Source organism: Vagococcus zengguangii, from assembly GCF_005145005.1.
Taxonomy (GTDB): Bacteria; Bacillota; Bacilli; order Lactobacillales; family Vagococcaceae; genus Vagococcus_A; species Vagococcus_A zengguangii.
On the sequence record NZ_CP039712.1, the window covers coordinates 1,481,446 to 1,527,500 of the forward strand.

At 35.5% G+C, this 46,055-nt stretch carries 46 protein-coding genes, 1 pseudogene, 1 riboswitch and 2 other annotated features (2 of these 50 only partly in view); of the genes and pseudogenes, 12 read left to right on the forward strand and 35 right to left on the reverse strand.

Annotation, left to right across the window (positions count from 1 at the left end):
- The 3 genes in view from FA707_RS06980 to FA707_RS10585 are tightly spaced (at most 32 nt apart) and all read left to right on the forward strand, a layout consistent with a single transcriptional unit that may run on beyond the window.
- Positions 1-215, forward strand: partial view of an ABC transporter ATP-binding protein gene (locus FA707_RS06980; protein WP_136953547.1) — the 3' end only. It extends 463 nt beyond the left edge of the window; 215 of the gene's 678 nt are visible here — the last part of the coding sequence; its start codon lies off the left edge, out of view; its stop codon occupies positions 213-215.
- Positions 216-217: 2 nt separating this feature from the next.
- Positions 218-1,489 carry an ABC transporter permease gene (locus FA707_RS06985; protein WP_136953548.1) on the forward strand — a complete coding sequence of 424 codons (1,272 nt, stop codon included), beginning with the start codon at positions 218-220 and terminating at the stop codon, positions 1,487-1,489.
- A 32-nt stretch (positions 1,490-1,521) separates the two neighbouring features.
- Positions 1,522-1,647 carry a hypothetical protein gene (locus FA707_RS10585; RefSeq protein WP_281277680.1) on the forward strand — a complete coding sequence of 42 codons (126 nt, stop codon included), beginning with the start codon at positions 1,522-1,524 and terminating at the stop codon, positions 1,645-1,647.
- A 281-nt stretch (positions 1,648-1,928) separates the two neighbouring features.
- On the opposite strand, the gene lepB (FA707_RS06990) is transcribed toward FA707_RS10585, so the two are convergent.
- From lepB (FA707_RS06990) to lepB (FA707_RS07015), 6 genes are all read right to left on the reverse strand, one after another.
- Complete coding sequence (lepB, locus tag FA707_RS06990; protein ID WP_136953549.1) at positions 1,929-2,453, reverse strand: signal peptidase I; 525 nt, start codon at positions 2,451-2,453, stop codon at positions 1,929-1,931.
- A 224-nt stretch (positions 2,454-2,677) separates the two neighbouring features.
- Entirely contained in the window at positions 2,678-4,738 is a 2,061-nt protein-coding gene (locus FA707_RS06995) for a glucosaminidase domain-containing protein (protein WP_246032311.1), read from the reverse strand.
- 106 nt (positions 4,739-4,844) lie between these two features.
- Complete coding sequence (locus tag FA707_RS07000) at positions 4,845-5,804, reverse strand: coiled-coil domain-containing protein (protein WP_136953550.1); 960 nt, start codon at positions 5,802-5,804, stop codon at positions 4,845-4,847.
- Positions 5,794-6,300, reverse strand: a complete 507-nt coding sequence (locus FA707_RS07005; protein ID WP_136953551.1) for a hypothetical protein — start codon at positions 6,298-6,300, stop codon at positions 5,794-5,796. Before FA707_RS07005 ends, FA707_RS07000 begins: the two co-directional genes overlap by 11 nt.
- 1 nt (position 6,301) lies before the next feature.
- Entirely contained in the window at positions 6,302-7,024 is a 723-nt protein-coding gene (locus FA707_RS07010) for a hypothetical protein (protein ID WP_136953552.1), read from the reverse strand.
- 21 nt (positions 7,025-7,045) lie between these two features.
- A complete protein-coding gene (gene lepB, locus FA707_RS07015; RefSeq protein WP_136953553.1) occupies positions 7,046-7,549 on the reverse strand; it encodes a signal peptidase I in 504 nt (167 codons plus the stop codon).
- Between the two features lie 422 nt (positions 7,550-7,971).
- On the opposite strand from lepB (FA707_RS07015), the pseudogene FA707_RS10620 reads away from it, so the two are divergent.
- Positions 7,972-8,412, forward strand: a pseudogene (locus FA707_RS10620) (glucosaminidase domain-containing protein); the annotation flags it as partial.
- Positions 8,413-9,046: 634 nt separating this feature from the next.
- On the opposite strand, the gene FA707_RS07025 reads toward FA707_RS10620, so the two are convergent.
- From FA707_RS07025 to FA707_RS07040, 4 genes are all read right to left on the reverse strand, one after another.
- Entirely contained in the window at positions 9,047-9,511 is a 465-nt protein-coding gene (locus FA707_RS07025) for a low molecular weight protein-tyrosine-phosphatase (RefSeq protein WP_136953555.1), read from the reverse strand.
- 1 nt (position 9,512) lies between these two features.
- Positions 9,513-9,959: a YaiI/YqxD family protein gene (locus FA707_RS07030; protein ID WP_136953556.1), complete on the reverse strand. Its 447-nt coding sequence runs from the start codon at positions 9,957-9,959 to the stop codon at positions 9,513-9,515.
- Between the two features lie 355 nt (positions 9,960-10,314).
- A complete protein-coding gene (gene leuS / locus FA707_RS07035) occupies positions 10,315-12,729 on the reverse strand; it encodes a leucine--tRNA ligase (RefSeq protein WP_136953557.1) in 2,415 nt (804 codons plus the stop codon).
- A 56-nt stretch (positions 12,730-12,785) separates the two neighbouring features.
- Positions 12,786-12,992 (reverse strand) — a binding site (T-box leader).
- A gap of 36 nt (positions 12,993-13,028) precedes the next feature.
- Entirely contained in the window at positions 13,029-15,065 is a 2,037-nt protein-coding gene (locus FA707_RS07040; RefSeq protein WP_168177369.1) for a LysM peptidoglycan-binding domain-containing protein, read from the reverse strand.
- Between the two features lie 237 nt (positions 15,066-15,302).
- Here FA707_RS07040 and FA707_RS07045 point away from each other — a divergent pair, with 237 nt between their 5' ends.
- From FA707_RS07045 to mnmM, 5 genes are all read left to right on the forward strand, one after another.
- Positions 15,303-15,974: a DUF1700 domain-containing protein gene (locus tag FA707_RS07045; protein ID WP_136953559.1), complete on the forward strand. Its 672-nt coding sequence runs from the start codon at positions 15,303-15,305 to the stop codon at positions 15,972-15,974.
- A complete protein-coding gene (locus FA707_RS07050) occupies positions 15,974-17,170 on the forward strand; it encodes a DUF4097 family beta strand repeat-containing protein (protein WP_136953560.1) in 1,197 nt (398 codons plus the stop codon). The genes FA707_RS07045 and FA707_RS07050 overlap by 1 nt, the downstream gene beginning before the upstream one ends.
- Before the next feature lie 125 nt (positions 17,171-17,295).
- Positions 17,296-17,949 carry a phosphatase PAP2 family protein gene (locus FA707_RS07055; protein ID WP_136953561.1) on the forward strand — a complete coding sequence of 218 codons (654 nt, stop codon included), beginning with the start codon at positions 17,296-17,298 and terminating at the stop codon, positions 17,947-17,949.
- Between the two features lie 19 nt (positions 17,950-17,968).
- Positions 17,969-18,937: a tRNA modification radical SAM protein MnmL/YtqA gene (gene mnmL / locus FA707_RS07060; RefSeq protein ID WP_168177370.1), complete on the forward strand. Its 969-nt coding sequence runs from the start codon at positions 17,969-17,971 to the stop codon at positions 18,935-18,937.
- Positions 18,931-19,512 (forward strand): tRNA 5-(aminomethyl)-2-thiouridylate-methyltransferase MnmM, encoded by a 582-nt coding sequence (gene mnmM / locus FA707_RS07065; RefSeq protein WP_136953563.1) that lies wholly within the window; start codon positions 18,931-18,933, stop codon positions 19,510-19,512. Before mnmL ends, mnmM begins: the two co-directional genes overlap by 7 nt.
- Before the next feature lie 48 nt (positions 19,513-19,560).
- Here mnmM and FA707_RS07070 read toward each other — a convergent pair whose 3' ends face one another.
- The 3 genes from FA707_RS07070 to metK all read right to left on the reverse strand — a co-directional run bounded on the left by FA707_RS07070 (position 19,561) and on the right by metK (position 22,890).
- Positions 19,561-21,012: an MDR family MFS transporter gene (locus FA707_RS07070; RefSeq protein ID WP_136954206.1), complete on the reverse strand. Its 1,452-nt coding sequence runs from the start codon at positions 21,010-21,012 to the stop codon at positions 19,561-19,563.
- A 122-nt stretch (positions 21,013-21,134) separates the two neighbouring features.
- A complete protein-coding gene (locus FA707_RS07075; protein ID WP_136953564.1) occupies positions 21,135-21,629 on the reverse strand; it encodes a helicase in 495 nt (164 codons plus the stop codon).
- Between the two features lie 79 nt (positions 21,630-21,708).
- A complete protein-coding gene (gene metK, locus FA707_RS07080; RefSeq protein WP_136953565.1) occupies positions 21,709-22,890 on the reverse strand; it encodes a methionine adenosyltransferase in 1,182 nt (393 codons plus the stop codon).
- Positions 22,888-22,974, reverse strand: a riboswitch (SMK box riboswitch). It overlaps the preceding gene by 3 nt.
- A 118-nt stretch (positions 22,975-23,092) precedes the next feature.
- On the opposite strand from metK, the gene FA707_RS07085 reads away from it, so the two are divergent.
- The gene (locus tag FA707_RS07085) at positions 23,093-23,857 is read left to right on the forward strand and encodes a hypothetical protein (RefSeq protein ID WP_136953566.1); all 765 of its coding nucleotides are present in this window, start codon (positions 23,093-23,095) and stop codon (positions 23,855-23,857) included.
- Positions 23,858-23,957: 100 nt separating this feature from the next.
- Here the strand turns inward: FA707_RS07085 and rplL are convergent, their stop codons facing one another.
- The 4 genes from rplL to rplK all read right to left on the reverse strand — a co-directional run bounded on the left by rplL (position 23,958) and on the right by rplK (position 26,337).
- Positions 23,958-24,326 carry a 50S ribosomal protein L7/L12 gene (gene rplL / locus FA707_RS07090; protein WP_135253442.1) on the reverse strand — a complete coding sequence of 123 codons (369 nt, stop codon included), beginning with the start codon at positions 24,324-24,326 and terminating at the stop codon, positions 23,958-23,960.
- A 58-nt stretch (positions 24,327-24,384) separates the two neighbouring features.
- Positions 24,385-24,888, reverse strand: coding sequence for a 50S ribosomal protein L10 (gene rplJ, locus FA707_RS07095; protein ID WP_136953567.1), 504 nt, complete (start codon positions 24,886-24,888; stop codon positions 24,385-24,387).
- 37 nt (positions 24,889-24,925) lie between these two features.
- Positions 24,926-25,050 (reverse strand) — a sequence feature (ribosomal protein L10 leader region).
- Between the two features lie 60 nt (positions 25,051-25,110).
- Positions 25,111-25,800, reverse strand: coding sequence for a 50S ribosomal protein L1 (gene rplA, locus FA707_RS07100; protein ID WP_136953568.1), 690 nt, complete (start codon positions 25,798-25,800; stop codon positions 25,111-25,113).
- A 111-nt stretch (positions 25,801-25,911) separates the two neighbouring features.
- Positions 25,912-26,337: a 50S ribosomal protein L11 gene (gene rplK, locus FA707_RS07105; RefSeq protein WP_136953569.1), complete on the reverse strand. Its 426-nt coding sequence runs from the start codon at positions 26,335-26,337 to the stop codon at positions 25,912-25,914.
- A 210-nt stretch (positions 26,338-26,547) separates the two neighbouring features.
- Between rplK and FA707_RS07110 the strand changes: the two genes are divergently transcribed.
- Positions 26,548-26,985, forward strand: a complete 438-nt coding sequence (locus tag FA707_RS07110) for a hypothetical protein (protein WP_136953570.1) — start codon at positions 26,548-26,550, stop codon at positions 26,983-26,985.
- 36 nt (positions 26,986-27,021) lie between these two features.
- On the opposite strand, the gene nusG is transcribed toward FA707_RS07110, so the two are convergent.
- The 3 genes from nusG to rpmG all read right to left on the reverse strand — a co-directional run bounded on the left by nusG (position 27,022) and on the right by rpmG (position 28,018).
- On the reverse strand, positions 27,022-27,564 hold the full coding sequence (nusG, locus tag FA707_RS07115) for a transcription termination/antitermination protein NusG (RefSeq protein ID WP_136954207.1): 543 nt from the start codon (positions 27,562-27,564) through the stop codon (positions 27,022-27,024).
- Positions 27,565-27,678: 114 nt separating this feature from the next.
- On the reverse strand, positions 27,679-27,849 hold the full coding sequence (gene secE / locus FA707_RS07120) for a preprotein translocase subunit SecE (protein ID WP_136953571.1): 171 nt from the start codon (positions 27,847-27,849) through the stop codon (positions 27,679-27,681).
- A 16-nt stretch (positions 27,850-27,865) separates the two neighbouring features.
- Positions 27,866-28,018: a 50S ribosomal protein L33 gene (rpmG, locus tag FA707_RS07125; RefSeq protein ID WP_136953572.1), complete on the reverse strand. Its 153-nt coding sequence runs from the start codon at positions 28,016-28,018 to the stop codon at positions 27,866-27,868.
- Positions 28,019-28,175: 157 nt separating this feature from the next.
- Here rpmG and cbpA point away from each other — a divergent pair, with 157 nt between their 5' ends.
- The gene (cbpA, locus tag FA707_RS07130; RefSeq protein ID WP_136953573.1) at positions 28,176-28,823 is read left to right on the forward strand and encodes a cyclic di-AMP binding protein CbpA; all 648 of its coding nucleotides are present in this window, start codon (positions 28,176-28,178) and stop codon (positions 28,821-28,823) included.
- A gap of 91 nt (positions 28,824-28,914) precedes the next feature.
- On the opposite strand, the gene ileS is transcribed toward cbpA, so the two are convergent.
- The 15 genes from ileS to rsmH all read right to left on the reverse strand — a co-directional run.
- Positions 28,915-31,707 carry an isoleucine--tRNA ligase gene (gene ileS, locus FA707_RS07135; protein ID WP_136953574.1) on the reverse strand — a complete coding sequence of 931 codons (2,793 nt, stop codon included), beginning with the start codon at positions 31,705-31,707 and terminating at the stop codon, positions 28,915-28,917.
- A 301-nt stretch (positions 31,708-32,008) separates the two neighbouring features.
- The gene (locus tag FA707_RS07140) at positions 32,009-32,731 is read right to left on the reverse strand and encodes a DivIVA domain-containing protein (RefSeq protein WP_136953575.1); all 723 of its coding nucleotides are present in this window, start codon (positions 32,729-32,731) and stop codon (positions 32,009-32,011) included.
- Positions 32,732-32,735: 4 nt separating this feature from the next.
- Positions 32,736-33,524 carry a YlmH family RNA-binding protein gene (locus tag FA707_RS07145; RefSeq protein WP_136953576.1) on the reverse strand — a complete coding sequence of 263 codons (789 nt, stop codon included), beginning with the start codon at positions 33,522-33,524 and terminating at the stop codon, positions 32,736-32,738.
- A 27-nt stretch (positions 33,525-33,551) separates the two neighbouring features.
- Positions 33,552-33,815, reverse strand: coding sequence for a YggT family protein (locus tag FA707_RS07150; RefSeq protein ID WP_283215740.1), 264 nt, complete (start codon positions 33,813-33,815; stop codon positions 33,552-33,554).
- Between the two features lie 21 nt (positions 33,816-33,836).
- Positions 33,837-34,487, reverse strand: a complete 651-nt coding sequence (locus tag FA707_RS07155; RefSeq protein ID WP_136953577.1) for a cell division protein SepF — start codon at positions 34,485-34,487, stop codon at positions 33,837-33,839.
- 25 nt (positions 34,488-34,512) lie between these two features.
- Positions 34,513-35,187, reverse strand: coding sequence for a YggS family pyridoxal phosphate-dependent enzyme (locus FA707_RS07160; protein WP_136954209.1), 675 nt, complete (start codon positions 35,185-35,187; stop codon positions 34,513-34,515).
- A gap of 13 nt (positions 35,188-35,200) precedes the next feature.
- Positions 35,201-36,472, reverse strand: coding sequence for a cell division protein FtsZ (gene ftsZ, locus FA707_RS07165; RefSeq protein WP_136953578.1), 1,272 nt, complete (start codon positions 36,470-36,472; stop codon positions 35,201-35,203).
- A gap of 23 nt (positions 36,473-36,495) precedes the next feature.
- The gene (ftsA, locus tag FA707_RS07170) at positions 36,496-37,836 is read right to left on the reverse strand and encodes a cell division protein FtsA (RefSeq protein ID WP_136953579.1); all 1,341 of its coding nucleotides are present in this window, start codon (positions 37,834-37,836) and stop codon (positions 36,496-36,498) included.
- A gap of 140 nt (positions 37,837-37,976) precedes the next feature.
- Positions 37,977-39,386 carry a cell division protein FtsQ/DivIB gene (locus tag FA707_RS07175; RefSeq protein WP_136953580.1) on the reverse strand — a complete coding sequence of 470 codons (1,410 nt, stop codon included), beginning with the start codon at positions 39,384-39,386 and terminating at the stop codon, positions 37,977-37,979.
- Between the two features lie 12 nt (positions 39,387-39,398).
- The gene (gene murG / locus FA707_RS07180) at positions 39,399-40,490 is read right to left on the reverse strand and encodes an undecaprenyldiphospho-muramoylpentapeptide beta-N-acetylglucosaminyltransferase (protein WP_136953581.1); all 1,092 of its coding nucleotides are present in this window, start codon (positions 40,488-40,490) and stop codon (positions 39,399-39,401) included.
- Entirely contained in the window at positions 40,487-41,872 is a 1,386-nt protein-coding gene (gene murD / locus FA707_RS07185) for a UDP-N-acetylmuramoyl-L-alanine--D-glutamate ligase (protein ID WP_136953582.1), read from the reverse strand. The genes murG and murD overlap by 4 nt, the downstream gene beginning before the upstream one ends.
- A 12-nt stretch (positions 41,873-41,884) precedes the next feature.
- Entirely contained in the window at positions 41,885-42,856 is a 972-nt protein-coding gene (gene mraY / locus FA707_RS07190; RefSeq protein WP_136953583.1) for a phospho-N-acetylmuramoyl-pentapeptide-transferase, read from the reverse strand.
- A 38-nt stretch (positions 42,857-42,894) separates the two neighbouring features.
- Positions 42,895-44,724 carry a penicillin-binding transpeptidase domain-containing protein gene (locus FA707_RS07195; RefSeq protein ID WP_136953584.1) on the reverse strand — a complete coding sequence of 610 codons (1,830 nt, stop codon included), beginning with the start codon at positions 44,722-44,724 and terminating at the stop codon, positions 42,895-42,897.
- A complete protein-coding gene (gene ftsL, locus FA707_RS07200; protein ID WP_136953585.1) occupies positions 44,724-45,113 on the reverse strand; it encodes a cell division protein FtsL in 390 nt (129 codons plus the stop codon). Before ftsL ends, FA707_RS07195 begins: the two co-directional genes overlap by 1 nt.
- Positions 45,114-45,128: 15 nt before the next feature.
- A protein-coding gene (rsmH, locus tag FA707_RS07205; protein ID WP_136953586.1) for a 16S rRNA (cytosine(1402)-N(4))-methyltransferase RsmH crosses the window boundary here: on the reverse strand, positions 45,129-46,055 show its 3' portion. The gene runs 30 nt beyond the window's last position; 927 of the gene's 957 nt are visible here — the last part of the coding sequence; the start codon falls outside the window, past its right edge; it ends in the stop codon at positions 45,129-45,131.

Sequence of the window (46,055 nt, forward strand, 5' to 3'; positions counted from 1 at the left end):
CCAGAGCTATAGTAAATGAACCAGATATTATTTTTGCTGATGAGCCCACCGGAAACCTTGACTCTAAAACAGGAGAAAAAATTGAGGAACTACTTTTCAACTTAAATAGAGAAAAAGGAATCACTCTAATCGTCGTGACTCATGACCCTGAACTAGCGAATAAATGTGATAGACAAATACATATTAAAGATGGTTATATTGTGGAGGAAAACTAATCATGAAAATACGCGATATTATTAAAACAGCCAATCAAAATTTAAAAAGGAATAAAGGCAGAACATTCCTTACAATTATTGCTATCTTTATCGGAGCTTTTACGATATCTCTGACTGCAGGGATTAACACTGGGGTTAATAATTTTATCAATACACAAGTAAAGTCTGTAGATAGAAATAACTTACTGCAGATACAGAAAAAAGTGGATACTGATGCGATGTTGGACTCTTCTCCAAAGGAATACAATGAAGATAACACTAACGCTACTGATGATTATGTATTAACAAAAAAAGATGTTGAAAAAGTAAAAAAATTAAAATGGTTTTCAGATGTTTCACCTAGTGAATCAATTGCTATCAACTATATAGAAGGAATTAATAATAAGAAATTCGAACTCCCTGCCAGCATTGATGATGGGACATCTTATACACTCGAATCTGGGAAACAACTAAATAATAATAAAAACGAAAATGAAGTGCTTTTAACAACCGACTATGTTAAATCATTAGGCTACCAATCTAATAAAGAAATATTGAATAAAACGGTAAAACTAAATGTTTCGCCTCAAGCTTCTGATGAAAGAATAACTATCGAAGCGACTGTTGTAGGGGTTTTAGCACCTAATAGCATATTGGGGGTACAGCCTACTGTCAATAAACACCTATCTCAGCAAATTCTTAATATAAATCACAAAGGTTTACCAGAGAGTCTAAAAAACCAATACTACTCAATGGTCGCTACTATTAAGGATCCTACCTCTGAAAATATAGAATCAATTAAAACAGACTTAGATAAATTAGGATATAAAGGACAGACTTTTGAAGACATGATTGGCACTGTTTCAACAGCTGTCAACGCTATTACATCAGTTTTAATTATTTTCGGGGCCATTTCTCTTCTAGCAGCAAGTTTTGGTATTATCAACACACTGTATATGTCTGTTCAAGATAGAACACGTGAAATTGGTCTAATGAAAGCAATGGGAATGAGTAATGGTAAATTATTTTTAAGTTTTACCATTGAATCAGTACTTATTGGATTAATTGGAGCGCTTTTGGGAATATTGGGAGCATTTGGAAGTTCTGTAATTATTAACAAGGTAGCGGCTAAATCATTTATTCAAGGATTTGAAAATTTAAGTTTAATTCAGTTTAACTCTACATCTATCAGTCTTATCGTTTTAGTTATCGTATTAATTTCATTTTTAGCCGGAACACTTCCAGCCAAACGTGCGGCTAAATTAGATCCAATTACAGCATTAAGGTATGAATAATTTATAAATTTTTGAATAAAGGAGGAATCGATGTGAAGAAAAAAGGATTCTTAAGCTTGCTTATGATAGTATGTCTTCTGAGTTTATCAGCTTGTAAAAATGGGATTTCTATTGAAAAACAAGGCGACAAAAAACCAGGGATTAGCGTATCTAAATAATGATAAAATATAAAATGAGTGATAGTAAAAAACTATCACTCATTTTATATATAGAACAAGCAAAAAAATAGTAAGACTTGAGAAAGAAGGTAGACATAAAATGAAAACAATTCAATCTCTTTATTTTATCTCCTATTATATTAATGATTGTCACAGCATTCCATTTAGTAGAAACTTCTTGGATTAATAGTGTTGCTAGCTTAATACTAGTAACAATTGGTGGTCTGTTCTTACCATGTTCTTTAATAATAACTAAGAAAATAAAAAACATTATTATTAATTTAATCCACTCTTTGAAAATCCGCGATTGGCCAAATTTTCCATTTCACTTGTTCTAGTATTTGCGACTCTTCAATCAAACCAAATATCCTGCTATCACGTGAATATTTCAGATTATCTCCGATAACAAAAAAGTTATTCTGGGGTATTTTGTTATTTAATTCTAGTTGAGATATTACATCATGTGTAACTTGAAAATTGTATGTAAAACTTGAGTCTCCACTTTTCTGATTTCCAATAGATACATTATTTCCTGAGACACTTACTGTATCTCCAGGTATACCAATGACACGTTTAACAAGCAATTCTTCCGATTTTTTTTCTTTTATTACAATGATACTGTATCTATTTATTTCTTCAACTTTAGTAGTTAACACATAGTCACCGTTATTTAATATAGGATTCATAGATTTACCTGAAATCATATGAAAAGCCGGACTAATAAAAAACCTCACTAATAACCACGCTACTAATAGCAGACAAAAAATAATTTTCAATCCAGTCTTAAGCAATTTCAACTGTTGCATAAGTCCCTCCAATATTATGCTTAAATTAAATAAACTTAATTAATTTAAAAAGCCAATGAAATTTCACTGGCTTTAATTAATCATACAAACTAATATAAATTAGATGGATTTTATTTAACAATATTATAATATAAACTAAGATTTATTGTAAAGTTTTATGAAAGTAATAAAATAGCGCCTTGATTGAACTCAAGTTGAGTTATCAATCAAGGCGCTGTAAGCTTTTATTTTTGTTTTGCTACAATGTAGTTTACTTGACTAGAACGTGCAATATCATTAGAAATGATACGATAAGAGACGCGTGTTCCGCCAACAACATTGCCTTCTGAAATTAAGATACCATCTTTTGTTACAGCTTCAACGAATGCCACATGGCCGTATTGGCTACTTGAACCTGCCACACCTGGTAAGAATGACACTAGATAGCCTGCTTTTGGTGTGCTTGTTACTTTATAACCTAAGCGTGCGCCTTTAGCACCCCATTCACCACCGTTACCCATATAATCATCAACGACCATACCTAATTGAGCGACACGGTTATACGCATACCACGTACATTGACCAACCGGATAAGAACCTGATGTGTTGTAATTCTTTTGGTTATAATCTGGGAATTTCATTAACTCACGATATTCTTTAGGGATTGCAGCTCTTGAGGTTAAAATACCTGATGTCTTGCCTGCAACGGTTGTATCTAATTTCGGCTCATCATATTGCGTTAAATCATAAGCTGCAATCAAACTCACAATCTTCTTATCATATTGTGTATCTGTCGCGTACTTCCCAGTTAAGCTTTGAGCAGCTGTAATATAGTTGTTAGCTTCTGAACGCCAAGTTTCTTTATAAAAATCATCTTTCCACGCAGTACCATTTTTTATTAGTGAAACATAGTCTTTCAATGACTCTTGATAACTCGGGTATTTTCTAAAGGCCGATTGAATGGTGTAAAGATTCCCTTTGCCGTCATCTTCACTAGTCGACATCGACACACTTTGATTTTTATATTGGCCTTTAATACCAAATAAATTATGATTTGGTGCTTGAGCTAAACCACTTGTACCTGAAGCACTTTCTAATAATGCTTGGGCAATCATCACTGAGGCAAACACATCGTATTTAAGACCTAGTTCACGAGCGCCTTCACCGATTAATTCAATAAATTTCTTCGTCAATGGATTCGTTTGGAAGTTCATTGACGCAGGATATTGTTTCAACAAGCTTTGACCTTCTTTATTTAAGGCTAAGCTTCCATTACGATAAATCGTTTGATCATCATTTTCGATATAATATTGAGTCACAACTTCATATTGATCGTCGCCAACATTTTCAACAGTAATCAAGATATCATCGCCAATATAGAGACCGTATTGTGTTTGATCTAAGTAGTTTGTCCAAACAACGACATCCCCTATTTTAATCGTCTCTTTATCTGTGATTTTTTTAGCGTTATCGCTTAATAAATCTTGATTAAAATACTTCTTACCTAACCATGTCATTAAACCTTTTGACGTAATGGGGTCAACTTTTTGTTCTTTATTTTTTTTGTCTTTGGTTGTTTCTTCTTCAAAACGATCTTTACCAACTAAGAGTAAACCACCATAAATTAACACTGCTTCTTCATCTGATTTTAATTCTGATAATAAAGGCAAACGATAATTTAACAGATTAGAAGTAGTAAAATCTTTCGTTGCTTCACCTAAATCAATAATAGCATTTGACGTTGGACGTTCTACTACCACACGATTGTCACTTGGTTTTACTTCCTCTTTAGGTTTTGATGTGTCAACTGGTTTTTTAGCAGGTTTTGATTCTTTATCTGGTTTTGACGTTGCAGGTTTACTTTCCGACGTTTCAGGGTCTTTGGAAGGTGTCGTACTTGACTCTGTTGTTGACTCACTGTTTTCTTGACTTGAGTCTGTCGTTACTTCACTTGAATCTGTTGTTTCAGTTTCTACTTCTATACTTGTTTCAGTTGTTGATTCAGCAGATTCTTCTGATGTCGATGACTCTTCTGGTACTTCACTTGAATCTGTTGTTTCAGTTTCTACTTCTATACTTGTTTCAGTTGTTGATTGTTCTATAGTAGGAAATGTTTCTTCTACCACCGGATCTGTAGAGTCTACAGTATTTCCAGGTAACACTTGTGAATTACTATCTGAAGTTTGACTTTCACCTATTTCATCTGCTTTTAATGGCTTACTCTGAGATATTTCTGATACTATACTTGTTACTTCTGAGAAAGCAAAGATTGTTAAAGCAATCAACGCTGTGTTTTTTAATTTCAAGCTATATCCCCCTCCAATATAAAATTATCTTATTGTATAGATTATACAAGTTATTTTTTAGTTATACTATAATTTAGCATATTAATTAATATGTTAATAATTTCAGTTAATCTTCTTTAAACTCCAATTCCTCAAAAAAATCAATAGTAGGTATTTTGGAATTATCTGACATATTTTCTAGATTCAAATCTTCAATTTTTCTTCTATACATTGTGGCTAGTTGCTCTCTAAATAAACGATCCTCTTGTTTTACATCCTCAATCTGTTGTTTTAATATATCATATTCTTCATTCAGGCTGGAGATTGATTTATTAATTTTATTTACTAGCTCATCTCTTTTGATTCTTAAATCATCTAGTTGTTCTTTAGCTGCCGTTTTTTCTTTTGCTAACTGTTGGTATATTTTTTCACGCTGTTTTTTGGCTTCTAAAACAAAAGTTTCCTTTTCAATTTCAAAATCAGCAAAAAATTGTTCTCTTTCATCATATGCTTTTTGCATAATGTTATTTGAAATAATACTAGCTTCTTGTCTGGCGTTCTGTTTAATTTTTTCAGATTCTTCTGTTATTTTTTTTGCATTTAATTGAGCTTCTTCAATTATTTTATTTTTTTTATTTTCTGTTTCAGCTAGCTCCTCCTGTATTTTTTTTGCATATTTTTCTAATTTTTCTTTCCCTTGAATAATCAAAGTTTGCGCTTTATCTAGGGCTTCATTTTTTATACCATCAGAATTACTAAGTGTTTTTTTCATTTCATGATTCATATTGACTAATTTCGCATTTTTCTGTAATAATTCGTCATTTTCATCTTTAATTCGTTGCATTTCTTGAATGTATTTATTTGTATCATTATCTAAAGATTTCCTTAACTCTTGCTCTTGCCTATATAATGTTTCTAAATGTTTTTTTTCTTCTACTAATTCACACTTTTGTATACTAACTTCTTCTAAGCTTTTTTCAAGTTTGGTTATTTTTTCAAGAATCCCCTCAATATATACCTCTACTTCTTTCTTAGCGTATCCTTTTACTGATGTTTGGAATTTAATTTTTTCTATATTATATCCCACTTTTCTCATCTCCTTTCTCACTATATTCAAATAAATTTTCTATTTCAGAAAATAAAATTTTCTGAAATTCTTGAATATCTCGATCTAAATCGTATAATTCATTATTAGTTGATTTTTTTTGATTAACATTTGATACCTCATAAGACTGTATTTTTGATTCTTCAAACTGATCATTTAAAACATTAATATTTTGATGATTTATTAATTCCTCCAATGCTTGAATATCTTCAAACATCTCCTGTATTTGTAAACTTTGATTTTTTGAATTCTTTAGCATTTCATTATCTTTAGAAAATTGTTCCATCCTATTTCTTTCAACTACTTTCTTCAATTCCTTTATTTCTTTTTTTAATATGTCTGTCTCTACCGAACTTTTTTTCTCGTTTCCCTTAATCGCGACATTAACTAATGAATTATAATTCTTATCAAGTTGTCTCTCATTCATTAAACTAATTTTATCTATTATTGCTTTGGTAGAAAAAAATTTATCTAGCATTTTATAACTCCTTATTATTAGTCAATTCAAATCGATTGTAATCATCATTTCTTTTATAACGATTTTGATTAATCAACTGATTCTCATAATTAAAATTAATAATTACTTCATCAAGCATGGAATGGACAAATAATTCATCAAGCAATTTTTCTTCGTTTATCCTAACGTCCTGCTTTCGTATCTCATCCATTTGAGAGTCAATAAAATTAATGATAAGTGATTTATTCTCTTTATCATATGTGACCAAAGGTTTAACAAATCCAAAATAAGAATATATTCTATCAGAAAAATCTAATTCAAACTTTTGTACTTCTTCTGTATTACTGATTTTTTTTTCAAATAATATTTCAAGCCCTATCCCATCAACAGGATATTCTCTTATAGGTAATTGTTCTAATAATTGCTGATAATTCAGTCTAGATATATCCAATTCTTCATTAATTCCTACCACTTCCCCACGTAAAGATGAATTAGACATCTCCAGTTTTAAAACTTTACTTGTCAGTAAAATAACTGCGATACACAAGAAAAAAACGACTACAAGTAATATTTTTATATGATTAAGTAATTGGATAAATTGATACTTATGAAATTTTCTTTTAAATTCTTCAGGATAATGCCTTAATTTATTTATTTTATTAAGATTGAATTGAAGAAAAACTCTTGGAACTATTCCAACAAATGTAATTATTAAAAAAATTATAATAAGAATAGCTGTAATCATGCTTATCCCCCTCCCCAACAGTTACTTTACTCTTCCGATGCGATTTAATGGAAAAATTCTATATATAACTTCTCCTTCAATGTCCTCTTTATTTACGAAACCTAATTTCCTACTATCATTAGATATACCTCTATTGTCTCCTACGACAAAATACTGATTTTCGGGAATCATATTATAATGAGATAATTCTTTTGCAACATTCTCATCTAATTGAAATTTACTTACAGAAGAAAAATTATTTTCTTCTTTTTCAGTTAGTATTAACTGATTACTAGCAATAATATAACTATCACCAGGCATTCCAATTACTCTCTTTAATAATAAATTACCCGCCAACTCATCTTCGAATCCGATTAACACATATCTACTTATTTTATTTGTTTTCCTTAACAAAACCGCCTCATTATTATGTACTGTTGGTTCCATGCTTTTACCTTCAATTAAATGAATTTTAAACAGATTGGTATATATTAGCAAACAAGTAACCGTTATACTTAGAGCTATTAAAATAAAATTTTTTTTCATGAAAAACCCCACTTTTTATTTCTTACTATTCTTTTCCTTTTATAGAGTATAATGGCATCCTATCATTTAGAATACTATTTTAATCAAAGTAACAACAGTTCAAAAACGTATATAAATTAAACGATCCTGAACTGTTGTTACTTTGTTTATGGTTTATTATTATTTAGAAACTATACTTAGGAGGTAAAAAAATGAAACATACATTAAAAAAATCGATTCTCATTACCCCACTTTTTTTTGGTAGCAATTTAACATTAGCTGACACCATAAACAAGTCACCTGATGGGAATATTCTTGATATTAATGAGAATTTTATTATACATTCTGATGAAAAAGAATTATCTAAAAAAATAGATTATACAAATCAAATCTATACTAAATCGCAGACTGCACAATCATTCATTAATAGCATTGCAATTCAAGCTTCCATGGTTGCGGAAAATAATGACTTGTATGCTTCTGTAATGATTGCACAAGCTTGTTTAGAAACTGGATATGGTGCGAGTAAATTAGGGCAATCACCTAATCATAATCTTTTTGGTATTAAGGGTGAGTATAATGGAAAATTTGTTAGCATGTTAACTTGGGAAGACGATGGTAAAGGAAATACTTATTGGATAGAAGCAAAATTCAGAAAATACCCTTCCTTTAAAGAATCATTCCAAGACAATGCACATGTAATCAAAACTACTAGTTTTTCGTCAGGCAATTATTACTACTCTGGAGCATGGAAAAGTAATACTCACTCATATAAAGATGCTACTGCTTGGTTAACAGGTCGTTATGCCACAGATACCTCTTATGGTACAAAGCTTAACGCTATAATTGAACAATACAATCTAACTAAATATGATTCGAGTAGTGTTGAAAATAATGATTTAGCTTCTAATAATGACGAACATATTGTTGCCTCGGGTGATACCTTATATAGTATAGCGATAAAATATCACACAACAGTCTCTAATATTAAAATATGGAATAAATTATCTTCTGATACTATTTATATAGGTCAAAAACTACTTGTTTCACAAGAGAACTCCCCCTCTCAAGAAAACATCGACTCTAACAAACCCAATAGTAATGATAATCAACTGGATACATCGGTTTATTCGGTAAAAAAAGGAGATACCTTGTATAGTATCTCAAAAAAAGCTAATACAACAGTAGCTAATTTAAAAAAATGGAATAAATTATCTTCTGATATTATTTTTGTCGGACAATCATTAAAAATTTGTTCTAATTCACTTGGCCAAGATCCTTCAACAACTAGTAAAGTATACTATAAAGTGAAAGCTGGAGATACACTCTATTCAATCTCCAAAAAATACAATACAACTGTCTTAAAGTTGAAAAATTGGAATAAATTATCTTCTGATATTATTTTTGTTTCACAAAATTTGATTATTCATAACTAAGTTCATTAATAAATTATTCATTCTTATATAACAAAAGCTTGGTGTTAAAATAAAATTCAACACCAAGCTTTTGTTATTTTTGTTATTCATAAATACCCAGATATTCTAACCACTTATCAGTCGCTTGATCAATCAATTCATATGTATATTCAAATTCACCGGTATAATAAGGATCCGGCACATCTGGTCGACCTGCTTCTGGTAACACCGATAAGCAGGTCATAATTTTATCATGATATTCTACCGGGGACATAGCTTTTAAATTGGCAATATTTTGCTCATCCATCCCGATAATATAGTCAAATGTCTCAAAATCTTGCGGTTTAATTTGTTCAGAAGTAATACCTGAATAATCAATTCCCTTTTCATCAAGTAGTTCTCTTGTTTTGTGGTAAGGAGGCTTCCCTACGTTATAATTACTAGTTGCTCGTGAAGCAACTTCAATTTGATCAGCTAGTCCTGCTTGGGCAACTTTATGGCGCATCACTGCTTCTCCTACAGGTGAACGACAAATATTTCCTAAACAAACAAATAATATTTTAGTCATGTTAACTGACTCCTTTTGCAATAATTTTTGTTAATAATGCTTTGAATATTTCTTTTTGCTCTATCGTCAATTTACTTGGTCCTTTTGTGCGTTGTCCACTTCGTCTAAGTTTAGCGGAATGATGACGTTGTTCGAGTAGTTGATCTATATTGGCATAGGTATATTCTTTACCCGTATGATGAAGGACACGGACTTTTTTTGGTAAAGCAAGAGAGGCTAAGCCATAATCTTGCGTCACTAGAATATCATGGGCTTGAATTATACCAATAATTTTGTAATCGGCTGAGTCAGCACCGCGGTCGACATATACTACTTCAACTTGTTCGGGATGCTTATCGCTAACATGATCGTAGCTACTAACTAGGATAACTGGCGTCTTCGTCTCCAGAGCAACTTGATAGATTTCTTGTTTAACAGGACAAGCATCGCCGTCGATTATGATTCGCATAAAACGACTCCTTTCGAAAAAAGGATTGTGACAATATAGCCACAATCCTTAAAAATTTTGTTTTGATGAGTTAATGTACACTCAATACTTAAAAATAAACGAATTCTCAAGTAATTTAGTTAATCCGGCTTTCCGGGACAACTTTTTTGGTAATATGTTGTGACTCTCAAAAATTGTTACACATTTTTCGTCGTCCCACGCATATTGCTCAAAAGTCACCCGTCCCCTTAAGCACTTTATCTAATACGGCTTTTGGTCGCAGCTCCTCAGAAAAATTTCAAGAGCTCTCAAAATTTTTTCAATATTTTGTCACTCTTGAGCATTTTTATCGGAGCTAAACACGACCACAAGCACTTTAATTTGCAACAATATTGACTAATTTGCCTGGTACAGCTATGACTTTACGAATCGTTTTGCCTTCTAGTTGTGGGGCAATTTGTTCATGTGCAATCGCGAATTTCTCTAAGTCTTCTTTGTTAATATCAATCGCTACTTCAATACGCGCGCGCACTTTTCCGTTGATTTGGATCACGATTTCAGCTGTATCTTCAGTTAATTCTGCTTCATCGTAAGTTGGCCATGCAACGTAAGAAATATCACTTTCGTTTCCTAGGATTTGCCATAATTCTTCACCTAAATGAGGCGCGATTGGCGCTAGTAATTGGACGAAACCTTTAATGTATTCATAAGGAAGTGCGTCTTGTTTATTCGCTTCGTTTACAAAGATCATTAATTGTGAAATCGCTGTGTTAAAGTGTAAGATTTCGTAATCTTCAGTGACTTTTTTCACTGTTTGATGGTAAACTTTTGTCAATTTACCGTCATTTTTAGTGGTAATGCGGTCGCGCATTTTGCCATTTTCATCAACGATTAGACGCCATACGCGGTCTAAGAATTTACGAGAACCTTCTAAACCATTTTCACTCCAGGCGATTGACGCGTCTAATGGTCCCATAAACATTTCGTAAAGACGTAATGTATCAGCACCGTATTTTTCAACGACATCATCAGGGTTCACGACATTACCTTTAGATTTAGACATTTTCTCGTTATTGCTTCCTAAAATCATGCCTTGGTTGAATAGGCGTTGGAATGGCTCTTTCGTGCCGACTACACCGATATCATATAGGAATTTATGCCAGAAGCGAGCATATAATAAGTGAAGTACAGCATGTTCTGCTCCACCAATGTACATATCAACTGGTAACCATTTCGCTAATTTAGCTGGATCTGCTAATTGTTCATGATTGTGTGGATCAATGTAACGTAAGTAGTACCATGAGCTACCAGCCCATTGTGGCATTGTATTGGTTTCACGGCGACCTTTTTTACCAGTCACTGGGTCTACAACGTTTACCCACTCTTCGATATTAGCAAGTGGTGATTCACCTGTTCCACTTGGTTGAATGTCGGTAGTTTTTGGTAAAGCTAACGGTAACTCTTCTTCTGGAACAGTTGTCATCGTACCATCTTCCCAATGAATCACCGGAATTGGTTCACCCCAATAACGTTGGCGAGAGAATAACCAGTCACGTAGACGGTAGTTCACTTCTTTTTTACCGATACCTTTTTCTGTTAACCAATCAATCATGTTAGCAATAGCTGTTTCGTTATCTAATCCGTTTAAGAAATCAGAATTGATATGCACGCCTTCTCCTGTGTGAGCAGCTTCTTCGATGTTGCCACCTTCGATAACTGGAATAATTGATAGGCCAAATGTTTTAGCAAACTCGTAGTCACGTTCGTCGTGAGCTGGCACCGCCATAATAGCACCCGTACCGTAAGTTGCTAACACGTAGTCAGCAATCCAGATTGGCATTTTTTCGCCGTTGGCTGGGTTAATCGCGTAAGCTCCCGTGAAAACACCTGTTTTTTCTTTTGCTAATTCGGTACGGTCTAAGTCAGATTTTTTCTCTGCTTCTTTGATGTATGCTTCGACTGCGTCAGCTTGTTCAGCGGTCATAATTTCTTTAACTAATGGTAGTTCTGGTGCCATTACTGCATACGTTGCCCCAAACAATGTATCAGGACGCGTTGTGAAAGCAGTGAATGTTTTATCCGTGCCATCAATTTCAAAGGTAATATGTGCACCTTCTGAACGACCAATCCAGTTACGTTGCATCTCTTTGATGCTTTCTGGCCAGTCTACTTCCTCTAAGTCATCAATTAAACGATCAGCATAAGCAGTAATTTTTAACATCCATTGTTTCATTGGTTTACGAATAACCGGATGACCACCACGTTCTGATAAACCGTCGATGACTTCTTCATTGGCTAACACCGTTCCAAGTGCTGGACACCAGTTAACAGCGACTTCAGATTCGTAAGCTAATCCTTTTTCATATAATTTTGTAAAAATCCATTGTGTCCACTTATAGTAGTTTGGATCAGTCGTGTTAATTTCACGATCCCAATCATAGCTGAAGCCTAATGAATTGATTTGGCGTTTAAAGGTTTGAATATTTTTCTCAGTAAATTCAGCTGGGTCGTTACCAGTATCTAAGGCATATTGCTCAGCTGGCAAACCAAACGCATCCCACCCCATTGGATGTAAGACGTTGTAGCCCTGTGCACGTTTTAGACGTGATAAGATATCAGTTGCTGTGTAACCTTCTGGATGCCCAACGTGTAACCCTTGACCTGATGGATATGGGAACATGTCTAACGCATAAAAGTTAGGCTTGTTGTCATCTTCTGTTGTTTTAAACGTGTGTTCTTTGGCCCAATGTTGTTGCCATTTTTGCTCGATTTCGCGGTGATTAAAAACCATTAACTATCCCTCCTAAATATAATAAAAAAGCCCTATAAAAGCGCAATAAAACACTTTTATAGGACGTCATTTCAAATACGTGGTACCACCTAATTTCGTTTGACGTATAGTCAAACCTCTCGTGCTTGTAACGAAAGCAAAACGTTCTATTTTAATAGAAATAACTCCAAGGCAAGTTCGAAGTATTCCTTTATGCATTCACAGCGACCATGCACTCTCTTGAAAGGAACAAACCTTCTAATACTCCTCTTCTCAGTTGATGTCATCATACCAAATATAAAGCTTAATTGCAAATATTATTATTTTACTTTAAGGCTTTGACCAATATAAATTGCATCGTTTGTTAGTTTATTCAATTCTTTCAATTCTTTAACGGTTAACTTATATTTTTTAGCAATAGAATACAACGTGTCACCTTTAATCACTTCATGTTTCTTAGTTTCACTGCCTTCTGCTGGTCTGTTTGCCTGCACAGTTGGTGTTTGACTAATTGCTTGCATTCCACTCGCTTTTAAGTTCAATTTCTGACCAACATAGATAATATGATTGCGAAGATTGTTCAGTTTTTGCAAGTTTTCGACTGAAAGGCCATGTCTGCTTGCAATGCTAAACAACGTATCACCTGCTGCCACTGTATATGTGCTGCTTGAAGTATTAGTCGTAGTCGTATTGGCTGTTGGTTGTGTGCTACCAGCGTTATTATTTGTCGCTCGTTGGGCAGTCGTCGTTGGCGCAACAATTTTCAATTTCTGACCGACGTAAATCACATCACTCTTCAACGCGTTCCATTCTTTAAGTTGTGACATTGTGACACCATAAGTAGTCGCGATACGATAAAGCGTATCGTTTGCTTTAACTGTGTAGCTTTTAGCCGTCGTTGTTTGTTTGTTATTGTTGTTACTTTGGTTAGTCGTTGTACTCTGTGCATTATTAGTAGTTGTTGATTGGGACTGTTTCACTGTTAAATTTTGACCGACAAAAATTAAATCGCCACTAATTTTATTCCATGACTTAAGTTGAGCAACGCTGATACCGTAGTTACGTGCAATACTAAATAATGTATCTCCGGCTGTTACTTGGTGTGTTTTTTTATTAGAGCTTGTACCTTGATTATTAGTTGTTTCTTTATTTGATTGCGTATTAGTTTGAGCTGTTGTTGAGCCTAATTTTAATGTTTGACCCACATAAATTGTATCACCCGTTAATTTATTCCATGACTTAAGTTGAGCAACACTTATACCATGCTTAGTTGCGACACCGTATAATGTATCATTAGCTTTTACTTTATACGTTTTAGCAGATGATAGTGTCGTATTTGATTCTTTATTTGCCTGATTGTTAGTTTGAACATTATTAGACTGGGCTTGCCCTGAGACTTGTGTTTTACTAGTTTTTAAAGTTTGACCAACGTAAATTAAGTCTCCTGACAATTTATTCCACGTCCGAATATCAGTAACACTGACGTTATTTTTACGAGCGATACTAAATAGCGTATCACCAGCTTTTACTTTATAAGTTGTAGTACCTGTTGTCTCTGCTGCCTGTGGTTTAGTCGATTGGTTACTCGTTGTGCCTAAGCTTGTTCCGTTTGACCCACCATTGGTAACCGTCCCATTAAATGAAACATTAGGATGACTTCCTGGTGTGTCAAATGCGGTTAAATTATAACGTTCAATAATACTGTTTAATTTTGAACCGTAATTTGGATCCGTTGCATACCGTCCTGTTAGCCACGCCGTAGCATCACGATATGAGCGACTATTGCTTTTCCACGCACCTGCGTAGTAATAAGTCCCTGAAACAAAACTAGTATTTCTTAAAACATATGCATTATCATACAATGATTCTTTGTATGATGGATATTTTCTAAATGCGGCATTTACATAAACATCTTTGCCGTTATAATGTTCCCATGTTCTCATTATGACACTTTGATTATTATAAGCGCCTTTAATTCCAAATAAATTATGGTTTGGATAACTTGCTAGCGCACTATTTCCCCATGAACTTTCCAAAATAGCTTGCGCTACCATAATTGATGCATATAAATCATGCTCATCTGCCACAACTTGTGCCAGACTACCAATTTTGTAGACGAAATCAGCTTGTGAAGAAAACGATGTGATTGTATCGTTATCGATTTTTGCTAATTTGTCATTTTCCTGTTTCCCCTCAACTTTGTCTAGACTATCTGCTAGTGCTACTTGGGAACCATCTATTAATCCTACAAAGGATCCCATTGCAAGCGTTGTTCCCAATAAAGACGTTGATTTTTTCATTATTGAAAAACGGTAATTGAAGTCAATTCCGTTATTATCACTGTGTTTTTGTGCCATACAACTACTCCTCCTGATTTTATCATTCAAAAAAAGATACCATTTAAATTGTAGCATTTTTTCATATAAAAATCATTTATTTATCAAAAAATTATGCTAGCAATTTTTTGAATGACTAAATTTTATTTAATTTCAATTTTAATTATCATACTTTAGACCGATTTTAAGCTTAAACCATTGTAATTAGTAGGAAATCTATACTATGATACAATCAAACAACTGACAGGAGAGACTATTATGACTGCTCAACTTTATTTAGATAAACTAGCGCTAGCTCTGAGTGAGCTTTCAAGTGAAAATCGCGAACTAGTTATTGCGTATTATCGTGACTTAATTAGCCAACAAGAACTTGATGAGGCATCAGAGGATAGATTAATTCAACAATTTGGCGAACCAAGTATCATCGCTACTTCATTACTCAAAAAAGTTAAAACATCATCAACTAAAAGTAACTATGAACAACAAGGCTGGCAGCCTTTTGAGCATGATGAGACTGTTGATGAAAGTAAAGCTAAAAAAAATAAAAATCAAAGCAGCACTTGGCAAGCAGGTGCGAGTGCCGACGAGCATTATCCAAAGCGTTATTCAGGTTTCCAACGTTTCATGCAAATTTTTGGATTACTGTTTATTAATTTGACGATGATGATTTGGCTATTCTTTGCAGTCGCCATGGCCATTTTTGCTGGCTGGATTTGTACAGCCGCTTTCTTAGCAAGTCCGATTATTATTATTGGCGCATATTTTACACCGTACTTGACCTACCCGTTACTAAGTCTTTCAATCGGACTAGTTATGTTTGGATTAGGAATCTTCGGCCTATATATTTGTAAAACGCTGACAAAATACTTTTTTAAAGTATTAAGCTACTATTTCAAAGCCAATCTGCAAGTCTTGCGAGGTGCCTATTAATGAAAAAACAAACCAAATTCATGTTAAGCCTAGCCACTGTTTCAATGATTGTCGGAGCGATTGGCATTGGCATCAATATTGCTAAAATCCAAGAAAATCGTTTAGACGAGGAGCTTGCAATTCCTACTAACAATAAGCAGTTAACCATTGAGGTGGCAAAAGGTAGTCAATTAGACTTGCAAGTTCATCATTCAAGTAATCCGACACTCCATCTGAGCGAAGCGGGCTTTGTGCCAAGTAACATAGACTTTAAGTTGACTGAAAAAGACGATGGCTGGCATCTCTTACTGAAGAAAGCCCCCGTTCAAGAGCCCAAAGTAAAAATCGGCTTCTATGCTTCTCCTTTTAATTCAGTTAGCATCCAGTTACCTAAGCAAATCAGTGAACTTACCCTAGTAGCTCCTGATAATCAGCAAGGACGCATTAATTTAGGAAATCTGAACTTAGAAAATTTAACTGCAACAAATCTTGAAAGCAACTTAGATTTATATAACGTAAAAATAGACCAACTAGAAACGTCACTGACAGCAGGTAGTTTCTCAGCCAATGACTTAACCGTTTATAAAGAATCTGACATCAAATCTAAAACGAATAATATCGATTTAAGCCACAGCCAATTAATGGGTAAAAGTACGCTAACATCGACTTCTGGTAACATAAAAGTATTTGCTAGCGAGTTGGAAAATAGCCAAATTAGTGATCAAAAAGGTTTAATCAGTTATGAAAATAACGATGGAAAAGCTGATATTCGCAATCAGTACGGAGATATTTATTTAATCAATCCACAAAACACTAGCGAACAAGCCGTGATGAATCAAGCAGGTAGTATCTTCGCAACAGTGCTAGAAAAACAACAAGACGCCATACGCTTTGCGATTGAGAATCCTAAAACAAACGTACAAGCTTTCGATAAAGCTCAAATCGTTACAACAACTGAGAATAAAAACGAACAACAAGATGATGACTTGGATAATCAAGCGGCTAATGTTAGCTTGCACACAGATTCAGGCGCTATTCAAATCATGCGTTTCATGGTCGATCACGAATCATCCGACAGCGAGATGGATGATTCTTTTGATGAAAACCAAGAACTATATTACTACTTGGATAAACAAGGGATTAAAGATAATCGGGCTGACTACTTGTCATTCAACACGGTCTACTACTCATCTGAGCGCTTCGTCAATCTTCCATAAAAACTAAAAATCAATCAACAGTTGTGATATAATGAACAGAGAGTGTGTGATAGACACACTCTCTTTATTTATCTCCTAGATAATAATTTTAGTGAAGTAGATTTCAATAAGGAAAGAGGGATTTTTTGAAAAATTCAACTATGCGCCTTTACTGGCATTTTGCGAGTGTCATCTGTTTAACACTCTTTATGATTTTAGGTTATATTGTGAAATTCTATGAAAGTACCGTTCTAAGAATTGATCAACCGATTATGGACTGGATTGTCACTATCCGTTCAAGCTATATGACGAGTTTTTTCACATGGATTACCAAGTTTGGTAACACGTTATCGGTGGTTTTCATCGTCTTAGCGATCGTCGTCTTGTTATGGAAAAGTCAGCGCAAAGTCGAATGCTACTGGCTAGTGCTGAACACCGCCATTATTTCAGGTGTTGGTAATTACTTAATTAAGTTTTTATACAGCCGTGAGCGACCTGGAATTGAACACTTAGTTAGTGCGAGTCACTATAGTTTTCCAAGTGGTCATGCGATGATTAGTATCTTATTGTGGGGCACAGTTTTCTTAATGTTATTGCCCTATGCTAAAGGTTCATGGAAAATCAAAGCCTTACAAATTTTTTGTGTAATTTTTGCCTTGCTAATAGGTATGAGTAGAAATTACTTAGGCGTCCACTATCCAAGTGATATTTTAGGTGGTTATTTATTAGGCGCAAGTTGGTTATGCTTCTCCTACCCACACTTTGTGAAATATCGCTTGTTACAAGTATTTAATCAATAGAAAAGAGTGAAAAATAATCATGAGTTTTCAATATTCAAATGACCCAAACAAACGATTTCATACCTTAAATTACGCCTTTCGTGAGGAATTCGGTGAGAAAATTTTTAAAGTCACGATGGACGGTGGCTTTGACTGTCCTAACCGCGACGGCACCGTTGCCCGTGGTGGTTGTACATTTTGTAGTGTTTCTGGTTCAGGTGATATGATTATCGCCCCGAAAGACCCACTACCCGTTCAATATCAAAAAGAAGTCACACGCATGCACAAGAAATGGCCAGATGTTAACAACTACATCGTCTATTTCCAAAACTTCACCAATACTCATGCACCACTTGAAGTCATTAAGCATCGCTTTGAACAAGTAGTAAATGAAGAAGGGGTTGTCGGTATCTCAATCGGTACCCGTCCTGACTGTTTACCAGATGACGTGGTCGAATATTTAGCCGAACTAAACGAGCGGATGTATTTATGGGTTGAACTTGGTTTACAAACAACATATGAAGAAACAAGTCGAAAAATAAATCGCGCCCATGATTATCAAACCTACTTAGATGGTGTCGCAAAATTACGTAAACATAATATTCGCGTCTGTACTCACCTGATTAACGGTTTACCAGGTGAAACACACGAAATGATGTTAGAAAACGTCCGTCGCACAATTTTAGACTCAGATATTCAAGGCATTAAGATCCATCTCTTACACTTAATGAAGAATACCCGTATGATGCGTGATTATGCCAAAGGTGAGTTAAAACTAATGGAACAAGATGAATACGTCAAATTAGTTTGTGACCAACTAGAGATGATTCCACCAGAAATCATCGTCCACCGCTTAACCGGTGATGCTCCACGTGATACGTTAGTTGGGCCAATGTGGAGCTTAAAAAAATGGGAAGTGTTAAACGCGATTGATAAGGAAATGCGTGAACGTGATACTTATCAAGGTGCCAAAAATGTCCGATTAAGCGGAGTGGATAGCTCATGTTAAAATCCGCACTACATTATAGCCACGAATTATTAGCACAAGTCGTCCAACCAGGTAATTGGGTCGTTGATGCAACCGTTGGTAACGGCCATGATACGTTATTCCTAGCTGAATTAGTCGGTAAAAGCGGACAAGTAATCGGCTTTGATGTCCAAGATGTGGCAATTGAACGGGCGCATGAACGACTGATGGAAGCAGGATTAGATAATCGCTGTCAATTATTCACGCAAGGACACGAAACGCTTGATGAAATCATAGCAAGTGATCAAGAAATAACAGCTGCTGTCTTCAATCTCGGTTATCTTCCTAATAGCGATAAGGCAATCATTACTCAGGCTGAAACGACGATAATCGCTATTCAAGCGATTATGTCACGACTATCAAAAGGTGGACGTATTGTTCTAGTCGTCTATTACGGTCATGAAGGTGGTTTGGCTGAAAAAAATCAAGTGCAACAATTTGTAGAAGCAATTCCTCAAACTGACTACAACGTCCTTCAATATGGCTTTATAAATCAAAAAAATAATCCACCATATGTATTGTGTATCGAGAAAAAACGCCGTAAAAATGCGCGTTAAAATAGCCCGGTATTATTTCAACTGATGAAATAACACCGAGCTATTTTTTTAATCTTTAATTAATGAGTTGAGCACTAAGCTGACCACTAATAATACAACCGATGCTAGGAATACAATATGTAAGCCATCAAATAATATCGTTCTTAAATCCGCTAATACTTGTGGATTCATAACCTCTGCTAGCTTATGATTTGAAATGTTATCAATTTGGTCACGTGTATATTGTCCACCTTCATGAAGTGATTGACTTAATCGACGATTTAAAATAACGCCGTAGATTGAAATCATCACTGTTTGGCCCAACGTTCTTAGCAAGGTATTGAACGACGTTGCTACACCGACTAAATTAGCCGATACAGTCGTTTGAGATTTAACCGTACATGCCGTAATAGTAATCCCCATTCCTAGTCCAATCCAAGCGGAAATAAGACAGAATAACCAGTAACTTGTCTCTTGAGTAGCTAGTGACATCATGATAGCGCCCAATAAAATAATTATCAAGCCGCTTCCTAAACTAATTTTTGTACTACGCTTAGCTAATAATTTTCCAGCAGCAAATGATCCCAACACCCAAGTAATCGAAAGTGGTGTCAGGGAAATACCACCAATTGCTGCCTTAACTCCGATAATCCCTTGCATCCACATTGGAATATAAACATCAATTCCCATCAAGAAACCACTGACTAGCGCAGCGATAACATTTATTAACACGAATGTTTTATTTTTAAGTAAAAATATTGGAATAACAGGGTCTTTCGCGCTATTTTCTACTTTAACAAAGACAATTCCCATAATTAGCGTCACAGCAAAACACACCATCGTTAAAAGGCTGATTCCACCATAATCGCTAATAGTTTGGAAACCATACATGAACGATAGCAACAACGTCATTAATACCAAACTACCTTTGACATCAATGGGTGGTGCTGTTTGCTCATGACTAGGTTCTATTAAAAAGAAATGTAATAACAACATTAATAGGATACCAATTGGCAAGTTAACAAAGAAAATCCAATGCCAACCAATCGTATCAACAATAAAACCTCCTGCTAGTGGACCAACGACACTGGCAATTCCCCAAGCCGCACTGTTTAAACCTAACACTTTCGCACGATCTTCTGCTTCGTAAATATCAGCAATAATCGTTAGTGCAACAGGCATAATAGCTCCGGCACCGATTCCTTGAATCGCTCTAAAAATTATTAATTGCAACATACTATCTGAAAAACCACATAATAACGAACCTAGCATAAAAAAGAATAAACCAATTTGAAAGACTGGCTTACGACCAATCCGATCAGTTAATTTCCCATAAATAGGGGTCATCATTGCGTTGGTTAATAAATAAATCGAGAACACCCAACTCATGATTTCACCGCCTTTTAGTAAGCTCGAAATCGTCGGCATGGCCGTAGATAAAATCGTGGCTTCAATGGCCGTCATAAAGGTTGCGATAAACACAGTTAACGTGACAATTTTTACATTTGTTTTCTTTTGTATCATGTATATCTTTCACTCCTTTTCATTTTTAGACATGCGAAACTATAAGGTTATTACCCTTGTCTTTCTAGTAAAGCATTAATTATGACTTGTAATGAAGACACAATGTTAGTATCTCCTATTTAATTAATTAAAAACATGAAGCGATCCTCTGGCGCAAATACATGTAGATGATCACACGTGTAGCCTCGTAACCAACAGACATTATCAATTTTTCGCATATAAAAGCCCTTTGGAAAATCATCCGTATCTATTAGTATTTTCGAAGCAATCGTCACGGAATTAGTTGGTGCTTTACCTGTTGAAATAAGTCCTGTACTATCTTCTAAATAATTGTATTCAAGACTTAATAGAGCAGCTATTTCAACTTCGCATAAAGCAAATCCTTTTTTTATCCCTGAAGTAAAGACTTCTAATAGTGTTCCTCCCTGGGATAATCCTAACTCGGCAACTGTTACTTCTACCAACCTGATTGTTTGCTCATGCCAGAATTTGAAGTCATCTAATTGTTCAAGTAATTGATGACCTAGTGGATTTAGAGATACTTGCTTCTCCTCTAGTGTAGCGGTTAATTGCTTTTTATCCATTCCACCAATGGTCAATTGAATTATTTTCATTCTAATCTCCTTTTTTAGATAAAAAAACTCCCAATGAAAAAGAGATTTTTTCATCAGGAGTTTGCTCTTAATCCTTATATTAAGCTAAGCTCTTTAATAAGCCTTCAACTTTATCGGTATGTTCCCAAGTTAAGTCGATATCAGTACGACCAAAATGTCCATAAGCCGCTGTTTGGCGGTAGATAGGACGTCTTAGGTCTAACATATCGATAATGCCTTGTGGACGTAAGTCAAAGTTTTCACGAACGGCTGCGACTAATTGCTCATCAGAAACCGTTCCAGTGCCAAACGTATTAACTGCGATTGAAACAGGTTGTGCTACACCAATTGCGTAGGCTAATTGCACTTCACACTTGCTGGCCAATTTAGCAGCAACAATGTTTTTAGCAATGTAACGGGCAGCGTAACTAGCTGAACGGTCAACTTTTGTTGCATCTTTACCAGAGAAAGCACCACCACCATGGCGAGCGTAACCTCCGTAAGTATCAACGATAATTTTACGACCTGTTAAACCAGCATCCCCTTGAGGTCCACCGATAACAAAACGACCTGATGGGTTCACAAAATATTTTGTTTCTTCATCTAATAATTCAGCTGGAATCACATCTTGAATGACTAATTTCAATAAGTCTTCACGAATTTGTTCTTGGCTCACTTCTTCGTCATGTTGCGTACTAATAACCACAGTATCGACACGTTTTGGTTGATCGTTTTCATCATACTCAACTGTCACTTGTGATTTCGCATCTGGACGTAGGTAAGCTAATGTCTTATCTTTTCTTAACTCAGATAAGCGACGAACTAAACGGTGACTTAATGAGATGGGTAACGGCATTAATTCAGGTGTTTCATCACAAGCAAAACCAAACATTAAGCCTTGGTCCCCTGCTCCGATATCTGAACTATCCGCTTCTTCGCGTGATTCTAAGGCGTTATCAACACCGGCAGCGATATCTGCTGATTGTTCATCAATTGCCACCATTACAGCACATGTATCACCATCAAAGCCAAATTTTGCACGTGTATAGCCAATTTCTTTGACTGTTTCACGAACAACTTTTTGAATATCAACATAACCTGATGTCGAAATTTCTCCAAAGACTAACACTAAACCAGTTGTAACAGACGTCTCACACGCCACACGTGCGTAAGGATCTTGCTCTAAAAGTGCATCTAAGATCGCGTCACTAATTTGGTCCGCAATTTTGTCTGGATGTCCTTCCGATACAGATTCTGATGTAAATAATTTTCTTTCTAACATTTTCTCTATTCCCCCTAATTAGTTTTCGGTTACAAGGAATCTTCAAACTTTTTGTTCAAAGCCTATCGGGAACTTGCAACGTTCCTAGTATAACAAAATATCGGGCGAATTACTAATATTATTTAACACTTTGTTCGCTTGACGTAGCCTGAAATTTTATATAACATTAAAACAGTCATTAATCAAAGACAGGAGAAAAAAATTGAATCAATCAACTCATCAAACAAACTTTATATTTATTGGGCTAAACTCCCTTTTGGAAGCTATTATTTGCCTCTTACCAGGATTGATTTTGGGGTCTTCGCTCAAATGGTATTCAGGTACCGTCTTTTTATTGTTTTTATATTTATGGCTCTCAAAAGCCTTTATCAACCTACTACGCGAAGCCTTTAAAAACCATGCGGATTTAACCAATCAGTTGTTAGCTTTCAAATTAGCGATAGCGACAATCTTAATTTTCTTATTATTTTTTAAGCTCGGCTTTAATTTCACATTGATTGTCATTCTATATGAATTGTATCAAATGCTAGTCAGACTCAACTTCAATAAGTTTTTGGTTCATACGCAGTACACGTTCATGATGTCATTTTTTAACGGGTTCGTGTTTAATTGTTTAGTGTTAGCTCTTGCGAAAAATAAGTTTGAATTTCATTACTTTTATTTATTCACATTCGCCTTTTTAGTGGCCCTGAGCACGATTACCACTAAACAATTATACGATTACAATGGTAGCTGGAACAAGAAATGGACCATTCTATTTAAGTTAATTAGTTTCCTAGCGACAATAGGTCTACTATTTTGGCAAAGTCACACTGGTTACATTAGCGATTGGTTGTTTTATGCCCTAGCGATTCTACTAGTCGTTGTACTATTTTGTTTAAAACTCATCGTTAATCCAAAAAAAAGAGAAATGGCCTTACATCTTTCTTCGATTATTCTATTAATTATCTATTACGTCTATCATTAATCATTAAGTCATCCTAGCAAAGGGATGGCTTTTTTGATTGTTCACTAGCGAATGAAAGCAAAAAAAGACACCTCATAAGAGATGTCTTTTAGTACATTAATTATTTTAATGTGATTGAAGCGCCAACTTCTTCTAATGAAGCTTTTAAAGCTTCTGCTTCTTCTTTAGAAACGCCTTCTTTTAATGGAGCAGGAGCGCCATCAACTAAAGCTTTAGCTTCTTTTAATCCTAAACCAGTAGCTTCGCGTACTGCTTTGATTACTTTAACTTTTTGGTCACCAGCTGAAGTTAATTCAACAGTGAATTCTGTTTGCTCAGCAGCTCCGCCTTCAGCAGCTCCACCAGCTACAGCTACAGGAGCAGCTGCAGATACACCAAATTCTTCTTCAATAGCTGATACTAATTCGCTTAATTCTAAAATGCTTGATTCTTTTAAATCAGCAATAATTTGTTCAATGTTTAATGCCATTTTATATTCCTCCGTATTATGTTTGTTTTTGTTATAAAATTAGGTTAAGCAGCAATAATTAAGCTGCTTCTTCTTCTTTTGACTCTGCCACAGCTTTGATTGCGTAAGCAACGTTGCGGACAGGAGCTTGAAGAACTGAAAGTAACATAGAAAGTAAACCTTCGCGGTTTGGTAATTTAGCAATAGCAGTGATTTCTTCGATAGAAGCCACGTTGCCTTCGATAATACCACCTTTAATTTCTAATGCTTCAGCTTCTTTAGCAAAATCAGCGATGATTTTTGCTGGAGCAACTACGTCTTCGTTACTGAAAGCTACTGCAGTAGGACCTGTGAATACTTCATCCAATCCTTCTAAACCAGCTTTTTCAGCAGCACGACGTAAAATAGAATTTTTGATAACTTTCATTTCAACGCCGTTTTCACGTAATTGTTTACGTAAGTTAGTAGCTTGTTCTACTGTTAAACCACGGTAGTCTACAACAACAACTGATGCAGCTTCGTTGATTTTAGCAGTTACTTCATCTACTAAAAGTGCTTTTTTCTCGATAATAGCTTGACTCATTAATACATTCACCTCCGTATATTGTGATGGTGGAATTTTTTACAATAAAAAAACTCCATGCCACCGTTGACATAGAGGGACTATTGATTAAACTCAATGTTGTCCTCGGTAGGAAATTAAGGCTAAGCCACCTACTGTCTTCGGTACGTAATAATTATTTAATTAATTACCTTAACAACTTTACCATGTAAAGTTGTTAAGGTCAAGTATTAATTTATCAGATTAAACTGATTGTGGGTCAACTTTTACAGCTGGACCAAAAGTAGTTGTTACAACAAAGTTTTTGATGTAAGTACCTTTTGCAGCAGCTGGTTTAGCTTTTAAGATCACATCGTGAACTGTTTTTAAGTTTTCAATTAATTTAGCATCTTCGAATGATACTTTACCGATTGGTACATGGATGTTACCTTGAGGGTCAACACGGTAAGTTACTTTACCAGCTTTAACTTCCTCAATAGCTTTCGTTACGTCCATAGTAACTGTACCAGTTTTAGGGTTTGGCATTAAGCCTTTAGGTCCTAAGACACGTCCTAATTTACCAACTTCAGCCATCATGTCTGGTGTTGCAACGACAACGTCAAAGTCAAACCATCCACCTTGGATTTTTTGAACCATGTCCGCATCTCCAACGTAGTCAGCGCCTGCTGCTTCAGCTTCTTTAGCTTTTTCGCCTTTAGCGAATACTAAAACTGATTGAGTTTTACCAGTACCGTTTGGTAATACAACAGCACCACGGATTTGTTGGTCAGCTTTCTTAGGGTCTACGTTTAAACGGTATGCAACTTCTACAGTTGCGTCGAATTTAGCGTAATCTGCTTCTTTTGCTAAAGCGATAGCTTCTTCTAAATTATATTGTTTTGTGTTGTCTACTTTTTTCAAAGCATCTTGCATTTTTTTGCTCTTTTTAGCCATTTTGTTTCCTCCTTGAATGTGGTTATAACGGTTGATCCTCCCACTAAATTTATATCTTTCAATATAAACTGACTGAGAAGCTACTACATTGAAAATCTACTTGACTGAAAATTATTCAGCGATAGTGATTCCCATGCTTCTTGCAGTACCTTCAACCATGCGCATTGCTGCTTCAACTGAAGCTGCGTTTAGGTCTTCCATTTTTAACTCAGCAATTTCTTGAACTTGTGCTTTAGTTACTTGTGCAACTTTAGTTTTGTTTGGTTCACCAGAACCTTTTTCCACGTTTGCAGCTTTTTTCAATAATACTGCAGCTGGTGGTGTTTTAGTAACAAATGTAAATGAACGGTCTTCATATACAGAAATTACTACAGGGATGATTAATCCAATTTGCTCTTGAGTACGAGCGTTGAATTCTTTAGTGAATCCCATGATGTTGATACCTGCTTGACCTAATGCTGGTCCTACCGGTGGTGCTGGAGTTGCTTTACCAGCTGGAATTTGTAACTTAACGATTTTTTCTACTTTTTTTGCCACGTGACATACCTCCTTAAGTCCGTGATGTGGTTAGTTGGAGCTAAGATTTCTCCTCCCACGTTTCTTTTTCATTAGAAAAAGAGTGTGTTCTTACACACCTGTCTATTATACAATGATTTCAAAAAAAAGCAAGATTCATTTACTATTTTTTTATTTACTCCCCGCTTAAAAATAATGTGCTACACTATGCTTAAGGAAGTGATTCTCTTAATGAAAAAACATACACCTAAAAGTGTCTTTGAGATTATTAGTAGTGGCGTTAAAATACCTAGCCTGATTGAGGTTGAACTCGGTGTTAAACTTGGACGTTGGCTAGTTGAATATCTAGATGAAACGCCTGAAAGTATCGATATATACCGAACCCCACTAACCCAACGTGTGCCTGATTTTGCACTCGCTGCGGGTGTCTTACAGTTTGAAGCGGACCATCCCAATATTCATGAGGCTTTTCAACTAGCTTATCAAGCCGGTATTGAAGTCGCCTTTATTAATGCCGTATCAACTAATGATGATGGCCTGAATCAAAACTGGGCAAAATTGCGCGTAACTAGTGCCGCCCAGATTTATCGCATCTCATATCAATTACTTGAAGATTACCTGGTTATTGTGTCAATCAACGACCAACTCCTTAATCTAACAGTAAAATAAAAAACTTCCGTTTAAGCGCGGAAGTTTTTTTATTAATTATAGATTGTCAACTTGGTTAAAATCTAATTCAGTAGAAGTTTCACGTCCGAACATGTTAATGTTCACTTTAAGTTTTTGACGTTCCATATCGATTTCAGTAATTTCACCTGTTAAGTTAGCGAACGCGCCATCAATGATTGTAACAACTTCGCCCATCTCAACGTGTAATTCTGTATGGCGTTTACTCATACCTAATTTCTTCAGAATAGCAGAAATCTCTTCGTCTAATAATGGCGCCGGCTTGCTTCCTGCACCGTGAGAACCAACAAATCCTGTTACACCTGGTGTATTACGCACAACATACCAAGAATCATCCGTCATAACCATTTCAACTAACACATAACCTGGGAAAGTTTTTTCCATGTTGATTTTTTCTTTACCATTTTTAACTTCGTGTTCTTCTTGTTCAGGAACCACTACACGGAAAATATAATCTTCCATTCCCATAGTTTGCGCACGTGACTCAATATTTGCTTTTACTTTGTTTTCATAACCAGAATAGGTATGCAACACGTACCATTGTTTTTCAAATGTTTCCATTTTCAAGATTCCTTCTTTCGTGTAAAATAAAAAAACCTCAGATAGACCGAAGTTTTCTTCAACCAAAGTATAGCATTGAATCATGCTAAAGGCTAGTATTTTATTAACCGATTCTTATTTTGCGAATAATTGAACCGCTAAATTTAATACATAGTCAACGACACCAAAGAAAATTGCAAAAAGTAGTGTCATTTGAACCACTGTTGTCACATCTTTTCTTAATTTTTTACCCGTTGGCCATGTTACAGCTTTAAGTTCAGCCACTGTGTCTTTAAAAAATTTCATCGTAACTTTCTCCTGACTATTTAGTTTCTTTGTGTAACGTATGTTTCTTACAATATTTACAGAATTTTTTTATTTCTAAACGTTCTGCACGATTGCTATCGTTCACGGTTTTTGAATAATTACGTGAGCCACAATCGACACATGCAAGGGATGTTTTTCTCGTTGCCATGTTTGCACACCTCTTCCATTTAATCTCAACTTTACGATAACATTATTCATGGCAAGTGTCAATCGCAAACAAGTCCGCGATATAATAACTATTCTCGTTGTAGTGTCCGATTTAATTTGTTAAAATAGAATTAGCAAATGGATTGGAGGAGAAGTTTATGTTAATTAAACAAGTATGTATTCCCAAAAAAGATTTAACAACCGTCAATGAAAATTGCACGCTTGAAGATGCGTTGAAAATTTTAGAAGATTCAGGTTACCGTTGTGTGCCTATTTTAGATGAAGGTGACAAGATTTTCCGTGGAAATATCTACAAAATGCACATCTATCGTCATAAATCAGAAGGTGGCGACATGAGCCTACCTGTTACTCACTTACTTAAAAACGCAACTAAATTTATCAACATTGACGCTTCTTTCTTTAAAATCTTCTTTACTATTAAAGAATTACCATATATCGCTGTGTTAGATAACAATCAACAATTCTATGGTATTTTAACTCATAGTAAATTATTAAACATTTTAGCCCAATCTTGGAACGTTAACGAAGGTCGCTACGTGTTAACAGTTGCCTCAACTGGTAACCGAGGAGACTTAGCTAGCATCTCTAAGATTATTTCTAAATATACTAGCATTACTAGTTGCATCACGCTTGATGTTGGTCAAGATGAATTCATCCGTCGTATGTTATTTACCCTACCCGTTAACACAACACAAGAAACTTTAGATGATGTAATTCAACATTTAGAAAAGAAAAACTTCGGAGTAATCGAAGTAGAAGATTTACAAAAAGAACGAGATAACTAGAAAAAATCACCTGAGCTCATTCGAACTCAGGTGATTTTTTCTTTTTTAACTCTATTAGAAATACATAATATAACATACACTAGAGAGAAGACTACTTCGCTTCGAATCCTTCTATTACAGCTTCCGGGAAGTTTTCTTCGACGATAGTCGCACAGCGGTCACATAAAGTTGGCAAGCTTTCGTGGCTTCCTACATCATGTTTAACAGCACGGCAACGATCACATGTTTCACCTTCTGCTTTTTCAACGACAATCGCTAAACCGTCAAATTGCATTGCTTCAGCAGGGACTTCTGTACCAACCGGCATCACTTCTAATTGAGAAACAATTAAAATCTGTGCTAAGTCAGCATCTAAACTTGTGAATAAAGTATTTGTTACGTCTGTTGGATATAAGATCAATTTTGCTTCAAATGATTTACCGATTAGTTTAGAATTACGGGCTTCTTCTAATGCTTTCAAGACATCGTCACGAACGCTCATGAAGGCTTCCCATTCTTCTAATAATGCCGCTTCATCTTCAAAGTGTGTCACTTCTGGGAATTCAGATAATTGGACATAGTCTTCTTCCTCTTTTAAGAATGACCAGATTTCTTCACTTGTGTGTGGCAAGATTGGTGTTAATAATTTTGTTAAAGCAACAACCGTATCATAGAACACTGTTTGCATGCAACGACGGTTAAAATCATTTTGACCTTCGATATAGACAACGTCTTTGGCAAAATCTAAGTAGAACGCTGATAAATCCGTTGTACAGAAGTTTACAACTGTTTTGTATACAGTTGAGAATGAATACTCATCGTAACCTTTTGTTTTAATAGTTTCAATGACTTGATTTAAACGAACCATCATGTATTTATCAACAGAGCGTAATTCACGGTACTCAACACGGTTTGCTTTAGGATCGAAGTCCTCAGTATTTGCGATTAAGAAACGCATTGTGTTACGGATTTTACGGTAAACTTCAGAAATTTGACTTAAGATATCCATCGATACACGCACGTCTGCTTCGTAGTCAACACTTGATACCCAAAGACGTAAAATATCCGCACCCATTTGGTTGATAACTTTTTCAGGGATAATCACGTTACCTAAAGATTTACTCATCTTACGGCCTTCACCATCTAAAACAAAGCCTTGAGAAAGAACTGATTTGTATGGCGCTACTTCGTTAATTGCCACACTTGTTGTAATACTTGAGTTGAACCAACCGCGATATTGGTCAGAACCTTCTAAATACATATCAGCTGGGAACGTTAAGTCTTCACGCCCACGTAAAACTGCTTCATGAGAAGAACCAGAATCAAACCATACATCCATGATGTCATTTTCTTTTGTAAATTGACCGTTTGGACTACCTTCATGTGTAAAGCCTTCAGGTAATAACTCGTTTGCTTCTTTTTCATACCAGATTTTTGATCCATGTTCAGCAAATAAGTTAGCGACATGTTCAATTGTCTCTGGTGTAATAATCGCTTCACCGTTTTCAGCGTAGAAAACTGGTAATGGTACACCCCACGCGCGTTGACGAGAGATTACCCAATCTCCACGGTCGCGGATCATATTGTAAAGACGAGTTTTACCCCAAGGGATAATCCAGTCAACTTTTTCAACTTCAGATAAAATATTAGCTCTGAATTTATCAATTGAGGCAAACCATTGTGGTGTTGCACGGTAAATAACAGGTTTTTTCGTTCTCCAGTCATGAGGATAGCTATGGCTAAAGAAGTCTAATTTTAATAATGCGCCTTTTTCTTCCAATAATTCAGTAATCATTGGGTTGGCTTTATCATAGAAAATTCCTTCAAAACCAGGTGCCTCGTCGGTGTATACCCCACGTCCATCAACTGGTGATAAGACCTCTAAGTTATAACGACGAGCGACGAAATAGTCATCTTCCCCGTGTCCAGGTGCAGTATGAACTAAACCAGTACCTGCTTCAAGTGTAACATGATCCCCAACCATAACTAATGACTCACGGTCATAAAATGGATGTTGAGCTGTCATATATTCTAATTCAGAACCTTTTACTTCTTGAACGACTTCGTAATTTTCCCAACCAATTTTTTCAGCAACTGTCGTTAATAATTCTTTGGCCACTACATATTTGTTACCTTCTACATTGATAACCACGTACTCAAAGTCAGCATTTGCTGAGATACCCAAGTTAGCTGGTAATGTCCAAGGTGTTGTAGTCCAAATAACAAATGATGTATCCGTGTCTAATAAACCTTTGCCATCTTTTACTTTGAATGCTACAAAGATTGATGGTGATTTAATATCCTTATACTCAATTTCAGCTTCCGCTAATGAAGATTCACTAGATGGTGACCAATAAATTGGTTTTAATCCTTTGTAAATGTAACCTTTTTCAGCCATTTTACCAAAGACACGAATTTGAGCAGCTTCATAGTCAGCTGTTAATGTGATATATGGATTCTCCCAGTCACCAGAAACACCTAAACGCTTGAAGTCTTCACGTTGTTTGTCAACTTGTGATAATGCGTATTCGCGACATTTTTCTAAATATTCAGCACGTGACATTTTTTTACGGTCAACACCTTTATTCGTTAACACCTGTTCAATTGGTAAACCATGTGTATCCCAACCAGGAACATAAGGTGCACGGAAACCTGACATTGATTTAGAACGAACAATAATATCTTTACTAATTTTGTTCAAGGCATGACCTAAATGAATATTACCATTTGCATAAGGAGGGCCATCATGTAACACAAAACTTGGTTTACCTTCATTTAACTCTTGTCTTTTTTCATAAATCTTTTGTTGTTCCCACTCTTGTTGCCATTGACCTTCACGGTTTGGCAAATTCGCACGCATTGGAAAAGCCGTTTTCCCAAGCTGAAGTGTTTCTTTCATTTTCATTGCTTTCTTCTCTCCTTTTCAAAATTAAAAAACACTCCGCCCCTATGCAGGGACGAAGTGCTCGTGTTACCACCCAAATTCCAAATTTAACCTAGTTTAATAGATAAATTTGCTCTGATCATTCTTAACGCGAATGAAACGACAAGTACTAATCAAAAAACTTTCATACCTGTATTAACATGAAGGATCTTTCTTATACTAGGGATTACTAACCTCTCACTATCGTTAATTCGCTAAAAAATATAGTATAAGCTTTTCTGTTCCATGATTCTCAACTATCATATCATAATTGAGCGTGAAATTAAATATTTTCGTTATTTTCTACATCGTATTCTTGCGTCAATTCGCTTAAGTCAATCGCTTGAGTATGACCTTCTTCAACTAAGTAGTCTGTTGATTCAACAACTTCAGCTACCTCTTCATTATTAGCCGCATTTTTTTCGTCTAATAATTCTTTAAATGTGCTATGACGCTCATCAACAAACGAAGAGAATGGACGTAAAATTTCATCCCACTCAGGACTCTTAACGATTTCTAATTGAGACTCAATCGTTAACGCTAAGTTACGGTGGAACTCGCGTGTTTTCTTCTTCAAGTCATCTGTTTCCACAGCTAATTGTTTGGCTTGGCGTTGAGCGCTTGTCACGATTTCATCCGCTAAACTTCTTGCTTCTGACACCATTTTTTCAGCATTTGTTGTGGCTTCATTCATGATTTGTTTCGCTTCTGCTTCCGCTCCGCTCACTAACATGTTTGATTCTTTTGTTGCAGTATCTTTCAATTTATCCGCTGTGTTTTGTGCAACGATAATTGATTGATTCAATGTATCTTTTAATTCGCTAAAGTAAGTCAGCTTTTCTTCTGCGTACTTTAATGATTTTTCTAATTCTTTTGACTTACGTAATGATTCCTCATAATCCTCAATGATTTGGTCTAAGAAATCATCTACCTCTTCTGGAGAGTAACCTTTGAATTTAGTAGAAAAACTTTTATTTTTAATGTCTAATGGAGTTAAAGCTGCCATCTTCTCACCTCTTATTATTTATCGTTGAAACTTTCATTCTAATTTTATCTTTTTTGGTTCGACCTTCAACCGATTCAATTCTAATACGTCCAAATCCTCTAACAGACAGTTGATCAAATTCTTCTACAGGCGTGTCTGATCGCTCGCTGACCATCCAATTAATTTTAACTTTTCCTGTTTCGATTAGCGATTTAGAGCGTTGTCTAGAAATATTGAAAACTTCAGAAATAACGGTATCTAAACGTTGGGAACTGACTGTTACTTGCTCAATCACCCAATCAGTGACTGGATTAAAAACTTCCCCGATCGTTGGTTCTAATCTAATGGTAATTTTACCAATTTTGTCAAATTGTGAACTGACAAATTCTGACATCTTTTGATCTAAATGTATTTGCCAATCATCTCCATCAGTCGTAATATCACCAAATAATTCCCGCTTAATTCCTAAACTCATCAGCGTTCCCAAAATTTGACGATGCTTGAGCTCAGTAAATTTTTTAGGATATTCAATGTTAAAACTCATGATTTCATAATCCTCAACGGTCGGTTCATAATAATCAGGATAAATCAACGCTCGTACTCGCTCAGCATGTTCGTAACCACCGTAAAAACCGAATTTCAAATCTTGTCCCTGTCCTCTAACAATTGTTTCTAAGATATGACACTGTCTGGGATCTAAAAAGCCTGTCAAAAACGGTACATATTCGCGTTCAACTTTTGACACCCAATCCTCTACTGCATCAATAAAAGGATGTTCATCTTTGCGAAAATGTTGATAAACATTATTTTCCACCGATAACCATCCTCCTCTTATAATATATTATAGACCTACAAATAAAATCCTGATTAATATTCTTTCGATAAATTGAAGCACAAATAGTGCCACAACAATATTAAAACTAATCCCACCAATTGACAGGTTAAAGCGATCAAATATTTTTAAATACGGATCACAAATTCTAGTTAAAAATTGTCCAAACTTACTTTGGTAACCACCAGGAAACCACGAAAGTAGTGCGTAAAGAACTAAACAGGTTGAATAAATACTGACAAAATTTCTTAATACAGTAATCAAAAAATACACGGTATTACCAACTTTCTAAGATTAAACTAAGTGACTTTTCAATAAACTTTCAGCTGTTTCGCTGTCTACTTCTAAGTTAGTTGGTGTACAAATGAATAATTCGTTATCAAGTCGTTGAATGTCACCATCTAAAGCAAAGACAACTCCCGTTAAGAAGTCTACAATTCGTTTGGCTTGCTCTTCATCTACTAAATGAAAATTAACAATGACAATTTCATTTTTTAGAAAAGCACTTGCAACTTTTTTAACTTCCGCATAGGTTCTTGGCTCAAAAATGGTTACTTTTTTAACGGGTTCACCCGCTACATTAGGACTTGCTATTTTTTTATTCATCGCTAACTTAGTGTTTTTGTTAGATGCTGCAGATTCCATACTAAGAATGTTACTTTCTCTAACAGGCTCATTGACAGGCTTTTTAACAGAAGGTTTAAATGCCTGTGCCACTTGTTTTTCTTGTTTGAATACTTTTTCCTGACTTGTTACAGCAGGTTGTTTTTGAGGTACAGGCTTCGCTACTTCTTTTGTTTTTTGGAACACTTGTTTTTCTAAAGGTTGCTTAGCCTTTGGAGCAGGGTAAGCAACTTCTGGTTGGCGCGGCGACACTTCTTGGTCAATAGCAAAATCTAGGCCAAAAAATTTCTTGATATTCTCACCAGATAACGCAAATTTCATCCCTAACACCTACTTTTTTTCATCTTTATAAATCAAATAAACGACTTCCGACTCTAACAAAGGTCGCACCTTGTGCAATTGCTAATTCGTAATCACCACTCATTCCCATACTTAACTCTTCACAAGGAGCGTATGGTAAATGTAATGCTGCTATTTCTTTTTGTTTTAAGGCAAGTTGCTTAAAATAATTAGAAATTTCTTTCGAACTAGCCCCATTTGGAGCCATGGTCATTAAACCAATAACTTTGATTGCATTATATGATTCTAAACTACGGATAAACATTTCAACTTCAGCTAAATCAATCCCTTGTTTAGTTGGCTCTTGAGAAACGTTGACTTGAACGAAACATTTAATTTCTTTCGTTGCACGTTTCTGAATCTCTTGAGCCGTCTTTAATCGATCCAATGCATGAAAATAGTCTATCCGGTTTATCACATCTTTTATTTTTCTCGTTTGCAGCGTCCCAATCAAATGCCAAGTTAAGTCTTGATAATTCACTAAGGCGTCTTGTTTTTCAATCAACTTCTCTGGGCGATTTTCTCCCAGATGCTTGACCCCTAATGCGATTAATTCTTCCACGACTTCACCTGACACTGTTTTGGTAACGGCAATTAAAGTTGTTTCTTTAAGTTGTGATGATTGAATAGAGGCTTGATGCATCGTTTCTTTTACTAAATTAAGATTCGTTTCAAGACTCATCATTTTTTAACTCTTATCGTTTTCTTCTGAAGAAAGGAGGTGTACTTAATTCATCTTCATCCGTTGTATTTTCAACTTCTGTTTTGAATGTTTCCATTTCTTTCTTTTCAATCGAATCGAATTGAGAATCGCTCATCACGTTTCTTTGAACGGGTTCTTTACGAATATCCCAGTCACCAAATGCTGATTCTTCTTCAACTGGCTCAGCCTTCACACGCTCAAATTCTTGAGTTTGTCTAGGTTTCGCGCTTGAAGCTAAACTTGAAGTAGTGCCACTAGTTAAGGGACGCGCACTTCTTGATTTAGAACGGCCTTTGTTTTCTTTTTTTGATGGGTCGATTCCTGTTGCGATAACTGTTACGATGATTTCATCTGTTAATTCTTCGTTGATTGAAGTACCTAAGATAATATTTACATCGCCATCAGCTGCAGCTGTTACGATATCTGAAGCGTCTTGTGCTTCGAATAACGTCATATCTAATCCACCAGTGATGTTTAATAATACTTGCTCAGCACCATCAATTGATGTTTCTAATAATGGAGACGAGATTGCTTGTTTAGTCGCTTGGATAACACGGTCTTCACCTGAAGCAGAACCGATACCCATTAAAGCAGTTCCTTGATTTTGCATAACAGTTTTCACGTCAGCAAAGTCTAAGTTAACATAACCAGGAGCTGTAATTAAATCAGAGATACCTTGTACCCCTTGACGTAATACGTTATCAGCTTCTTTGAATGCTTCTAAAATAGGTGTTTTCTTATCGACAACTTCTAATAATCGGTTATTAGAAATGATTAATAATGTATCAACGTTTTCTTTTAATTCTGAAATTCCTTCAGCAGCATAACGGCCACGTTTTGGTCCTTCGAAACTAAACGGACGTGTTACAACACCCACTGTAAGTGCACCTAAGTTTTTCGCAATGCGAGCAACTTGAGGTGCAGCACCCGTACCAGTTCCACCACCCATACCGGCAGTGATAAAGATCATGTCTGCACCTTCTAAAGCAGCAGCGATTTGTTCTTCACTTTCTTCAGCAGCTTTGCGGCCAACTTCAGGTTGTGAACCAGCACCTAAGCCACGTGTGTATTTAGGTCCTAATTGAATCAATGTTTCAGCATGGCTATCTCTTAAAGCTTGAACGTCAGTATTTGCAACGATAAATTCAACGCCTTTCACGCCTTCTTCAATCATGCGGTTAACTGCGTTTCCACCACCGCCACCAACTCCGATGACTTTGATAATAGCTCCGTCTTCCATAGGGTTATCAAATGTAAATTCCATATCGCTATTTCCTCCCGTTTGAATTAATCAAATATATTTGAGAATAATCCTTTTACTTTTTCTGTCATTTTTTTAACTGGCTTTTCGCCTTCTTCAGTTACATCATCAAAAATTTCTTCTTGTTTTTCAACTGAATATACACTAGGTGTAGCTTCAGGAATATAACGTTCTTCTGCTTGAGGTTTTGGCATTGGACGTTTGTTACCTTCTACCGCTTCTTTGGAGATTTGGTAAATATCACTTAATTGTGCTACGTATTCAACAATACTAATCGCGTTAGTAAAAGCAGGGTTACGTAAGCCCATGTGATTTGGCACGTGTAACTTAACATTAGCCCCAAAAATGTCTTGAGCTAATTCAACTACGCCTGGAATACTTGCATTCCCACCTGTTAAGATGATACCACCAGGTAAATCTAAGCAGTCAATATCTTCTAAAACTTCTTTAGATTTTGTAAAGATTTGTTCCATACGTGCTTCGATAATTTCTGATAAATAACGCTCATCAACTTTTACAGGTTGCTCTTGACCGATAACTTCTACTGGGAACTCCTCACTTGGGTTTGTTCTTTCAGGATAAGCATCGCCATAATTAATTTTTAATGCTTCAGCATTTGTTATAGAAGTATTCAAAACAACTGAAATATCTTTACTTACGTATTCGCCACCTTCTTGCTCAACGTGTGTAAACTTCAATTGGCCTTCATGAATCACTGCAGTTGTCGTTTGACCACCACCTAAATCAATCACGATAGTACCAAATTCTTTTTCACCATTTGATAAAATAGATTCACATAATGCTAAAGGAGAAATGACTAACTCTTCCAATTGAAGACCAGCTTTCTCTATACATTTGCGAATATTGTGAACAATCGTTTTTGGTCCAGTGTATACGATACCGCTCATATCTAAACGAACACCAATCATACCACGTGGATCCTTAATACCATCAAAACCATCAACTTTATATTCTTGTGGAATTAACGTCACAATTTGACGTTCTGGTGGGATTGAACGAATAATCGCTGCTTTGGCAACACTACGTACGTCTTCATCGGTAATTTCTTTAGAATCTGTACTTACTGCGATCATACCTTCGCATTTTTCCACTTCTAATAAATTAGCAGGTAACCCTACGCTAACTTGTCTAATTTGAATACCTGATTTTTCTTCTGCTTGCTTAATTGCTCTTTTAATTGATGTTACAGTTTTATCAATGTCAACAACGATACCTTTGCTTAATCCTTCAGATTTAGCGTTGCCAACACCAATAATATTAACCTGTCCCTCGATGTACTCAGCGACTACAACTTTAATTGATGTAGTACCGATATCTAGGCCAACATAAATTCCTGTGTTTGCCATAACGGGGTCTCCCTCCTACTTTTTATCTAGTCATTGATGATGAGTATTTTTTGGCTTATTTAATGATTTAATTCTTAGAACCTACTCTTACTAATTCTACCATAATTTCTAATGATTATAAAATAGGATAATACAAAATATTAAGGATTATTTTGCAATTCATCGATTAATTCATCATCATTTTCAGAATCTTCTGGATTTTCTTGTTCATCTTGTTCGTTTTGACCGGTTTCTTCAGCATCTGTTGCTTCATTAAGTTGCCCATCATTCGCGTCTAAACCAGCTAATTTTTCGCTTGCTTCTTTTGATTCATAGGAATAACTAAAAATGCCTGCTTCCATATCAATCACACCTGGTTCTGACATTTCTTTCACAATCTGTGGATAGTAAACTATTTTATCCCCTAAATCTTTAACTGAACCAATAACCTGGTTACCATCTTTCATACGTAAAACGATACGACTTCTAACTTTCCCAGACGGATTTAACACGACTTCGTCTAGGTTCTTTTTAATCTCATCATCCATGTTTAAATATATATTCATGACACGTTCAAATTGTTTATCATTTTCAAAATTTGTGAAAATAGTGAACGCTTCGTTTTTAGTTGTCGTGACTGCTTCGTCAATAATTTTGCCACTTGCTAAAATGGGATAAAATTTCCCTTCAAACTTAGCATAAGCGATTTCATCGTACTCTTCAATTTTTAACTTGATATTATTAACGTTCACGATACTCTTCTCAACCGATTTAATTCTTGGTAGCGCCTTTTTTATATTCTTTTCAATCGGTTCATTCAAATAAGCATTCCAGAAAAATTCATTATTTCTTATTCCTGTAGCAGTTGCAATTTCTTGCTTAGTCACTACATTATTACCAACAATCTCCAAGGTCTGAACCTTACTATATGGCGAAACATAATAAGCAGTCAGTAATAGTACGACTAAAAACATGCTTAAAAGTAATAGTAGGCGTCTTAACATACGATTTCGGCGTTGTTGTTTTATTTTAGGTAATTTGTCTGCAAATGAATTGTTCTTTAAGACTTCTGATTCATAACTTAAATCATGTTCGTCCGCAACTGCTTCTTTCAAGATTTTTTTGAAATCTAAAATATTATCAGAAAAGGTCGATGATTGATCGGAGCTTGCTTCAGTGAGTGTTTCTTGATCAGACTTGATTTTTTCATCATCTTCTTCTTGATTTTTTGGTTGCTTTTCAGCTTCCATTTTACTCGCACGTTCTTTAGCAATTTTTTGTTCTTCTTTCGTTAGTACCTTTTCAGCATTAATTTCGGTTAATTCTTCTAAATTCTTCTTCTCAAAAGATAACTGTTCTGTTTTTTCTTCAGTTTCAGGTTTCTCTAACCACTTAGGTTCTTGACCTGCTTCTTGTAAATATTTCAAGTTTTCTTTTTGCCATGGTGTTAAGCTATCAAAATCAATCTCCTCAGAACTTTGAGTAGCAGACGTACTTGTTTCTTCGATTGTGCCCAATGGATTTCGCGATTTTAGGGTCTCATTTTCAAGATTCTTTTCATTGTCTTTCATCAATGACACCTCCTATTTTTGCAACGCTTTTAAGAGTTCATACAAATGCGTTGTGGCGTCTTGGTAGCCAATTTTTTCAGCTTCAGTTGCCATTTGTTGTAATTTATTGGGATCATTCATGATATCATCAATAGTCTTAATTAGGCTTGCACCTGATAAGTCACTATCTTTTAATAACTCGGCTGCGCCAACTTTTACTAGTGACATGGCATTTTTGGTTTGATGATCGTTTGTAACATTGGGACTTGGTATCAAAATAGAAGGTAGTCCCATGCCAGTGAATTCCGCGATTGAAGTTGCCCCCGCGCGGCTCACTACTAAATCAGTATTAGCTAATACATCTGTCATATTATCAATATATGGTAAGATACGGACATTTTTAAGAGCATCCAACTCGATTCCCTTAATCATATCATCATAATAGATTTTTCCAGTTGCAATAATCGTTTGATAGTCTTTCGCTTCCAATTCAGCAAGTGACTCAGCCACTGCATTCATCATGGTTTGTGCCCCACGACTACCACCAAAAATCAAGACTGTTTTCTTTGCAGTGTCTAAATGATACGTATCCGCTAAATAATTGTTAGGTGACAACCCTGCCACTTCTTGCGCGCGTGGGTTACCCGTTAATTCAACTTTAGCTTGTGGGAAATATTCAATCGCATCTTCAAAACAAACTGCAATTTTATCTACATAACGTGATAAAAATTTATTCGCAACGCCTGGTACGCTATTTTGTTCATGAATTAATGTGGGCACACCTAATTTATGAGCTCCATAAACGACCGGGGCACAAACATAGCCCCCTGTTCCAACGACCACATCAGGTTTAAATTCTTTAATAATACGTTTGCTATCTTTAATACTCTTTAAGAATTTTTGGATAGTGGTCACATTTTCAAACGTTAACTTTCTTCTAAACCCTTGGATGTCAACTGAAGCAAATGGTAGGTTTTCATGTTTGACAATCGAACTTTCTAAACCACGCTCAGTTCCGACATACATAAATTCTGAATCAGGTTCAACTTCTTTTACATATTTAACTAAAGAAAGAGCCGGATAGACATGTCCACCCGTCCCTCCACCAGAAACTAATAATCTCATTTATTATTCCACTCTTCTTCTATATTTTTTATTGCTTGTTTGAATTGGTCCCCACGAATTTCAAAATTCTTGAATTGATCCCAACTTGCACAAGCTGGAGAAAATAAGATAATATCTCCTTCAACTGTGTAAGCAAAAGCTTGATTGACTGCTTCTACTAAATTTTCATTTAACGCTAATGAAGAAATCCCCACACGTTCCGCTGATTCTGCTAATTTATGTTTTGTTTCGCCATATAACGAAACAGCTTTTAAATTAGTTAATGATGGCTCTAACTCAATAAAATCATTACCACGGTCTAAACCACCAGCAACTAAGACTACTTTATCTTTGTTATCTTTAAAGGCACTTAAAGCGGTTTGGGTGGCTAAAATATTAGTCGCTTTTGAATCATTATAAACTTTACGACCTAAAATATTACCAACATACTCCATACGATGAGCTACCCCACCAAATGTCGCTAAGGCTTGGATAATCGCTTCATTAGGGATATTATATAATTTCGCGACAACAATCGCCGCTAACGCATTTTCTAAGTTATGCTCGCCAAGCACACCAATTTGATCTGCTTGCATCACATACTCTTCTTTGAAATAAATTGCGCCATCTTCAACATAAGCTCCCTCAAGGTGCTTTTCCTTTGTTGAAAACGGAATAACCGTTGCCTTGGTTTTTTGTGCTAATTGACGTAATTCAGCTTGATTGAAGTTTAAAACTAGTACATCATCAGCTGTCATATTTTTTTGGATTTCCCACTTCGCTTTTACATATTCTTCACGGTTACCGTGATAGTCCAAATGCGCTTCGAAAATATTGACGATAACTGCTACTTTTGGTTTGAACGTTTCAATTCCCATTAATTGAAAACTAGATAATTCAGTTACCATTACGTTATCTTTTGTGACGTGTTGAGCTACTTGTGAGGCCACTTCCCCAATATTTCCTGCGACAAAACCAAATTCTGAGTTTTTATCAGCATTCAATAAGTTATTAATCATCGTTGTCGTTGTTGTCTTACCATTAGTACCAGTGATTCCAACAATTGGTGCTTCCGAAATCTCATAAGCTAATTCAACTTCAGTAATAACCGGAATATTTTTTGCCATAGCCGCTTGAATCATAGGATTAGTATAAGGAATTCCAGGATTTTTGACTAGTAATTCGAATTCTTCATCTAACAGCTCAATAGGATGACTGCCAGCAATTACCTTAATACCTAATTCTAAAAGTGCTTGCGCCTCCATATTCTCTTCTAAGGGCTTACCGTCATTCACCGTAACGATTGCTCCTAATTGATGGAGTAATTTAGCGGCGGTTGTCCCACTTTTTGCTAAACCTAACACTAGTACTTTTTTATTTTGATAATTGCTAATAACTTTCATCCTACTCAACTCCTAATAAAGAATAAATAACGTAATAAGTGACATTAATAAACCGACTATCCAAAAGACAATATTAACTTTCCATTCAGACCACCCTAACATTTCAAAGTGATGATGGATAGGCGCCATTTTAAAAATGCGTTTGCCAGTTAATTTAAATGAAGCAACTTGTAGCATCACGCTTAACGTTTCAATGACATAAACTAAACCAATTAATAATAAGGTCCATTCTTGATGTAACATAATTGATACACCTGCTAGTAAACCACCTAGTGCAAGCGACCCTACGTCACCCATAAAAATTTTAGCCGGTTTTTTATTGTACATGAAGAAGCCAAGTAAACCACCAATAACTGCTAAGCAGATAACCAACACATCATATTGCGATTGTTTCCAAGCAATTAAGGCGTATGTTGCAAATGAAATAGTTCCTAAGCCAGCAACTAAGCCATCTAAACCATCTGTTAAATTTACGGCGTTAGAGAATCCTACCATCCAGAAAATACTGAAAATACTATAGATAATCACACCTAATGGTAATTCACCAATTACTGGTAACGTTAAACTATGATCTCCGCCTAACTTAGCATAAGCCACACTAAAAATAATGCCACCAATGATTTGCGTAATTAATTTTTGTAATGAATTTAAGCCCATGTTACGTTTCTTGAAGATTTTGATAAAATCATCTAAGAAGCCGACAATTCCGTATAAGACTAAAATAAACAATAGACTAAATAACGTTGTTGTTACAATATTTTTAACAAACGTTGCTGTTAAAAATGATGTTAAAACGATGGCGATTAGAAAAACAACTCCACCCATTGTAGGTGTCCCTGCTTTACTATTGTGCCACTTTGGTCCTTCTTCCCTAATTTGTTGACCATGCTTTTTCATTTGGAAATAACCGATGAAAAACGGCATAATTGTTACCGTAATCGCAAAACTAATCGCGATTGGTAAGAAAACTTGTGTCCATTCCATAGTTTATAAACCCCAATTCTAATTTACCAATAATTTTTTTATTTTAATTTACGATCTAATGCTTCTTTTAATACTTTGTTTGAAACAGATGAGATAATGGTCGATGCTTGCTCACCGTCTCCTTTGGTCGTCACAAACATAATATACTCTGGATCTTCTATCGGTGCAATTTGTGCGACTGAGTTTATATACGTTTTTTCGAAATATTTGCCACGACTATTATCAAACACCTGAGCCGTACCTGTTTTAGCGGATACACGGTAACCATCTAATGCATAAGAAGTTCCTGTCCCATATGTTGGATCTTCTACAACGGATGCCATCATATCTAACGTCTTAGCTGCTGAATCAGCACTAATCGGTTTACCCACTTCTTTAACTGGCATCACTTTTTCTTTCCCTTTACTATCAACTATTTTACTAATGTAGTTAGGTTTTAACATAGTCCCTTTGTTAGCAATCGCTGTGTAAGCTTGTACCATTTGGAAAGGTGTCACGGAAATACCTTGTCCATAAGAGGTAATTGCTGAATCAACACTGTTGGTCATATCAGGAAGATAACCTGGCACTTCATTTAATAAATCAGTACCGGTTAATTTATTGAAGCCAAATTTATCAAGTGAAGCTACCCACTTATCTTTCATTTGTGTCTCTAAGTTCACCATGGCGACGTTACTAGAAAAAGCAAAAGCTTGACGATATGTTATCGTTCCTTCTCCTTCTTTATTCCAGTCATAAATTTTCGTCCCATCTTCGAACTCATAGACTCCCGTCTTAACAAACGCATTTGGATCTAAGATACCATTCTCAAAAGCAGTTGCAATAGTAAAAGCTTTCATAGTCGAACCTGGTTCATAAGCACGTTCAATTAGCAAGTTAGACCAAACATCTGTTTCATCATCTGTTTTTTCTAACCCTTCTTTAGTTTCAGGATTAAATGTCGGTCGTTGCGATGCTGCTACAATATTTCCTGTTTTTGCCTCAACTAACATTGCTGTCATATCTTCTTGCTTAGGATATTTAGATAAAATTTCAGTCATTGAGTCTTCAAGTAATACTTGTAAATTCAAATCTAGCGTCGTATAAATATCCTTACCATCAACCGCTTTTTTCTGAACTTCGACTGAACCAGCAATTTTTCTTTGTGCGCTATCTTTTAGATAGGTCTCCTCACCGTCTGTACCTGCCAAAATATCATCTTCGGCTTTTTCAATTCCCATTTGACCAGCCACGCCACCTTCACCATCGCTTTGTGCATAACCAATTAAATGAGAAGCAAAAATACCATTAGGATAAACACGCGCTTGCTGTTCAGTAAAGTAGATTCCTTTAATTTTATCTGCTTCAAGTGCTTCTTCAATTTTGTTTCTTGTTTCAAGAGTTAAGTTTTTCCCACCATTACCAAACTCAACTTGTTTTAAGTCTTGATTTAATTGTTTTAGAACATAATCTTTCTCTAAATCTGTATTCGCTGCGATAACTTCTGCTACTTTTTCTTTGTTTTTATCTTCAACGTATAGTTTTTCACGGGCATTATCTTTACCGTTTGTTGCTATCCCTAGATATGTTTTATCTAACACAGCATACAACGAATAGGAAGTAGCGTCTGCGGCAATGATATTACCATTTCTATCGTAAATGGTACCTCTTTTAGCCTTAATGACGCTACTTCCTTGATATAATTCTTGAGTTTTTGCACTTAAAGAAGTATTACCAACTCTACCAACTACAACTACATACGTAAATCTAGCAATAAACAATAGAAAAACACCGATAGTTAAGAAAAACAGAAAAATAGAGAATTTTTTTCGATTAACGATAGGATTAAGCCCTTTTCTTTGAATAAAATTCTGCCATTTTTTCCACATTACTTAGTCACGTTCCTTATTTTATCTTCATGTTTTGATAATCCAGCTTGTTTCGCTATTTCATTTAAACGATCCACTCTAGAAAGTTCAGTTTTTTCTTGTTCCAATTCTATCACTGACTTTTTAATTTCAGTATTTTTAGACTCAATTGACGAAATTTCACGTTCATATTGAGAAACCCTATTTGAGATTTGAACAGTAAGTGCAGAAAGGACTACAAAAAAGACAATCAACGCTAATACTAACATCTTCTCAACTTTAGTAATGCGTTCTAGTCTTGAGACCGGCTGCTTGAAATCAACTGCTTCTGGTTGATTTTCAATGACTGATAGCTCAACTGGTTCACTAACAGTTTGTTCAATCACATCAAAACTTCTTTGCTCCGCCATTTTTTCTGTTCTCCTTTACTTACTATTCTGCTTTTCAGCTACCCTTAACTTTGCACTACGCGCTCGGTTATTATATTCTAACTCTTCTTCTCCAGGTAAAATTGGTTTACGATTAACCAATTTAAGTTTAGGTAAGAATTCATCAGGAATAACTGGTAGCCCAGGTGGGACATCTTTAATTTGACTATATTCTTTAAAAATATTTTTAACTAAACGATCTTCTAGTGAGTGGAATGTGATAACGCCAACACGACCACCAATTTTTAATAAATCAATCGCTTGTTCCAACGATTCTTCAACTACTGCTAATTCATCATTTACTTCAATTCGAATAGCTTGGAAAATCCGCTTAGCTGGATGTCCTCCCTTACGTCGCGCAGGGGCTGGAATTCCTTCTTTAATAATTTCGACCAATTCACCTGTTGTTTCAATTGGTTTTTCTAATCTTTTCTTCTCAATTAAACGTGCAATTTGTTTTGAGAACTTTTCTTCTCCATAACGATAGAAGATTTTAACTAGTTGTTCATACGTATACGTATTTACCAATTCTTTTGCTGTGAAATCTGCTTGTTGGTCCATACGCATATCTAATTGGGCATCGTTATGATAGCTAAAGCCACGCTCAATTTCATCTAGTTGAGGTGACGAAACACCTAAATCATAAATTAAGCCGTCAACTTCTGTAACTCCCAACTCAGCTAACTCTTGCGTTAAATAACGAAAGTTACTTTTAATGAATGTAACTTGCCCTTTATCTATATATGTTTTTAATTTCTCTTTTGCGTGATCTATCGCCGTTTGATCTTGATCAAATGCATACAAATGTCCTTTTTCAGACAATTTAGATAATAACAACTCACTATGTCCCGCACCACCTAGGGTACAGTCGACATAGACACCATCAGGATTAGTAATAGTATTATCTACGGTTTCATTCAATAG

Bases quoted from the DNA above. Each gene is read 5' to 3' on its own strand.
- FA707_RS07025 (WP_136953555.1), bottom strand. From the start codon at position 9,511: ATGACTAAAATATTATTTGTTTGTTTAGGAAATATTTGTCGTTCACCT.
- ileS (WP_136953574.1), bottom strand. From the start codon at position 31,707: ATGAAAATGAAAGAAACACTTCAGCTTGGGAAAACGGCTTTTCCAATG.
- cbpA (WP_136953573.1), top strand. From the start codon at position 28,176: ATGTTAATTAAACAAGTATGTATTCCCAAAAAAGATTTAACAACCGTC.
- rplA (WP_136953568.1), bottom strand. From the start codon at position 25,800: ATGGCTAAAAAGAGCAAAAAAATGCAAGATGCTTTGAAAAAAGTAGAC.
- ftsL (WP_136953585.1), bottom strand. From the start codon at position 45,113: ATGGCGGAGCAAAGAAGTTTTGATGTGATTGAACAAACTGTTAGTGAA.
- FA707_RS07030 (WP_136953556.1), bottom strand. From the start codon at position 9,959: ATGCGAATCATAATCGACGGCGATGCTTGTCCTGTTAAACAAGAAATC.
- FA707_RS07155 (WP_136953577.1), bottom strand. From the start codon at position 34,487: ATGAAATTTGCGTTATCTGGTGAGAATATCAAGAAATTTTTTGGCCTA.
- FA707_RS07010 (WP_136953552.1), bottom strand. From the start codon at position 7,024: ATGATTACAGCTATTCTTATTATAATTTTTTTAATAATTACATTTGTT.
- lepB (WP_136953549.1), bottom strand. From the start codon at position 2,453: ATGCAACAGTTGAAATTGCTTAAGACTGGATTGAAAATTATTTTTTGT.
- FA707_RS07050 (WP_136953560.1), top strand. From the start codon at position 15,974: ATGAAAAAACAAACCAAATTCATGTTAAGCCTAGCCACTGTTTCAATG.
- ftsZ (WP_136953578.1), bottom strand. From the start codon at position 36,472: ATGGAATTTACATTTGATAACCCTATGGAAGACGGAGCTATTATCAAA.
- leuS (WP_136953557.1), bottom strand. From the start codon at position 12,729: ATGGTTTTTAATCACCGCGAAATCGAGCAAAAATGGCAACAACATTGG.
- FA707_RS07040 (WP_168177369.1), bottom strand. From the start codon at position 15,065: ATGGCACAAAAACACAGTGATAATAACGGAATTGACTTCAATTACCGT.
- rplL (WP_135253442.1), bottom strand. From the start codon at position 24,326: ATGGCATTAAACATTGAACAAATTATTGCTGATTTAAAAGAATCAAGC.
- FA707_RS07195 (WP_136953584.1), bottom strand. From the start codon at position 44,724: ATGTGGAAAAAATGGCAGAATTTTATTCAAAGAAAAGGGCTTAATCCT.
- nusG (WP_136954207.1), bottom strand. From the start codon at position 27,564: ATGGAAACATTTGAAAAACAATGGTACGTGTTGCATACCTATTCTGGT.
- mnmM (WP_136953563.1), top strand. From the start codon at position 18,931: ATGTTAAAATCCGCACTACATTATAGCCACGAATTATTAGCACAAGTC.
- rplJ (WP_136953567.1), bottom strand. From the start codon at position 24,888: ATGAGTCAAGCTATTATCGAGAAAAAAGCACTTTTAGTAGATGAAGTA.
- FA707_RS07110 (WP_136953570.1), top strand. From the start codon at position 26,548: ATGAAAAAACATACACCTAAAAGTGTCTTTGAGATTATTAGTAGTGGC.
- secE (WP_136953571.1), bottom strand. From the start codon at position 27,849: ATGAAATTTTTTAAAGACACAGTGGCTGAACTTAAAGCTGTAACATGG.
- FA707_RS07140 (WP_136953575.1), bottom strand. From the start codon at position 32,731: ATGGCAGCTTTAACTCCATTAGACATTAAAAATAAAAGTTTTTCTACT.
- FA707_RS07160 (WP_136954209.1), bottom strand. From the start codon at position 35,187: ATGAGTCTTGAAACGAATCTTAATTTAGTAAAAGAAACGATGCATCAA.
- FA707_RS07175 (WP_136953580.1), bottom strand. From the start codon at position 39,386: ATGAAAGACAATGAAAAGAATCTTGAAAATGAGACCCTAAAATCGCGA.
- mraY (WP_136953583.1), bottom strand. From the start codon at position 42,856: ATGGAATGGACACAAGTTTTCTTACCAATCGCGATTAGTTTTGCGATT.
- FA707_RS07045 (WP_136953559.1), top strand. From the start codon at position 15,303: ATGACTGCTCAACTTTATTTAGATAAACTAGCGCTAGCTCTGAGTGAG.
- lepB (WP_136953553.1), bottom strand. From the start codon at position 7,549: ATGAAAAAAAATTTTATTTTAATAGCTCTAAGTATAACGGTTACTTGT.
- metK (WP_136953565.1), bottom strand. From the start codon at position 22,890: ATGTTAGAAAGAAAATTATTTACATCAGAATCTGTATCGGAAGGACAT.
- FA707_RS07005 (WP_136953551.1), bottom strand. From the start codon at position 6,300: ATGCTAGATAAATTTTTTTCTACCAAAGCAATAATAGATAAAATTAGT.
- murG (WP_136953581.1), bottom strand. From the start codon at position 40,490: ATGAGATTATTAGTTTCTGGTGGAGGGACGGGTGGACATGTCTATCCG.
- murD (WP_136953582.1), bottom strand. From the start codon at position 41,872: ATGAAAGTTATTAGCAATTATCAAAATAAAAAAGTACTAGTGTTAGGT.
- rpmG (WP_136953572.1), bottom strand. From the start codon at position 28,018: ATGGCAACGAGAAAAACATCCCTTGCATGTGTCGATTGTGGCTCACGT.
- FA707_RS07075 (WP_136953564.1), bottom strand. From the start codon at position 21,629: ATGAAAATAATTCAATTGACCATTGGTGGAATGGATAAAAAGCAATTA.
- mnmL (WP_168177370.1), top strand. From the start codon at position 17,969: ATGAGTTTTCAATATTCAAATGACCCAAACAAACGATTTCATACCTTA.
- FA707_RS06985 (WP_136953548.1), top strand. From the start codon at position 218: ATGAAAATACGCGATATTATTAAAACAGCCAATCAAAATTTAAAAAGG.
- ftsA (WP_136953579.1), bottom strand. From the start codon at position 37,836: ATGGCAAACACAGGAATTTATGTTGGCCTAGATATCGGTACTACATCA.